General features: G+C 71.2%; 51 protein-coding genes (2 of these 51 only partly in view). 19 read left to right on the top strand and 32 right to left on the bottom strand.

Annotation, left to right across the window (positions count from 1 at the left end):
* Positions 1–686, top strand: the 3' portion of a protein-coding gene (locus ABT053_RS36140) for a WD40/YVTN/BNR-like repeat-containing protein (RefSeq protein WP_350975418.1). 430 nt of this gene lie to the left of the window's left edge; 686 of the gene's 1,116 nt are visible here — the last part of the coding sequence; its start codon lies off the left edge, out of view; the stop codon is at positions 684–686.
* A gap of 8 nt (positions 687–694) precedes the next feature.
* A complete protein-coding gene (locus tag ABT053_RS36145) occupies positions 695–979 on the top strand; it encodes a MoaD/ThiS family protein (protein ID WP_350975419.1) in 285 nt (94 codons plus the stop codon).
* On the opposite strand, the gene ABT053_RS36150 is transcribed toward ABT053_RS36145, so the two are convergent.
* Positions 948–1,607 carry a TetR/AcrR family transcriptional regulator gene (locus tag ABT053_RS36150; RefSeq protein WP_350975420.1) on the bottom strand — a complete coding sequence of 220 codons (660 nt, stop codon included), beginning with the start codon at positions 1,605–1,607 and terminating at the stop codon, positions 948–950. The genes ABT053_RS36145 and ABT053_RS36150 overlap by 32 nt on opposite strands.
* Positions 1,608–1,750: 143 nt before the next feature.
* On the opposite strand from ABT053_RS36150, the gene ABT053_RS36155 reads away from it, so the two are divergent.
* Positions 1,751–2,872, top strand: coding sequence for an FAD-dependent monooxygenase (locus ABT053_RS36155; protein ID WP_350975422.1), 1,122 nt, complete (start codon positions 1,751–1,753; stop codon positions 2,870–2,872).
* Positions 2,873–2,941: 69 nt separating this feature from the next.
* The gene (locus ABT053_RS36160) at positions 2,942–3,412 is read left to right on the top strand and encodes a GNAT family N-acetyltransferase (protein ID WP_350975424.1); all 471 of its coding nucleotides are present in this window, start codon (positions 2,942–2,944) and stop codon (positions 3,410–3,412) included.
* Positions 3,413–3,663: 251 nt separating this feature from the next.
* Here the strand turns inward: ABT053_RS36160 and ABT053_RS36165 are convergent, their stop codons facing one another.
* Positions 3,664–6,075: a TIM-barrel domain-containing protein gene (locus ABT053_RS36165; protein WP_350975426.1), complete on the bottom strand. Its 2,412-nt coding sequence runs from the start codon at positions 6,073–6,075 to the stop codon at positions 3,664–3,666.
* A gap of 175 nt (positions 6,076–6,250) precedes the next feature.
* Between ABT053_RS36165 and ABT053_RS36170 the strand changes: the two genes are divergently transcribed.
* The gene (locus ABT053_RS36170) at positions 6,251–8,275 is read left to right on the top strand and encodes a beta-galactosidase (RefSeq protein WP_350975428.1); all 2,025 of its coding nucleotides are present in this window, start codon (positions 6,251–6,253) and stop codon (positions 8,273–8,275) included.
* 87 nt (positions 8,276–8,362) lie between these two features.
* Here the strand turns inward: ABT053_RS36170 and ABT053_RS36175 are convergent, their stop codons facing one another.
* Entirely contained in the window at positions 8,363–9,055 is a 693-nt protein-coding gene (locus tag ABT053_RS36175) for an alpha/beta fold hydrolase (protein WP_350975430.1), read from the bottom strand.
* 322 nt (positions 9,056–9,377) lie between these two features.
* On the opposite strand from ABT053_RS36175, the gene ABT053_RS36180 reads away from it, so the two are divergent.
* On the top strand, positions 9,378–9,776 hold the full coding sequence (locus tag ABT053_RS36180) for a VOC family protein (RefSeq protein WP_350975432.1): 399 nt from the start codon (positions 9,378–9,380) through the stop codon (positions 9,774–9,776).
* A 176-nt stretch (positions 9,777–9,952) separates the two neighbouring features.
* Positions 9,953–11,149: a pentapeptide repeat-containing protein gene (locus ABT053_RS36185; RefSeq protein WP_350975434.1), complete on the top strand. Its 1,197-nt coding sequence runs from the start codon at positions 9,953–9,955 to the stop codon at positions 11,147–11,149.
* 61 nt (positions 11,150–11,210) lie between these two features.
* Here the strand turns inward: ABT053_RS36185 and ABT053_RS36190 are convergent, their stop codons facing one another.
* Positions 11,211–11,711 carry a winged helix-turn-helix transcriptional regulator gene (locus tag ABT053_RS36190; RefSeq protein ID WP_350975436.1) on the bottom strand — a complete coding sequence of 167 codons (501 nt, stop codon included), beginning with the start codon at positions 11,709–11,711 and terminating at the stop codon, positions 11,211–11,213.
* A gap of 295 nt (positions 11,712–12,006) precedes the next feature.
* Between ABT053_RS36190 and ABT053_RS36195 the strand changes: the two genes are divergently transcribed.
* Positions 12,007–12,339, top strand: coding sequence for a nuclear transport factor 2 family protein (locus ABT053_RS36195; RefSeq protein WP_350975438.1), 333 nt, complete (start codon positions 12,007–12,009; stop codon positions 12,337–12,339).
* A gap of 12 nt (positions 12,340–12,351) precedes the next feature.
* On the opposite strand, the gene ABT053_RS36200 is transcribed toward ABT053_RS36195, so the two are convergent.
* Complete coding sequence (locus ABT053_RS36200; RefSeq protein ID WP_350975440.1) at positions 12,352–13,746, bottom strand: NAD(P)H-quinone dehydrogenase; 1,395 nt, start codon at positions 13,744–13,746, stop codon at positions 12,352–12,354.
* Positions 13,747–13,899: 153 nt separating this feature from the next.
* Between ABT053_RS36200 and ABT053_RS36205 the strand changes: the two genes are divergently transcribed.
* The 4 genes from ABT053_RS36205 (at position 13,900) to ABT053_RS36220 (ending at position 18,662) form a co-directional block, all read left to right on the top strand.
* Positions 13,900–14,352, top strand: a complete 453-nt coding sequence (locus tag ABT053_RS36205) for a gamma-glutamylcyclotransferase family protein (RefSeq protein WP_344750057.1) — start codon at positions 13,900–13,902, stop codon at positions 14,350–14,352.
* 232 nt (positions 14,353–14,584) lie between these two features.
* Positions 14,585–15,802, top strand: a complete 1,218-nt coding sequence (gene chrA, locus ABT053_RS36210; protein ID WP_350975442.1) for a chromate efflux transporter — start codon at positions 14,585–14,587, stop codon at positions 15,800–15,802.
* A gap of 154 nt (positions 15,803–15,956) precedes the next feature.
* Positions 15,957–16,760 carry a purine-nucleoside phosphorylase gene (locus ABT053_RS36215; RefSeq protein WP_350975444.1) on the top strand — a complete coding sequence of 268 codons (804 nt, stop codon included), beginning with the start codon at positions 15,957–15,959 and terminating at the stop codon, positions 16,758–16,760.
* Between the two features lie 258 nt (positions 16,761–17,018).
* Positions 17,019–18,662 (top strand): phospho-sugar mutase, encoded by a 1,644-nt coding sequence (locus ABT053_RS36220; RefSeq protein WP_350975446.1) that lies wholly within the window; start codon positions 17,019–17,021, stop codon positions 18,660–18,662.
* Positions 18,663–18,803: 141 nt separating this feature from the next.
* Here ABT053_RS36220 and ABT053_RS36225 read toward each other — a convergent pair whose 3' ends face one another.
* The 5 genes from ABT053_RS36225 to ABT053_RS36245 form a co-directional block, all read right to left on the bottom strand.
* Positions 18,804–19,595 carry a PH domain-containing protein gene (locus ABT053_RS36225; RefSeq protein ID WP_350975448.1) on the bottom strand — a complete coding sequence of 264 codons (792 nt, stop codon included), beginning with the start codon at positions 19,593–19,595 and terminating at the stop codon, positions 18,804–18,806.
* 38 nt (positions 19,596–19,633) lie between these two features.
* On the bottom strand, positions 19,634–20,713 hold the full coding sequence (locus ABT053_RS36230; protein ID WP_350975450.1) for an adenosine deaminase: 1,080 nt from the start codon (positions 20,711–20,713) through the stop codon (positions 19,634–19,636).
* Positions 20,714–20,964: 251 nt separating this feature from the next.
* Positions 20,965–21,318 (bottom strand): cupin domain-containing protein, encoded by a 354-nt coding sequence (locus ABT053_RS36235; RefSeq protein WP_350975452.1) that lies wholly within the window; start codon positions 21,316–21,318, stop codon positions 20,965–20,967.
* Between the two features lie 79 nt (positions 21,319–21,397).
* Positions 21,398–22,021, bottom strand: a complete 624-nt coding sequence (locus ABT053_RS36240) for an AMIN-like domain-containing (lipo)protein (RefSeq protein WP_350975454.1) — start codon at positions 22,019–22,021, stop codon at positions 21,398–21,400.
* 209 nt (positions 22,022–22,230) lie between these two features.
* Positions 22,231–23,769 carry an MFS transporter gene (locus tag ABT053_RS36245; protein WP_350975456.1) on the bottom strand — a complete coding sequence of 513 codons (1,539 nt, stop codon included), beginning with the start codon at positions 23,767–23,769 and terminating at the stop codon, positions 22,231–22,233.
* An 87-nt stretch (positions 23,770–23,856) separates the two neighbouring features.
* On the opposite strand from ABT053_RS36245, the gene ABT053_RS36250 reads away from it, so the two are divergent.
* Positions 23,857–24,267, top strand: a complete 411-nt coding sequence (locus tag ABT053_RS36250) for a MarR family winged helix-turn-helix transcriptional regulator (protein ID WP_350975458.1) — start codon at positions 23,857–23,859, stop codon at positions 24,265–24,267.
* Positions 24,268–24,461: 194 nt separating this feature from the next.
* On the opposite strand, the gene ABT053_RS36255 is transcribed toward ABT053_RS36250, so the two are convergent.
* The 8 genes from ABT053_RS36255 to ABT053_RS36290 all read right to left on the bottom strand — a co-directional run bounded on the left by ABT053_RS36255 (position 24,462) and on the right by ABT053_RS36290 (position 33,367).
* Complete coding sequence (locus ABT053_RS36255; RefSeq protein WP_350975460.1) at positions 24,462–25,742, bottom strand: thymidine phosphorylase; 1,281 nt, start codon at positions 25,740–25,742, stop codon at positions 24,462–24,464.
* Between the two features lie 2 nt (positions 25,743–25,744).
* Entirely contained in the window at positions 25,745–26,212 is a 468-nt protein-coding gene (locus ABT053_RS36260) for a cytidine deaminase (protein WP_350975462.1), read from the bottom strand.
* A 106-nt stretch (positions 26,213–26,318) separates the two neighbouring features.
* The gene (locus tag ABT053_RS36265; RefSeq protein ID WP_350975464.1) at positions 26,319–27,602 is read right to left on the bottom strand and encodes an ABC transporter permease; all 1,284 of its coding nucleotides are present in this window, start codon (positions 27,600–27,602) and stop codon (positions 26,319–26,321) included.
* Complete coding sequence (locus ABT053_RS36270; RefSeq protein WP_350975466.1) at positions 27,599–28,747, bottom strand: ABC transporter permease; 1,149 nt, start codon at positions 28,745–28,747, stop codon at positions 27,599–27,601. The genes ABT053_RS36265 and ABT053_RS36270 overlap by 4 nt, the downstream gene beginning before the upstream one ends.
* Complete coding sequence (locus ABT053_RS36275) at positions 28,744–28,914, bottom strand: hypothetical protein (RefSeq protein ID WP_350975468.1); 171 nt, start codon at positions 28,912–28,914, stop codon at positions 28,744–28,746. Before ABT053_RS36275 ends, ABT053_RS36270 begins: the two co-directional genes overlap by 4 nt.
* Entirely contained in the window at positions 28,911–30,434 is a 1,524-nt protein-coding gene (locus ABT053_RS36280; RefSeq protein ID WP_350975517.1) for an ABC transporter ATP-binding protein, read from the bottom strand. Before ABT053_RS36280 ends, ABT053_RS36275 begins: the two co-directional genes overlap by 4 nt.
* 102 nt (positions 30,435–30,536) lie before the next feature.
* Positions 30,537–31,616, bottom strand: a complete 1,080-nt coding sequence (locus ABT053_RS36285; RefSeq protein WP_350975470.1) for a BMP family lipoprotein — start codon at positions 31,614–31,616, stop codon at positions 30,537–30,539.
* A gap of 509 nt (positions 31,617–32,125) precedes the next feature.
* Complete coding sequence (locus ABT053_RS36290) at positions 32,126–33,367, bottom strand: M20 family metallopeptidase (RefSeq protein WP_350975472.1); 1,242 nt, start codon at positions 33,365–33,367, stop codon at positions 32,126–32,128.
* A 536-nt stretch (positions 33,368–33,903) separates the two neighbouring features.
* Here ABT053_RS36290 and ABT053_RS36295 point away from each other — a divergent pair.
* Complete coding sequence (locus ABT053_RS36295; RefSeq protein WP_350975473.1) at positions 33,904–35,313, top strand: peptide ligase PGM1-related protein; 1,410 nt, start codon at positions 33,904–33,906, stop codon at positions 35,311–35,313.
* A gap of 118 nt (positions 35,314–35,431) precedes the next feature.
* On the opposite strand, the gene ABT053_RS36300 is transcribed toward ABT053_RS36295, so the two are convergent.
* Positions 35,432–35,659, bottom strand: a complete 228-nt coding sequence (locus tag ABT053_RS36300) for an SCO4848 family membrane protein (protein ID WP_502991957.1) — start codon at positions 35,657–35,659, stop codon at positions 35,432–35,434.
* Positions 35,660–35,747: 88 nt separating this feature from the next.
* On the opposite strand from ABT053_RS36300, the gene ABT053_RS36305 reads away from it, so the two are divergent.
* Complete coding sequence (locus ABT053_RS36305; protein WP_350975477.1) at positions 35,748–36,977, top strand: D-alanyl-D-alanine carboxypeptidase family protein; 1,230 nt, start codon at positions 35,748–35,750, stop codon at positions 36,975–36,977.
* A gap of 177 nt (positions 36,978–37,154) precedes the next feature.
* Here the strand turns inward: ABT053_RS36305 and ABT053_RS36310 are convergent, their stop codons facing one another.
* From ABT053_RS36310 to ABT053_RS36330, 5 genes are all read right to left on the bottom strand, one after another.
* On the bottom strand, positions 37,155–38,303 hold the full coding sequence (locus tag ABT053_RS36310) for a hypothetical protein (protein ID WP_350975478.1): 1,149 nt from the start codon (positions 38,301–38,303) through the stop codon (positions 37,155–37,157).
* 193 nt (positions 38,304–38,496) lie between these two features.
* Positions 38,497–38,850 (bottom strand): PadR family transcriptional regulator, encoded by a 354-nt coding sequence (locus ABT053_RS36315; protein WP_350975480.1) that lies wholly within the window; start codon positions 38,848–38,850, stop codon positions 38,497–38,499.
* A gap of 124 nt (positions 38,851–38,974) precedes the next feature.
* Entirely contained in the window at positions 38,975–39,907 is a 933-nt protein-coding gene (locus ABT053_RS36320; protein WP_350975481.1) for a YihY/virulence factor BrkB family protein, read from the bottom strand.
* A 391-nt stretch (positions 39,908–40,298) separates the two neighbouring features.
* Positions 40,299–41,303, bottom strand: a complete 1,005-nt coding sequence (gene trpS, locus ABT053_RS36325) for a tryptophan--tRNA ligase (protein ID WP_350975482.1) — start codon at positions 41,301–41,303, stop codon at positions 40,299–40,301.
* A gap of 424 nt (positions 41,304–41,727) precedes the next feature.
* On the bottom strand, positions 41,728–43,041 hold the full coding sequence (locus ABT053_RS36330; protein WP_350975484.1) for a hemolysin family protein: 1,314 nt from the start codon (positions 43,039–43,041) through the stop codon (positions 41,728–41,730).
* A gap of 122 nt (positions 43,042–43,163) precedes the next feature.
* On the opposite strand from ABT053_RS36330, the gene galE reads away from it, so the two are divergent.
* Complete coding sequence (gene galE / locus ABT053_RS36335; protein WP_350975485.1) at positions 43,164–44,126, top strand: UDP-glucose 4-epimerase GalE; 963 nt, start codon at positions 43,164–43,166, stop codon at positions 44,124–44,126.
* Between the two features lie 96 nt (positions 44,127–44,222).
* Here the strand turns inward: galE and ABT053_RS36340 are convergent, their stop codons facing one another.
* The 3 genes from ABT053_RS36340 to ABT053_RS36350 form a co-directional block, all read right to left on the bottom strand.
* A complete protein-coding gene (locus tag ABT053_RS36340; protein WP_350975487.1) occupies positions 44,223–45,062 on the bottom strand; it encodes a hypothetical protein in 840 nt (279 codons plus the stop codon).
* A 379-nt stretch (positions 45,063–45,441) separates the two neighbouring features.
* Complete coding sequence (locus ABT053_RS36345) at positions 45,442–46,419, bottom strand: malate dehydrogenase (protein ID WP_350975489.1); 978 nt, start codon at positions 46,417–46,419, stop codon at positions 45,442–45,444.
* A gap of 41 nt (positions 46,420–46,460) precedes the next feature.
* Complete coding sequence (locus ABT053_RS36350; RefSeq protein WP_350975490.1) at positions 46,461–47,918, bottom strand: MDR family MFS transporter; 1,458 nt, start codon at positions 47,916–47,918, stop codon at positions 46,461–46,463.
* A 55-nt stretch (positions 47,919–47,973) separates the two neighbouring features.
* Between ABT053_RS36350 and ABT053_RS36355 the strand changes: the two genes are divergently transcribed.
* Positions 47,974–48,504: a PadR family transcriptional regulator gene (locus tag ABT053_RS36355; protein WP_350975492.1), complete on the top strand. Its 531-nt coding sequence runs from the start codon at positions 47,974–47,976 to the stop codon at positions 48,502–48,504.
* Positions 48,505–48,837: 333 nt separating this feature from the next.
* On the opposite strand, the gene ABT053_RS36360 is transcribed toward ABT053_RS36355, so the two are convergent.
* Positions 48,838–51,345 carry a bifunctional serine/threonine-protein kinase/glutamate ABC transporter substrate-binding protein gene (locus ABT053_RS36360; protein WP_350975494.1) on the bottom strand — a complete coding sequence of 836 codons (2,508 nt, stop codon included), beginning with the start codon at positions 51,343–51,345 and terminating at the stop codon, positions 48,838–48,840.
* A gap of 275 nt (positions 51,346–51,620) precedes the next feature.
* On the opposite strand from ABT053_RS36360, the gene ABT053_RS36365 reads away from it, so the two are divergent.
* A complete protein-coding gene (locus ABT053_RS36365; RefSeq protein ID WP_350975495.1) occupies positions 51,621–53,198 on the top strand; it encodes a sigma factor-like helix-turn-helix DNA-binding protein in 1,578 nt (525 codons plus the stop codon).
* 217 nt (positions 53,199–53,415) lie between these two features.
* Here ABT053_RS36365 and ABT053_RS36370 read toward each other — a convergent pair whose 3' ends face one another.
* From ABT053_RS36370 to ABT053_RS36380, 3 genes are all read right to left on the bottom strand, one after another.
* Positions 53,416–54,630: an NADP-dependent isocitrate dehydrogenase gene (locus ABT053_RS36370; protein WP_350975496.1), complete on the bottom strand. Its 1,215-nt coding sequence runs from the start codon at positions 54,628–54,630 to the stop codon at positions 53,416–53,418.
* A 116-nt stretch (positions 54,631–54,746) separates the two neighbouring features.
* Positions 54,747–55,034: a DUF3017 domain-containing protein gene (locus ABT053_RS36375; protein ID WP_350975498.1), complete on the bottom strand. Its 288-nt coding sequence runs from the start codon at positions 55,032–55,034 to the stop codon at positions 54,747–54,749.
* Between the two features lie 31 nt (positions 55,035–55,065).
* Positions 55,066–56,187, bottom strand: a complete 1,122-nt coding sequence (locus ABT053_RS36380) for a citrate/2-methylcitrate synthase (RefSeq protein WP_350975500.1) — start codon at positions 56,185–56,187, stop codon at positions 55,066–55,068.
* Between the two features lie 181 nt (positions 56,188–56,368).
* Here ABT053_RS36380 and ABT053_RS36385 point away from each other — a divergent pair, with 181 nt between their 5' ends.
* Positions 56,369–57,025, top strand: a complete 657-nt coding sequence (locus tag ABT053_RS36385; protein WP_344749230.1) for an FHA domain-containing protein — start codon at positions 56,369–56,371, stop codon at positions 57,023–57,025.
* A 177-nt stretch (positions 57,026–57,202) separates the two neighbouring features.
* On the opposite strand, the gene ABT053_RS36390 is transcribed toward ABT053_RS36385, so the two are convergent.
* Positions 57,203–57,671, bottom strand: partial view of a bifunctional methylenetetrahydrofolate dehydrogenase/methenyltetrahydrofolate cyclohydrolase gene (locus tag ABT053_RS36390; protein ID WP_350975502.1) — the 3' portion only. Its footprint extends 392 nt past the window's final position; 469 of the gene's 861 nt are visible here — the last part of the coding sequence; the start codon falls outside the window, past its right edge; its stop codon occupies positions 57,203–57,205.

The raw sequence follows: 57,671 nt of genomic DNA on the forward strand, positions 1-57,671 counted from the left end.
GCGAGCACCGCTCCGGGCCCTCCTGGCAGCCGGGCGCCGGCGGGATGTGCCTGCACACGATCGTCGCCGACCCGCGCGATCCCGCCCGCGTCACCGTGGCGATCTCGGCGGCGGGCGTGTTCAGGACCGACGACTCCGGCAAGAGCTGGCAGCCGGCGAACCGCGGCCTGCGCTCCGAGGGCATCCCCGACCAGGACGCCGAGGTCGGCCACTGCGTCCACCACATCGCCGCGCACCCGTCGCGCCCGGACGTGCTCTTCATGCAGAAGCACTGGGACGTCATGCGCAGCGACGACGCCGGCGACTCGTGGTACGAGATCAGCGGCGACCTGCCCAGCGACTTCGGGTTCCCGATCGCCGTGCACGCGCACGAGCCGGACACCGTCTACGTCGTGCCCATCAAGAGCGACTCCGAGCACTACCCGCCGGAGGGAAAGCTGCGGGTGTACCGCAGCCGGACGGGCGGAAACGAGTGGGAGCCGCTCACCAAGGGGTTGCCGCAGAGCCACTGCTACGTCAACGTGCTGCGCGACGCGATGGCCGTCGACACGCTGGACTCGTGCGGCGTCTACTTCGGCACCACCGGCGGGCAGGTGTATGCCTCGTCCGACTCCGGCGACAGCTGGGCGCCCATCGTCCGGGACCTTCCGGCCGTGCTGTCCGTCGAAGTGCAGACGCTGCCATGATCCGCGTGGTGCTTCCCGCACATCTGCGCAACCTCGCGAGCACCGAAGGCGAGGTGGAGCTCCAGATCCAGGGCGAGGCCACGCAGCGCTCGGTCCTCGACGCGCTTGAGGCCCGCTACCCGATGTTGCGCGGGACGATCCGCGACCACGACACGCAGCGGCGCCGCCCGTTCGTGCGGTTCTTCGCCTGCGAGCGGGACCTGTCCCACGAGCCACCGGACACCCCGCTGCCCGAGCCGGTCGCGACGGGAGCCGAGCCGTTCATGGTGGTGGGGGCGATGGCGGGCGGTTAGCCCCGGACGCCTCCGTCCACGGTCCGCCCGACGCCCGCAGCCACGGGGTGAGCGCCACGTCGGTCGCCCGGTGGACGGCCGCTCGCACCTCGGCCGGGTCCCCGATCTGGTCGGGGTCGTCGAGCAGCACCTGCAGCGCGCTCGTGACCGCGCCGACGAACGCCCCGGTGAGCGCCGCCGCGCTCACCCTGTCGAGCCGCTCGGGGAACGCCGAGGCCAGATGCCCGGCGATTTCTCGCTGCGCGTCGAACTGGAGCTGAAGCGCCCGCCCGCGTACCACCGGCACGGTCCGTATCAACCTCAGCCGTAGCGCGGCGAGCCGGCTCGTCAGGTCGTCGCCGTCGTCGCCGACCTTGCGCAGCGCGCGCAGCAGCACCTCGGCCGGGCCGTCGTCCGGGCCGCGTGACGCGATGGCCTCGATCGCCGCCCTGACCCGCGCGTCGCCCTCCGGGAACAGCAGCTCCTCCTTGCTGGCGAAGTAGCTGAAGAACGTGCGTGTGCCGATGTCGGCCGCGGCGGCGATGTCGGCGATGGTCGTCTCGTCGTAGCCGTCGCGCTCGAACAGTTCCGCCGCGGCGTCGACGAGGGCCTGGCGGACGCGGGCCCGCTTGCGATCGCGAAGAGACACGCGCCCCAGCGTACGGCACCCGACGCGGACAAGCACCCGACGCAAGTACGCAACCGATGCGGATGAGCAACCGATGCGTATAAGCAATCGATGTTAGTCAGCACTCATTGCAGAACTGCACTGAGTGCGGTTATGGTGTGGGCATGTCCTCTCGCAGCGTGCTGATCTCCGGCGGCGGCATCGCCGGCCCCACCCTGGCCTACTGGCTGGCCCGCCACGGGTTCCGGCCCACCGTCGTGGAGCGGGCGCAGGGCCTGCGCTCCAGCGGCAACCCCGTCGACGTGCGCGGACCCGCCCTGCCGGTGGCCGAGGAGATGGGCATCATGCCCCGCCTGCGCGACGTCGCCACCCGGGCGACCGCGATGAGCATCGTCGACGCCTCCGGACGGCAGGTCGCCCGGGTGGCCCTGCCCGCCACCCGCAGCGCCGCCGGCAACCGGGAGGTCGAGCTCCCGCGCGGCGACCTGGCCGCCGTCCTCCACGAGTCCGCCCGCGACGACGCCGAGTTCCTGTTCGACGACACGATCGTCACCCTGCGGCAGGACGAGCACGGCGTCGACGTCACCTTCGACCGCGCCGAACCGCGCCGCTTCGACCTGGTCATCGGTGCCGACGGGCTCCACTCCGCGGTACGGCGGCTGGCGTTCGGCCCGGAGTCCGGCTTCGTACGGCACATGGGCCTCTACGTCGCGACCCTGCCCCTCGGCGGCCCGGCCGGCAACCCGCACGACGTGCTCACGTACAACGTCCCGGGCAGGCTCGTCTCCATCCATCCGTCACGGGGTCACGCGCTGGCCGCCTTCATCTTCCACGGCCCGGCGATCAGCGGCCTCGACCACCGCGACACCGAGCGGCACCGGCGGATCGTCACCGACGCCTACGCGGGCGTCGGCTGGCGGGTGCCGGAGCTGCTCGACCGGCTCCGGAAGACCGAGGATCTCTACTTCGACTCGGTCAGTCACGTGCGGCTGCCCACCTGGGCGCGGGGCCGCGTCGCGCTGCTCGGCGACGCGGCGTCGTGCGTGTCGCTGTTCGGCGACGGCTCCAGCCTCGCCATCGCCGGTGCCCACACCCTCGCCAAGGCGCTCGCCGCGCGACCGGCCGACCACGCGGAGGCGTTCCGCCACTACGAGACCGAGCACCGCGCCCTGGTCGATCCGAAGCAGCGCGGCATCGGCCGGGCCACGGCATTGCTCGTCCCCAAAACGCGGCTCGGAATCACCGCCCGCGACCTCGCCGCTCGCGTCTGGTCCAGCCGACGGTGACCCCCTGAAAAGCCTCTTCGCGCATTGATCACTACGGAACAAGGCGTGACCCACCCGTATGGTTCTCGCATGACCCAGAGCCTCAGGCTGGCGCCCATCACCTCCGCCAACATCGAGGCGGCCGTCTCCGTGGAGGTCCGCCCCGGCCAGGAGCGCTTCGTCTCGCCGGTGGTGAAGTCGCTGGCCGAGGCCTACGTCCACCCGGAGGTGGCCTGGCCGCGTCTCATCCTCGACGGCGACCGTCCCGTGGGCTTCCTCATGGCCTTCCTCGACATCGACTGGAACGGCGAGGGGGCCGACTTCCGGTCCGGCCTGTGGCGCCTCAACGTGTCAGCCGACGCGCAAGGACGTGGTGTCGGCCGCTTCGCCGTCGAATCGGTGGCCGCCGAGATCAGGCGTCGCGGCGGCACCCGGCTGTACGTCACGTGGGAGCCGGGAGAGGGCGGCCCCGAGGACTTCTACCTCAAGCTCGGGTTCCGGCTCACCGGCGAGAAAAGTGGGGGCGAGACGGTCGGGGTGCTGGATCTGACGCGGGCGTGATCGCGAACCGTCGTGAGGGGCCGTCGCGGTGGACGCGCCCTCGAAGGTCGAAAGCGAGCGTCCCGGACAGGGGCTCGCCCTGATCGTGGCCGCCCGGGAGCCGTGACGTGTACGGCCGGAGCCTGACCGTGTACGGCCGGGAGCCTGACCGTGTACGGCCGGGAGCCGTGACCGTTTACGGCCGGGTCACCCTGGGCGACGCGGCCACCCGGCGAGCCAACGGCCGGTGAGCCGGGCGGCATCGATCAGCCCTAGACGGTGGTGATGACGATCGGGACGCCCGAGCCCACCAGTTCGACGCCCGTGATCCGCGCGGTCCCCGAGACGGTCACCCGCAGGCCCTCCCCCTCGGGGACCGCGATGATCGTGGTGTCCCCGTCGAGGTCGGAGACGGTGGTACGGATCTCACGATTTTCCTCGGAGCCGGAGCCGGAGCCTGAGCCGGAGTCGGAACCCGGACCGGAGCCCGGACCGGAGCCCGGACCGGTGTACGGACCGGTGTACGGACCCGCTTCCGGGCCGGAACCGCCGCCGACGCCGTACGCGACCAGGATGATCTCCCCGAACGGCCCGTCCCCGACGGTCCCGCCCGGGTCGGCGAGCACCGGGACGATCGCGCCGCGCCGGGCGAAGAGCGGGACGCGGTCCAGCGGCGTGGCGGCCGTGACGTACCGGCCGCCGGGCAGGATCTCGCCCGTCCAGTGGTCCACCCACTCCCCCTCCGGCAGGTAGACCCTCCTGACCTGCTCCGGCGAGGTCATCGGCGCCACCAGCAGGTCGCGGCCGAGGAGGTACTGCAGGTCGGCCTGCCAGGCCACCGGGTCGTCCGGGTGGTCCACGCACAGCGCCCGCATCATCGGCGCCCCGGTCCTGGCCGCCTCGACGGCCGCCGTGTAGATGTACGGCATGAGCCGGTAGCGCAGCCGTAGCGCCTCGACCGCCGCCGCCTCGACCTCGGGGAACTCCCACGGCTCCCGGCTGGTGGTGCCGTGCAGGCGCAGCAGCGGGGAGAGCGCGCCGAACTGGGTCCACCTGACGTACAGGTCGTCGCTGGGCCGTCCGGTGAACCCGCCCGCGTCGTGGCTCCAGAACGGGACGCCGGACAGCCCGTGCGCCAGCCCGCCGCGCAGCGTGCTGCCCATCGCGGCGTAGCTGGTGTAGGTGTCGCCGCTCCACTGCGCCGAGTGCCGCTGCCCGCCGAGGAACGACGAGCGCGCCCAGACCATGCCGTGCCCGGCTACCTCCCCGGTCACCTCGGAGACGGCGTCGTTGAACAGCAGCGTGTAGACGTTGTGCAGGTCGGTGCCCGACATGCCGTTGGCCGCGACCGCGTCGTGCGGCACACCCTCGGCGAAGTCGGTCTTGAAGACCTGGACGCCCTGTTCGAGCAGCGGGCGGAGCAGCCCCTTGAACCACTCCACGGCGGCGGGGTTGGTGAAGTCGACGATGCCGCAGGCCGGGTAGGAGCCGTGCCAGCAGTCGGCCACGTAGACCTCGCCATCAGCCTTTTTCAGGAAATATCCGCTTTCGGCGGCGGGTGAGAAGGCCGGGCTGAGGTGGGAGATGTACGGGTTCATCCACAGGCAGACTTTGAAGCCCATCGCGTCCAGCTCGGCCAGCATCCCGGCGGGATCCGGAAAGCCCTCCGCGTCCCAGCGCATGTCCGACCAGTGCCCGTCCGTCTGCCAGTACGTGTCCAGGTGGAGCACGTCGCACGGGATCCCGCGCTCGCGGATCCGCCGCGCCCTCGCCATCACCCGCTCCTGGGTGTCGACGAAGAACCCCGAGGAGATCCAGGTGCCGAACGCCCACTTCGGCGGGAGCAGCGGGCGGCAGGTCAGCAGGTCGTACCGGCCGAGCACCTCCGCCGGGGTGGGCCCGGCGATCACGTAGTAGTCGATCAGGTCGTCCGGGACCACGATCTGCACGCAGCTGTGCGTCGACTGGCACACGTCGAACTCCACCGGCGTCCCGCTGTCCACCAGCACGCCGTAACCCCTGCTGGACAGGTAGAACGGGATGTTCTTGTACGCCCGCTGCGACTCGGCGCCGAAGGCGTCGAAGTTCCACATCACCGGCCGCTGGCCACGCTTGTCGAGGCGGGTGAACGACTCGCCGAACCCGGCGAACGCCTCGTCGGCGGGGGCCGCGAAGCTCTCGTGGTAACCGGCCACCGCGCCGTCCACGCTGGAGCGGCCGAACGGCAGCGTGCGCAACCGGCCGCTGATGTCGGTGTGCCCCCGGTCCTGCTCCAGCAGCGGCGCCCCGCTCGCGTCGGTGAACCTCAGGTGCCAGGGCGCCAAGGTGATCTCCGCGCGGAGCGAGCCCGCGTCGAGCAGGATCGTCCCGTCGCGGCTCTCCACCCGCGCCCCGGCGAACGTGCCCGGCGTGACCATGGAGATGGCGGCGGCCGACCTGGTCCGCGCGTCCGCGTCCTCCCCGAGCCTGACCCGGATCACGCCCTCGCCCGCCACCCCCACCTGGACCACGAGCGTCTCCTCGGCCGAGGTCACCGCCTTGAGGATCACCCCGGCCGCGTCGGAGGCCACCGGCTCCGCCGAGATCAGCGCCGACAGGCCCTCCTCGCCGTGCGAACGGACGGGCAGCTCCGGCGGGTCGGCGACGAAGTACTCGTGCGCGACCAACGGGGGGCGATAGGGCATGGAGACTCCAGCGCTCAGGCTTCCGTTTGCTGAATTAGTTTTACGTCCAAACCAACAAACGTCAATGCCCCGACCTGCCGCGACCCACCCGCGCCCCTCCCCCGGCATCGTCCCCTTGAACGGACCGGCGACCCGTGATAATTAGTTTAGCCTCCATCCAAATAGAGGAGTGGCCGTGGACTGGCCTGGGCGGTTCGGCGGGCTGTGCCACGGCGGGGACTACAACCCCGAGCAGTGGCCGGAGGAGGTCTGGAAGGAGGACGTCGCGCTGATGCGGCGGGCCGGGGTGAACCTGGTCAGCGTCGGGGTGTTCTCCTGGGCCCGGCTGGAGCCCTCACCCGGCGTCCACGACTTCGGGTGGCTCGACCGCGTCCTCGACCTGCTGCACGACGGCGGGATCGGGGTCAACCTCGCCACCCCGACCGCATCCCCGCCCCCCTGGTTCGGCCTGGCCCACCCCGACGCCCTCACCGTCACCGCCGACGGCACCCGGCTCACCCACGGCAGCCGCGACACCTACTGCGTGCACGCCCCCGCCTACCGGGCCGCCTCCGTCCGCATCGCCGGAACCCTCGCCGAGCGCTACCGCGACCACCCCGCGCTCGCCATGTGGCACGTCCACAACGAGTACGGCACCGCCTGCCACTGCGAGCACGCCGCCTCTGCCTTCAGGACCTGGCTGCGCGCGCGGCACGGCACCCTGGACGCGCTGAACGACGCCTGGACCACCTCGTTCTGGAGCCAGCGCTACTCCGCGTGGGAGCAGGTCACCCCGCCCCGCGCCACCCAGTACCTACCCAACCCCTCCCAGGTCCTCGACTTCCGCCGGTTCGTCTCCGACGCGATGCTCGGCCACTTCCGCGAGCAGAAGGCCGTGCTGCGCGAGCTCACCCCGGCCGTCCCGGTCACCACGAACTTCGTCCTCGGCGACTGGGTGCCGGTAAACCACCGCCACTGGGCGGCCGAGGTCGACCTCGTCGCGATCGACCACTACCCGTCGTCCGACCCGCCCGCGGAAACCGCCTTCGCCGCCGACCTGGCCCGAGGCTGGGCCTCACCCCCGGCACATTCCGCAACCACCGACCCGGCACACAGCCCAACCGTGGACCCGACACACGTCCCAGGCTCGACCCCTGAGCACAGCCCAACCATCAGCCCGAGCCTGGCCCCGGAGCACGCCCCCAAACCCTGGCTGCTGATGGAGCAGGCGGTCGTCACCTACACCGGCCCCCGGATGCTCGCCAAACGCCCCGGTGAGATCACCAGGCTGAGCCTGTCGCACATCGCGCGGGGCTCTCAGGGAGCCATGTTCTTCCAGTGGCGCGCCTCCCGGGGCGGCGCCGAACTCTGGTACGGCGGCATGGTCCCGCACGCCGGACCCGACTCCCGGATCTTCCGCGAGATCTGCGACCTGGGCGCGCTCCTGCCCTCCCTGACGGACGCCTGCGCGGCCCCCGTAGAGGCCGGGGCCGCGATCCTCTGGGACGCCGAGGTGGGCTGGGCGCTCCAGTCCCCCGGCCTGCCCTCCACCGAGCTGAACTACGCCGAGACCGTACGCCAGGCCCACCGGGTCCTGTACAGGCACGGCGTCACCGCCGACCTCGTCCACCCCTCGTCCGACCTTTCGGCGTACCCGCTCGTGCTCGTCCCCGCCCTCTATCTCATCTCGGACGCCGACGCCGACAACCTGCGCCGCTACGTCTCGGGCGGCGGCACCCTCGTGGTCTCCTACCTCAGCGGCGTCGCCGACGAACACGCCCGCGTCCGCCTCGGCGGTTACCCCGGCGCCCTCCGCGACCTCCTCGGCATCAGAGTCGAGGAGTTCCACCCCCTCCCTCCCGACTTCACCCTCACCCTGTCCACCCCGGACAACCAACTGGGTACCGGAACGTTCTGGAGCGAGCACCTCCACCTCGAAGGCGCCGAGGCCCTCGCCGTCTACACCGGCCCGCACGCCTCCGGCACCCCCCTCGCCGGGCAACCCGCCGTCACCCGCCACTCATACGGCTCCGGCACCGCCCTCTACGTTTCCACCCGCCTGTCCGACACCGCGTACGCCCACCTGCTGGGCCTGCGACCAACCCCCGTGGAACTCGTACGACGCGGCGAGTGGCTCTTCGCCATCAACCATGGCGACGAGGCGCAGGAGGCGGCGGGCCTGCACCTGCCTCCGGGCGGTTTCTCCGTACGACCGCGTTAGGCGTGTTCTCCCTCCGGAAACGGGGCCATCGCCGCGTCCGGTCCCGCGGGCCTCGCCCACCGAGTGTCAGCGCGGGGCGATGTGCCGTCAGCCCTCCGCAGGCCGCAGGAACGCCAGCACCGCGTCCGTGAACTCCCGTGGCCGGACGTCGTGCACCAGATGTCCTGCCTCGACGGTGACCACGCGGGCGTCGGGGATGCGCCGCGCCATCTCCGCGATCCGGTCCTGCGGCACGTGGCTCAGCGACCCGCCCGCCACGATGAGGGTCGGCGAGGTGATCTCGCCGAGCCGGTCCAGCCACACCGGGTCGGGGTCGTCGATCTGCTTCCTGACGGCGAGCACCATCTCCCAGTCGAAGGACAGCGGGCCGTCCGGCCTGACCGGTACGGTCCGCTCCCGGGGAAGCGGCGCCGAGACGTCCTCCAGGACCAGCCGGTCCACCCGCTCCGGGTGTCCCTCGGCGAGCAGGTACGCCACGAACCCGCCCAGCGAGTGCCCGACCAGGGTCACCCGGTCCAGCCCCAGGGCGTCCAGGAAGCCGAGCACGTCGTCACGCATGAGTTCCAGGGAGTACTCACCGGGCCAGGCGCTTTCCCCGTGTCCGCGCAGATCCGGCACGTAGACCCGCCAGTGGCGCTCGAAGGCGCCCAGCACGCCGTCCCAGTCGGCCGCGTCCTTGCCCAGCGCGTGCAGCAGGACGAGCGGCGAGGCGTCGGCGGCCCCGGACACCCGGTACGCCAGCTCGATCCCGCCCACGTCGACCCTGCGATGATCAGCCATGTCCCAACGATACCGACGGGGCTCCCACCGCCGGTGACGCGGTTCGGTACGCGGTGTCGACGGCCGCCCGCTCGTGAGCGGCGTCCCCCACCCCGCGCCGTCGCGACTCTGGTGCCGGTCCAGGACGGCGCCGGGAACGACCTCGGCGTCGCGGCGCCGGTTCGGAACGGGTGACTTGTCGCGCGTACCGGGGATTCCCACGTCATTGAGGGGCTATGAGGAGCAACAGGCCACGTGCACCTATCACGCCCGGTCTCGCCTCGTTGACCGCGATAACTATGCGCCCCGGCTCGCGTGATCGAAATCCATAAGACTTGCGGTCATGAGAATGTGGATCGAGCTGGTGGCGGTCGTCGTGGAGGATTACGACCGGGCCATCGAGTTCTTCACCGAGGCACTGGGTTTCGAGCTGGCCGAGGACTCGCCGTCGCTGACGAACGACGGCCGCCCGAAGCGGTGGGTCGTCGTCCGGCCGCCTGGAGGTGAGACCGGCGTCCTCCTCGCCCGCGCGGACGGCGAGCGGCAGGCCGCCGTCGCCGGGGAGCAGTTCGCCGGGCGGGTGGGCCTCTTCCTGCGGGTGGACGACTTCGACGCCGCGTACGCGCGGATGGTCGCGGCCGGCGTCGAGTTCGTGACCGAGCCGCGCACCGAGCCGTACGGGCGGATCGCCGTCTTCCTGGACATCTCCGGCAACCGGTGGGACCTGCTCGGCCCGGCCTGAACGCGACCGGCGACCGTCGCGCGGTGCAGGCGGATCCCGGCGGAAAGCGGGTCCCGGTAGAAGGTCTGCTCGCGAGTGCCTGACGAAAGAGCGCATAACGGAAAAGGTGCAAGCGAGTATCTAGCGTGATGCAATGGTCCGCTGACACGATCGGGGCTGCTTTGAAGGAGGCTCCCGTGCGTCGTTCCATCCCCCTGGCTCTCATCGTCGCGATCTTCGCGCTGTCGGGGACAGTGATCTCTCCCGCCCAGGCCGCGGCCGGGCCGTGCAAGCCCGGTCAGGGCGTCAACCTGCGCGGCAAGGACTTCACCCGGGGTGCCCAGCTCCCCGCCACCCTGCGCTGCGCCGACCTGACCAAGGCCAAGCTGGACGGCGTGGAGCTGCTCCAGAAGGACCTCACCGGAGCGATCCTGCGCGGCGCCTCGCTCAAGCAGGCCAACCTCACCCAGGCCACACTGAAGTACGCCGACCTGCGCGGTGCTAATTTCACCGAGGCCGACCTGGGACAGATGCACGCCGACCACGCCGACATGCGGGAAGCGATCCTGACCGACGCCGAGGCGGGGCAGGCGGAGTTCCCGCACGCGAACCTGACCGGGGCGACCCTGACCAGGGCCGAGCTGACCCAGGTCGACTTCACCAACGCCAAGCTGATCGACGCCGACCTGGAGGAGAGCACCCCCGGCCAGCTCAAGGCGCGCAAGGCCGACTTCACCCGGGCCAAGCTCCGCGAGGCCAAGATGAGCCAGGCGAACCTGCGCAACGCGACGTTCAAGGACGCCGACGTGAGCGAAGCCGAGTTCACCCAGGCCGAGCTGGACGGCGCCGACTTCACCGGCGCGCTGGTCGAGGGGGCGTCCTTCATCCAGGCCGACGACGTCGACCTCACCGGCTCCAAGGGCAAGCCCACGGGCATCACCGTCGCGGTGCCGACCTCGCTGCCCGACCTCGACATCTTCGGAGCCAAGGAGACGGACGCCCCGGAGGACGAGACCACCCCGAGGAGCGGTCCGTCCGTGGGACTGGTCATGGTGGTGCTCAGCGCCGTAGGCCTGGCGCTGACCGTGGTGGCCTGGGGCGTCAGCGCCCAGCGGCGGACCCGGCGCAACGCCCGGTTCGTCCTGATGCGACGCGGTGCCGAGGAGGACATCACCCGGCTGGGCGAGGGGATCGACCAGCTCGACTACGAGTTCCAGGTGAGCGGGCGCGGCGGCATGACCGCCGACCGCGACTGGCGCCTCGCGCTCGACGCCTACGAGGCGGCCAAGCAGGCCCTGCTGGTCGCCCGCCGCCCGGAGGAGCTGCACTTCGTGGCCCGCGCCGTCCAGGACGGCGGAGCCGCCCTGAACCGCCTCCGCTCCCGCGTGCACTGACAGGGCCGCTGAGAGGCCCACCGGCAAGTTCACGGGGAGGGCCTCCGGCAGGAACCAGGGGTCAGCGGCCGTTCCCCGAGGCGCGGAGGTAGCGGGCGCGCATGCTCTCGCTGGCGACGGGACCGGCGGCGAAGACGAACTCCTCGCTGGAGTCGAGGCGGCGGCCGGTGGCGGCGTCGACGACGGCGGGCTCGACCTCCTCGCCGGTGGCGGCGTCGACGAGGATCATGGCGCGCTGCGACGGGTCGAGCCGGGAGTTGCCCCAGGCGGCGAGGGCGACGATCACCGGGCGCAGGGACCGGCCCAGCTCGGTCAGGACGTACTCGTGGCGGGTGGGGTTGCTCTGGTAGGCACGGCGCTCCATCAGCCCGTCTGCGACGAGGGTCTTGAGGCGGCTGGTCAGCATGCTGGAGGAGATACCCAGGTTCTCCTGGAACTCGTCGAAGCGGGTGTAGCCGTCGAAGGCGTCGTGCAGGATCAGCAGCGTCCACCACTCCCCAACGTGCGCCACCGTCGTCGACAGCGGGCATTCACGATCTTCCAGTCTGATCCGGCTCGCCACCGTGACCCCTCCCCTGCCAGTTACTGCTAAAGTCGAAGTGACTCACTCCTATTTTAGCAGTAACTCGGGGTGCGGGCCTCGCCATGCCCGTACCCGGGACGGAGCACACCGTGGAGACCTTCATGAGCGACTCGCTCGGCGGCCACCGATCTCTGACCTCGCTCGCCGGTCCGGCCGCCTGACCCCACCCACCGACCCCTGACCCCGCTCACCGGTCCGGACGTCTGATCCCAGCCACCGACGTGGCCGTCCGGCCCGACCGGTCTCACTCACCAACACGGAAGGAAGCGTCCTCATGTCCGACGTACCCACCATCCCGAGCGCCGTCCGCCGCTACTTCGAGCTGGCCGCCCTGCCCGACCAGGACCCCTACTTCGCGCTGTTCGCGGACGACGCGACCGTGGAGGACGAGGGCGCCGAGCACCACGGCATCGCCGCGATCCGCGCCTGGCGCTCCGGCGTGCCCGACGTCACCTACACCGTCACCGGCGCCGACCTGACCGACGACGGCGCCACCCTGGCCACCGCGGACATCTCCGGCGACTTCCCCGGCAGCCCGGTGACCCTGCGGTTCCGTTTCGAGTACGGCGACGACGGGCGCGTCCGCGTCCTGCGCATCCGTCCCTGACCCCGGCAGCGGTCAGATGCCGCTGGGGGTCATCGGCTGCATGAGGCGGCGGGCGGCCTCGGTGACGGAGCCGGACAGGGAGGGATAGACCGCGAAGGTGTGGGCGATCTGGTCGACCGTCAACCTCTGCTGGACGGCGACCGAGACCGCCAGGATCAGCTCCGACGCGCGGGGGGCGACCACCACGCCGCCCAGGATGATGCCGGTGTTCGGGCGGCAGAACAGCTTCACGAAACCGTCGTTGAACCCCTGCATCTTGGCGCGGGCGTTGGTGGCCAGCGGCAGCTTGACGATGTTGGCCTCGATCTCCCCGTTCTCGATCGCCCGCTCGGCGATGCCCACGGCGGCGATCTCGGGGTCGGTGAAGATGGCGGAGGCGACGGTGGCCAGGCGGAGCGGGTGCACGGCCTCGCCGAGGGCGTGCCAGACGGCGATCCGGCCCTGCATCGCGGCGACCGAGGCGAGCATCAGGACCCCGGTGCAGTCCCCGGCCGCGTAGACGCCGGGCGCGGAGGTGCGGGAGACCTTGTCGACCTGGATGAAGCCGCCCTTGTCGAGGGTGACCCCGGCCTCCTCGAGGCCGATCCCGGCGGTGTTGGGGACCATGCCGACCGTCATGAGGCAGTGGCTGCCCTCGGCGGTCCGGCCGTCCTCCAGGGTGACGACCACGCCGTCGGGGGTGCGCTTGACGGACTCGGCGCGGGAACGGCCCATCACGTTCATGCCACGGCGCCGGTAGACCTCTTCGAGGACCTCGGCGGCGTCGGCGTCCTCGTTCGGCATCATGCGGTCGCGGGAGGAGACGAGCGTGACCTCCGAGCCCAGCGAGCGGTAGGCGCCCGCGAACTCGGCGCCCGTGACGCCGGAGCCGACCACGATGAGGTGCTCGGGCAGCTCCTCCAGGTCGTACAGCTGGCGCCAGGTGAGGATGCGCTCGCCGTCGGGCTCGGCGCCGGTCAGGATGCGCGGGGTCGCACCGGTCGCCACGATGACGACGTCCGCGCGGATCGTCCGGTCCCCGGCCCTGACCACCTGCGGGTCGACGAGCCGTCCCGGGGCCTTGATCACCTCGACGCCCTCCGCCGCCAGCCGGGCGGCGATGTCGGCGGACTGCGCGCGGGCGAGATCCTTGACGCGCCTGTTCACCAGCGGCATGTCGGCGATGACCCCGCCGACGTCGCCGTCGGGGCCGCCGGTGTAGTGGACCCCCAGCATGCTGGCGTCGAGGAGCGCCTGCTTGCGCACCGAGGTGGCGATCAGCGTCTTGGACGGTACGCAGTCGGTGAGGACGCAGGCCCCGCCGGGGCCGTCCTGTTCGACCACGGTGACCTGCGCTCCCAGTTGGGCGGCGACCAGCGCCGCCTCGTATCCGCCGGGACCGCCACCGATGATCACTATCCTCGTCACATAGCCCATTCTCCCGCATGATGGGACCGGACCTCGCTCGGCATCCCTCCTAAACCACGAAACCCCCACAAAACCATCGGGATTCCACGAGACATCGGCGTGGCTTCGAAGCCGGGTGAGTGTCTCGCGGATCTTGGATTAGTGTTTGTCTCCGTGCCTGTCTACGCCGCTTACGGCAGCAACATGGACCCGAAGCAGATGGCCCAGCGGGCCCCTCACTCCCCGATCAGGGGGACGGGCTGGCTCCAGGGCTGGCGCCTGACCTTCGGCGGGAACGACCTGGGCTGGGAGGGCGCGCTCGCCTCCATCGTCGAGGACGCCGCCGACCAGGTTTTCGTCGTCCTCTACGACGTGCCCGAGTGGGACGAGAGCTCCCTCGACCAGTGGGAGGGCGCGGCCCGGGGCCTGTACCACAAGGTCAAACTCCGGGTGCAGACCATGGAGGGCGAGGTCGTGGCGTGGTTCTACGTGCTCGACGGGTACGAGGGCGGGCTGCCCTCGGCCCGCTACCTCGGCATCCTGGCCGAGGCCGCCGAGCGCGCCGGTGCCCCCGACGACTACGTCAGGGAGCTGCGCGGCCGTCCCTGCACCTCCCTGGGGAGCTGAGAGCGCCTTCCCCGGGATCTCCGGCCCGACGGCCTGATGGCCCGACGGCCTGATGACCTGATAGCCCGATGGCCCGACGGCTCGGCGGCTCAGCACCTCGGCGGCTCGGCGGCTTGATGACCCGACGGCCCGATGACCCGGCGCGTCACCGGCCGCGCGCGAGCCCGCGCGGGAGGTGGCGTTAACCGGCACGCCATCCCGCCTTCACCTGGAAAAATGCCATGATCTCAGGATGAGGGACACACCCGTCGACAACGGTGAGACCGGGCGCGGGTCATCCCTGCGCGAGGTGACCTGGCTGTTCCTGCGGCTCGGCGTCATCGCCTTCGGCGGTCCCGCGGCGCACATCGCGATGATGCACGACGAGGTGGTACGGCGGCGCGGCTGGCTGACCGAGCAGCGCTTCCTCGACCTGGTCGGCGCGACGAACCTCATCCCCGGCCCCTCCTCCACGGAGCTGGCCATCCACCTCGGCCACGAGCGCGCCCGGTGGCGCGGCCTGGTGTCGGCCGGAGTCTGCTTCATCCTGCCCGCCGCGCTCATGGTCGGCGCGCTGGCGGCCCTGTACGTCGGCTACGGCCGCACCCCCGAGGTCACCGGGATCCTGTACGGCATCAGGCCGGTCGTCGTCGCGATCATCGCGTGGGCCCTGTTCTCCCTGGTCCGTACCGCGTTGAAGACCACGTATCTGTGGATCCTGGCCGGAGGCGTCCTGACGGCCTACCTGCTCGGCGTGAACGAGCTGCTCCTGCTCGCCGCCGGGGGCCTGCTGACCGTGGCGGTGCGGACGGCCTCCCTCCGGCGTTCCCGCCCGCGCGGGCCCGGACGGGAGCCCCCCGGGGAAGCCGGGGACGGCTCGCGGACCTCGCGGGCGTTGCTGGCCGCGCCGCTGGCCCTGGCCGGTGGCCAGGACCCCGACCAGCTGCTCCGCCTCTTCCTCACCATGCTCAAGATCGGAGCCGTCCTGTACGGGAGCGGCTACGTCCTGCTGGCCTTCCTGGAGGGCGACTTCGTCGAGCGGCTCGGCTGGCTCACCCCCGCCCAGCTCGCCGACGCCGTCTCGATCGGCCAGTTCACCCCGGGCCCGGTGTTCACCACGGCCACCTTCGTCGGCTACCTGGTCGCCGGAGCCCCGGGGGCCGTCCTCGCCACGGTTGCGATCTTCCTGCCGAGTTTCCTGCTGGTCGGGCTGCTCACCAGGATCACCGACCGGATCAGGTCGAGGGCCTGGTCGAGCGCGCTGCTCGACGGGGTGAACGCCGCCGCGCTGGCGCTGATGGCCGGAGTCATGCTCCAGCTCGGCCGTATCTCCCTGGTCGATCCGCTCACCTGGGCACTGACGGCCGGAACGCTGCTGGCTCTGTGGAGGACGAAGTTGAACTCCGCGTGGCTGATCGCGGCGGGGGCCGGGGTCGGCCTGGTTTCGGTGATCGCCACCCGGCTCGCCTGACGATCCGGCCCGGTTCGTGACCGCTCGGCCCGGCTCTGTTCAGCTCGACCTGGCTCCGTTCAGCTCGGCGTGACGGTTCGGGGCGTGGCCGTACCCTCCGCTGAGCAGGAGACACGGCGTGGCGCGAAGGCGGATGACCGGTACGCTCAGTGACGTGACCAATGACCCTTATGCACTCGCCAACGACGCCGCGGAGGCGCTGAGAAGCGCTGTCGGCGTGGATTCCTTCGACGTCGCGCTGGTGATGGGGTCCGGCTGGGTCCCGGCCGCCGACGCGATCGGCGAGACGGTCGCCGAGATCCCGGTGACGGACCTGCCCGGCTTCGCGCCGCCCGCCGTGCAGGGCCACGCGGGCCGGATCCGCGCCGTACGGACCGGGTCGGGCAAGAACGTGCTGATCTTCCTCGGCCGCACCCACCTCTACGAGGGCCGCGGCGTGGAGCCGGTCGTGCACGGCGTACGGACCGCGATCAGGGCCGGGGCGGGCACGGTCGTGCTGACCAACGCCGCCGGGGGCCTGCGCCCCGAGACCCAGGAGGTCGGCGAGGCGGTGCTGATCAGTGACCACATCAACCTGACCGGTGCCAGCCCGATCACCGGCGCCACCTTCGTCGACCTCACCGACGTCTACACCCCGCGCCTGCGCGCGCTGGCCCGCGAGGCCGACCCCTCACTGACCGAGGGCGTCTACGTGGCCTTCCGCGGCCCGACGTACGAGACCCCGGCCGAGGTCCGCATGTGCCGCATCCTCGGCGGCGACATGGTGGGCATGTCCACCGTGCTGGAGGCCATCGCGGCCCGCGAGGGCGGCGCCGAGGTGCTGGGCATCTCCCTGGTCACGAACCCGGGTGCCGGGCTGGTGGGCGAGCCGCTCAACCACGAGGAGGTGCTGGAGGTCGGCCGGGCCACCGCCACGCGCATGGGCGGCCTGCTGGCCGGTGTCGTGGGCAAGCTGTAGGACGGCGGGCGAGGCTCGGTTTCGGCAGGCTGTAGAACGGTGAGCGAGGCCAGGCTTCGGCAAGCTGCAGGACGGCGAGCGGCGCCCGGCTTCGGCAGGCTGCAGGACGGCGGGCGGCGCCCGGCTTCGGCAGGCTGTGAGGCGGCGGGCGACGCCCGGTTTTCGAGAACCACCCTGGCTTCAGGGATCAGAGCGGTTAAAGGGATCAACAGGAGGCGGGCCCGGCGAGCGGACGGGCCCCCGCCCCGAGAGGTGACGATGAGCAGCGATCTCGCAGGGCTCGCCCGTTCCTGGCTGGCCCAGGACCCCGACCCCGACACGCGCGCCGAGCTGGCGAAGCTGCTGGAGAGCGGTGACGGCGACGCGCTGCGCGAGCGGTTCGGGTCCAGACTGGAGTTCGGCACCGCCGGGCTCCGGGGCGAGCTGGGAGCCGGGCCCAACCGGATGAACCGGGTGACCGTCATGCGCGCCGCGGCCGGGCTGGCCCGCGTCCTCGGTCCCGGCAGACACGTCGTGATCGGCTACGACGCCCGGCACAAGTCGGACGCCTTCGCCCGCGACACCGCGGCCGTGCTCACCGGGGCCGGGCTGCGCGCCTCGGTCCTCCCCGGGCCGCTGCCCACCCCCGTGCTGGCCTTCGCCGTCCGCCACCTCGGCGCCGACGCGGGCGTGACCGTCACCGCCAGCCACAACCCGCCCCGCGACAACGGCTACAAGGTCTACTGGGGCGACGGCTCCCAGATCGTGCCGCCGGTGGACGCGGAGATCTCCGCCGCCATCGACGCGACGGGCCCGGTCTCCGAGCTGCCCCTCGGCTCCCTCGGCGACCCCTCCTGGAACGAGCTGGACGACGACGTCGTGGCCGCCTACCTGGAGGCGGTGACCGCGCTCCCGATCGGTGACGCGCGCGAGCTGCGGGTGGCGTACACCCCGCTGCACGGCGTGGGCGGCGAGACCCTGGCCAGGGCCTTCGCCGCCGCCGGGTTCGACGCGCCCGCGACCGTCGAGGCGCAGGCCGAGCCCGATCCCAACTTCCCCACCGTCGCCTTCCCCAACCCGGAGGAGCCCGGCGCGATGGACCTCGCGCTGGAGCTCGCGGAGCGGATCGGCGCCGACCTGATCCTGGCCAACGACCCCGACGCGGACCGCTGCGCGGTGGGCGTGCCGCTGCCCGGCGGCGGCTACCGGATGCTGACCGGCGACGAGGTGGGCGCCCTGCTGGGCGAGCACGTGATCCGTCAGACCTTGGGCGACGGCCGCCTGGTGGCGACCACCATCGTGTCCTCGTCCCTGCTCGGCAAGATCGCGGCCGGGTACGGGGTGCGCTACGCCGAGACCCTGACCGGCTTCAAGTGGATCATGAAGGCCGGTGACGGCCTGCTGTTCGGGTACGAGGAGGCGCTGGGGTACAGCGTCGGCTCCGGCCTCGGGCTGCCCGTGCACGACAAGGACGGCATCGGGGCGGCGCTGACCGTGGCCGGGATCGCCGCGCGGGCCAAGCTGGAGGGCCGCGGCCTGCTCGACCTCCTGGACGACCTGGCCCGCCGTCACGGCCTGCACGCCACGTCCCAGCTGTCGTTCCGGGTGGCCGACCTGTCGCTGATCACCGGGGCGATGGCCCGCCTGCGGGCCACGCCGCCCGCGCGGCTCGGCGGTCGCGAGGTCGAAACGGCCGACGACCTGAGCCTCGGCGCGGGCGGGCTGCCGCCCACCGACGGCCTCCGCTACCACCTGGCCGGGGGCGCCCGGGTCGTCGTCCGCCCCTCGGGTACCGAGCCCAAGCTCAAGTGCTACCTGGAGGTCGTGGTCCCGGTGACCGGCGAGGTCTCCGCCGCCCGCGCGCGGGCCGTACGGGATCTCGACGCCCTGAAGGCCGATCTGACGGAGGCACTCGGCCTCTGACCTCGCCGGGGCCGGCGCGAGAGGCCACCGCCGGCCCTGCCATCTGTCGGCCCGGTCAACCGTCGGCCTGATCAATCGTCAGGCCGGAAACGGTCAACGGTCAGTGGGGCAGTCGGTCAATTGGCCAGTGGGTCAGTTGCGTTAGGCGACGAAGGTGGCGACCACCAGCAGGACCGCGACCGCGCAGGCCGCCAGGGCACTCGGCGCCCAGGTCACCTTGAGCGCACCGGTCCTCGCCCCGGCGCCCGCCCCCGTCCCAGCACCGGTGCCGGTCCCAGCGCCAGCCCCGGTGCCGGTCCCGGCCTCGGGGTCCGCCCCGGTCGCCGCCGGGGTTCCGGCCGCCGCCGACGTTCCGGTCACTCCCGACGTCTCGGCCGTCGCCGGAGTCTCGGCCGCCTTCCGGGCCTCGGTCAGCGCGGCCGCGCGCTTAGCGGCCTCCGCGCGTTCGGTGATCTGCTCGGCCACCCAGTCGGCGTGGGTCTTTCCCGCCAGCGCCTCGGCGGCGGCCTGCTCGCCCTTCGGGCGGACCGGCTCGGTCCTGAAACGGCCCCGCGCGGGCGCGGACGTGGACCGCCCCCTGCGCGCCGCCGCCGCCCGCTCCCGGGCCGAGGCCTGCGGCACCCAGCAGCGGACCTTCTCATCGCCGGAGACGATCGTGACCGAGTGGGAGACCGTGACCTCGTCCACGTCCCGCCAGGCCACGAAGGCGTTCCGCAGCGGGTTGCGGACCAGGACGCCCTCCTCAGACAGGATGACCGCCGGGCGCAGGCAGGTGACGAAGACCAGCGCGGTCAGCACCCCCAGCACCGCCGCGGCGACCATCGACGCGTGCCCGCTGTAGCGGAGGATCAGATCGACCGCGTTGAACGCGGCGAAGGCCATCCAGACCCAGCCGACGACCGTCGCGAGGGTGGAGCGGAACACCTGCTTCATCGGGAGAGCTCACTTCACTCGTACGAACCCGCTCACGCCTACGCCTGCCACTTGAGGCGCGCGAAACCGGGCTTGATGACACCGTTGATGAGCGACAGGCGCTCGTCGAACGGCAGGAACGCGGACTTCATGGCGTTGACGGTGAACCACAGCATGTCGTCCCAGCCGTAGCCGAACGCCTCCGACAGCTTGGCGAACTCCTCGGAGACGGACGTGCCGCTCATCAGCCGGTTGTCGGTGTTGACCGTGACCCGGAAGTTCAGGCGGCGCAGCAGGCCGATCGGGTGCTCGGCGATGGAGGCCGCCGCGCCGGTCTGCAGGTTGGACGTCGGGCACATCTCCAGCGGGATGCGCTTGTCGCGGACGTAGGCCGCCAGACGGCCCAGCTTGGGCTCCCCGTCGCCCTGGACGGAGATGTCGTCGATGATCCGTACGCCGTGGCCGAGCCGGTCGGCGCCGCACCACTGGATCGCCTGCCAGATCGACGGCAGGCCGAACGCCTCGCCCGCGTGGATGGTGAAGTGGGCGTTCTCCCGCTGGAGGTACTCGAAGGCGTCCAGGTGGCGGGTGGGAGGGTAGCCCGCCTCCGCTCCGGCGATGTCGAACCCGGCCACCCCGGCGTCGCGGTAGCGGACCGCGAGCTCGGCGATCTCCATGGACCTGGCCTGGTGGCGCATCGCGGTGAGCAGCGTGCCCACCCGGATGCCGCGCCCCTCGGAACCGGCGCCGAAGCCCTCCTGCACGGCCTCGATGACCTCTTCGAGGCTCAGGCCCGCGGAGGTGTGCTGCTCGGGCGCGTACCGCACCTCGGCGTAGACGACGCCGTCGTCCGCCAGGTCCTCCGCGCACTCGGCGGCGACCCTGACCAGGGCCTCGCGCGTCTGCATGACGCCGACCGTGTGGTCGAAGGTCTCCAGGTAACGTTCCAGGGAGCCGGAGTCGGCGGACTCCCTGAACCAGGCGCGCAGGCTCTCCGTCTCGGTCGCGGGCAGCCTGTCGTAGCCCGACTCGCGGGCCAGGTCGATGATGGTCTCCGGCCGCAGGCCACCGTCGAGGTGATCGTGGAGCAACACCTTCGGAGCCAGGCGGATCTGCTCGAAAGTGGGTAGCTGACTCATTTCGCAACCTTACCGTCAGTAGCCTGACCGGCCGGACCGTGCGAAGACGCCGCCACGGCCCGGCCTCGGGATGTTCACGCGGCTGTCCCCCCACGGGGGACGTCGCGCCGATCCCGGCACGGAGACGCCGGGATCGGTGGGTGACGAACGGTCAACGGCCGTCGCCGGCCGTGACCCTTCGTCCTGTCACGCGCCGTCCTGTCACGCGCCGTCTGTCACTCGTCGTCTCACTCGTCGTCTCACGCGTCGTCTCACTCGTCGCGGTTGACGGTCTCCGGGGAGAAGGCGGGCAGGCAGACGGCGACGTACTCGGCGCCGTCGGGGCCGGAGCTGTAGCGGATCCGCTCCCCCGGCTCGCACACGAACACCTGCCCCGTGCCGACCTCGGTGGTGCCCCCGTCGTGCTCCACGATGACGGTGCCCTTGAGCACCAGCGTGTACTCGGCGAACTCCGGCGTCTGGGCGGGCTCGTCCCACCCGGCCGGGGCCTTCATGTGCGCGATCGAGATCCCGGCGTCACCGGTGTTGGCCAGACCGACGTATTCGTCGATCGTCTTGCCCCCCGGAACGGGAATCCGTGTCGCGCTATCGATTTTGCGTACCATCGGACCAGTCTGTCACCGGTCTCAGGGCGCGGCGCCTCTCGGCGCCCCCGACACTTCCCGTACGCGACCCGGCGGGCGGCTAGTGCGCGATGTCGACGACCAGCCGGTACGGGTTCTTCTGCTCCAGCACCCGGAACGGCGCCTTGCGGCCGAGGACGACGCCCACGCTCACCACGCCCTCGAAGTCGCCTGTCCTGACCACGTTCCGGACGTTGCCCAGCTTGGTCTGGAAGATCGGGCCGCCCGTCCAGGTGGGCTTGCCCGCCTCGGTGTGCGCGACGGCCGGGGTGATCGTCAGCTGCAGGTAGGCCCCGCCCTTGACGTCGACCGCGTCCCCCGAGCCGTCCTGGACGAGCTTGGGCACCCACCGCGCGGTGTAGCCGGGCAGGTCGCCCTTGAGGTCGATCACCACCCGGTCGAACCCCTTGTGCCTCCCGAACCGGGCTCCGGTGACGGTCGGCTGGGTCTCGATGGCGCGGTCGACCTCGATCTCCTTGGTGCTCGTCGGCGGAAGCAGCCCGGCCGCGACGGTGGAGGGCGTCGAGGACGTGGGGAGCGGTGTGGTCACCGGATCCGCCGGGGCCGTGGTCGCCGGGCCCGCCGAGTCCGCCGGGGACGGGGTCGCGGTCTGCGTGGCCGAGCCGCAGCCGGCCGCCAGCAGGAGCGGGGAGATGAGCGCGAGGGAAACGAGGGTGCGGTTCATGTGAGCCTCCTGCCCCGTTAGATGCTCAGGTCTCCGGAGAGGTTCACCCCCCGGCCGTCCGCGTGCGCCCTGGCCGGATCGTGACACCTCGCCGAGGGGAGAGTCAAGCACCCGGTCGTGGCGCGCGCCGTCGGGCTCGCGTCCCCGTCCCTGTCCCCGTGTGGGACGGGGAACGCGAGTGGTGCCCGGCGGCCCGGCCTCCCGCCCTCCTAGGCGGTCTCCAGCACCTTCTCCCTCTCCCCTTCCTCCCTCTCCCCCTCGGCGGGTGCGCGGCGGGCGCGGAGGCCGGTGAGGGCGACCAGCAGGCCGACCACGGCGAGGATCCCCGAGACCGTGATCGCGGCACGGAAGGTGCCGATGGGGTCGGCCCCCGTACCGGAGGTGAGGACCGCCGTCACGACGGCCAGCACGACCGCCCCGCCGACCTGCCCCGAGGTGTTGAGCAGCCCCGAGGCCAGGCCCTGCTCGTCGTCGGCCACCCCGTTGGTGGCCTGGATGTTCAGGGAGGGGAAGGACAGGGCGAACGCGATGCCCAGCAGGACCATGCCGGGGATGATCAACGTGGCCAGGCTGGGCTCGCCGTTGATCCGGAGGAAGAACGCGTACCCGGCGGCGAGGGCGGCCGAGCCGACCACGATCAGCCGGGCGGTACCGAACCGGTCGGCCAGCTTGCCCATCCTGGTGGAGGTGACCGCCACCAGGAGCCCTGCGGGCAGGAAGGCCAGCGCGGTCTCCAGGGCCGACCAGTGCAGGAAGTTCTGGAAGTACTGCATGGCGACGAACTGGAAGCCCACGTAGGAGCCGAACAGGATCACGAGTCCCAGGTTGGCGCGGACGATCGGGCCGGAGCGCAGGATGCCGAGGCGTACCAGCGGGTGCTTGACGCGCTGCTCGGTGAGGACGAAGACGGCCAGCAGCAGGGCGGCTCCCAGCAGCGAGGCGATCGTGCGCGGCGAGCCCCAGCCCGCGCCGGGCGCCTCCACCACGGCGTAGACGAGCAGCAGCATGGAGCCGGTGATGGTGACGGCGCCGATGAGGTCGTGGCCGCCCTCGGCGCGCTCCTCCCGCTGCCTGGGAAGGAACTTCAGGGCCGCCACCAGCGCGATGATCGCGACGGGGACCGGCATGAGGAACGTCCAGCGCCAGCCGAGCTCGGTCAGGAATCCGGAGATGACCAGGCCCAGGGAGAACCCGCTGGCGCCCGAGGCGGTGAAGACGCTGAGAGCCCTGTTGCGGGCAGGTCCCTCGGCGAAGGTCGTGGTGATGATGGAGAGCGCGGCGGGCGCGGTGAAGGCGGCGCTGACGCCCTTGACGAAGCGGGCCGCGATCAGCAGCGTGCCGTCGTCGACGAGGCCGCCGAGGAGCGAGGCCACGGCGAAGACCGCGAGGGCGACCAGAAAGACCCTGCGACGCCCGAGCAGGTCGGCGGTCCGGCCGCCGAGGAGGAGCAGCCCGCCGTAGCCGAGCACGTAGCCGCTGACCACCCACTGCAGGGAGGACGTGGACAGCCCCAGGTCCGCCTGGATGGACGGCAGGGCGACTCCCACCATCGAGACGTCGAGCGCGTCGAGGAAGATCACGGCGCAGAGCACGGTGAGCGCGGCCCACAGGCCCGCGCCCCAGCGCTCGTCGGGCGGCGCGACCGGCGGCACGGGTGGTGCCGGCGAAACGGACGCGGCAGAGGGGGCGGGCGAAACAGATGCGACCGACGGATCGGGTGGAGCCGTCGAGGTCGGTGAAGGGGTCATGTCGACCGACACTACATGCAAGCACATCTAATGCAAAAGCATTTAATTCCTGTGCATTTAATGTTCACGCATGGTACGATCCGCGGCATGAACGAGGAGGACCCGGTCCGCGCGTGGCGTGAGGTGCTCGCCAAGTACGCCACGACCGCCTGCGCGCTGGAACGCGAACTCTCCGAGCGGCACCGGCTCGGCATGAGCGAGTTCGAGGTCCTGGAGCGGATGGTCGAGGGCGGCCAGGGCAAATACCGGGTTCAGGAGATCGCCGACGCGGTCCATCTGAGCCAGAGCGCCTGCTCCCGGCTGATCGCCCGCCTGGAGAAGGCGGGCCTGGTGACCCGCCGCATCTGCGAGGACGACCGGCGCGGCATCTTCGTCGGCATCACCGAGGACGGCCGCGAGCGCCACGCGACCGCCCTGCCCACCCACCGCGCCGTGATCGGCGAGATCTTCGGCTCACCGGCCCGCGAGGCGCAGCGGGAGAGCGCCCCGGCCCGCTGAGCACACCGGCCAGCTGAACGCACCGGCCCGCTGAACGCACCGGGACGTTGAGCACACCGGCCCGCTGAGCACACTGGCCCGCTGAACGCACCGGGACGTTGAGTGCACCGGCCCGCTGAGCGCACCGGGACGCGGACCGGGAAGGCCTCCCCGACGCCGGTGTCAGGCGGGACGCGGTCGATCACCAGACGGTGTCAGGCGGTGACGCGGTCGATCACCAGAGGCAGCAGGTCCGGGTCGGCGGTCTCGCCGACGGTGTAGGCGCCTTCCAGGGCGGCGAGCGCCCGCTCGAAGCGCGCGGTCTCGTCGGCGTGCAGCGTCATCAGCGGCTGTCCCGCGCGGACCAGGTCCCCCGGCTTGGCGTGCAGCACGATGCCCGCGCCGAACGACACCGGGTCCTCCTTGCGCGCCCGGCCCGCGCCGAGCCGCCAGGCCGCCAGGCCCACGCCGTACGCGTCGAGCCTGGACAGGACGCCCGACGAGGGCACGGTGATCTCCATCGTCTCGGCGGCCCTGGGCAGCAGGGCGTCGGGGTCGCCGCCCTGGGCGGCGATCATCCGGCGCCAGGCGTCCATCGCCGAGCCGTCCGCGAGGGCGCGCTCGGGATCCTTGCCCCCGGACAGGCCCGCCGCCCGGAGCATCTCCCGCGCCAGCCGCACGGTCAGCTCGACCACGTCGGCGGGCCCGCCCCCGGCGAGCACCTCGACCGACTCGGTGACCTCCAGGGCGTTGCCCACGGCCCGGCCCAGCGGCCGGTCCATCGCGGTCAGCAGCGCGACCGTGTTGACCCCGGCGTCGGTGCCGAGCTCGACCATGTTCGTGGCCAGCTCGCGGGCCTGTTCCACGGTCTTCATGAAGGCCCCGGAACCGACCTTGACGTCCAGGACGAGCGCGCCGGTGCCCTCCGCGATCTTCTTCGACATGATCGAGGAGGCGATCAGCGGGATCGCCTCGACGGTGCCGGTGACGTCGCGGAGCGCGTACAGCTTCTTGTCGGCGGGGGCGAGGCCGTCCCCGGCCGCGCAGATGACCGCTCCGGCCTTGCCGAGCACGTCGAGCATCCCGTCGCTGGACAGGGACGCCTGCCAGCCGGGGATGGACTCCAGCTTGTCCAGGGTGCCGCCGGTGTGGCCGAGTCCCCTGCCGGACAGCTGGGGCACGTACCCCCCGCACGCGGCGACCAGCGGCGCCAGCGGGAGCGTGATCTTGTCACCGACGCCGCCGGTGGAGTGCTTGTCGGTGGTGGCCCCCGGCAGCGAGGACCAGTCCATCCTGGACCCGGAGCGGATCATGGCCTGGGTCCATTCGGCGATCTCCCGCCGGTTCATGCCGTTGAGCAGGATCGCCATCGCGAGCGCGGACATCTGCTCGTCGGCGACGACGCCCTTGGTGTAGGCGTCGATCACCCAGTCGATCTGCTCCGCCGACAGCTCCCTGCCGTCCCTCTTGGTGACGATGACGTCGATGGCGTCCATGCTCAGGCCCCCCGGCTCAGGTCGTCGGGCCCGAAGGCGTAGGGGAGGATCTCCGCCATCGGCTTCGGGCCGTCGATGGTCTCCAGCAGCAGCTCCGGGCCGCCGAACTCGTACAGGAGCTGACGGCACCTGCCGCACGGCATGAGGAGCTCCTCGTGCCCGTCGACGCAGGTGAACGCGACGAGACGGCCGCCGCCCGTCGCCCGCAGCGATGACACCAGGCCGCACTCCGCGCACAGCCCGAGGCCGTAGGAGGCGTTCTCGACGTTGCAGCCGGACACGATCCGCCCGTCGTCCACCAGCGCGGCGGCACCGACGGGGAACTTGGAGTAGGGGGCGTAGGCGTGGCCCATGGCCCGCACGGCCTCGGCCTTCAGCGCCGCCCAGTCGATGCCCGCCCCGGCGACCGCCTTACCGCCCGGCCCGGCGACCGGCCCGCTGCCCGTCCCGGCACCCGTCTCGGTGCTCATCTCACCGCCCGCCCCACTGCCTGTCGCGCGCTCGTCCCACTGCCTGTCCCGGTGCCCATCTCGCCGCCCATCGAATCGGATCCGCTCGTGAGGTGCCGCGTGACGGTCACTTACCCTGTCCCCTGCGGTACGGCACGCCGACGGCGGCCGGCGCCCGGAGCCGTTGCGCCGCCAGCGACAGCACCAGCAGCGTGGTGATGTGCGGGGTGACGGAGGTGAACTCCGAGGGGATGGAGTCGGTCAGCGCGAACACCACGAACACGGCGACCGTCGCGACCCCGGTGATCAGCGCGGCCCGCGCCCGTTGCTGCCGTACGAGCTGGTAGACCGCGACCGCGGCGAGCAGGATCGTCACCACGAGCAGCAGCGCGTGCACCGACTCGCCGCCCCTGCGCAGCTGGAGCGCGTCGGTGTAGCCGAACAGCACCGCGCCCCCGGCCAGCCCGCCCGGCCGCCAGTTACCGAAGATCATGGCGGCGAGGCCGATGAAGCCGCGCCCGCCGGTCTGTCCCTCGCGGTAGGCGCTGGCGGCCACCTGCGCGAGGAACGCGCCGCCGATGCCCGCGAGGGCACCGGAGATGATCACCGCGATGTACTTGTAGGTGTAGACGTTGACGCCCAGCGACTCCGCGGCCACCGGGCTCTCCCCGCAGGAGCGCAGGCGCAGGCCGAACGCCGTACGCCACAGCACGTAGTACGAGAGCGGGACGAGCAGGATCGCCACGATCGTCAGCGGCGAGACGTTCGTGATCAGGCCGCGCAGGATGCCCGCCACGTCCGACAGCAGGAACCACTGCCTGGCCTCCAGCGCCCTGAGCGGGTCCCCGATCCACTGCGGCACGCTCAACAGTTCGAGCTTGGGCACGGGAGGCGACTGGGAGTCGCCGCCGCCCGGCATCTCGGCGAAGGTGATCTTGGACAGGAACTGGGTGACGCCCTGGCCCAGGATGGTGATCGCGACACCGGAGATGATGTGGTCGACGCCGAACGTCACGGTGGCGATCGCGTGCAGCAGGCCGCCCACGGCCCCGCCGATCGCGCCCGCGAGGACGCCCGCCCAGGGGTTGCCGAACTGGAGCGCGCCCCAGGCGCCGCACCAGGTGCCCATGATCATCATGCCTTCGAGGCCGATGTTGACCACTCCGGCCCGCTCGGCCCACAGGCCGCCCAGACCGGCCAGGCCGATGGGGATGGCGAGCGCGATGGAGGCGTTGATCGCGCCCGCGGAGGTGAGGTCGACGGCGCCGGTGACGGTCCGCGCGAACGAGAGCAGCAGGACGAGCGCGCCGAGGGCGAGCAGCAGGACCCGCCAGGTGAGCCTGAACCTGCGGGCGGGGGTCTTCGGCTCCAGGAAGGGAGCCTCCGGGGTGGCGAGGGCGCCCTGGCTCATGCCGGCGTTCCTTCCCTGGTCGGGGTGGTGCTCGCCAGCTGGCGGCTCACCCGGCGCTGCTCGGCGGAGATCTGGTAGCGGTGGACCAGCTCGTAGGCGATGATCACCGAGAGCACGATCGTGCCCTGCATGATGGTGACGATGTCCGGGGAGATCTTCTGGATCTGCAGGATGCCCGCGGAGGTGTCGAGGAAGGCCCACAGCAGGGCGCCGAACGCGATGCCGACCGGGTGGTTGCGGCCGAGCAGCGCGATCGCGATGCCGGTGAAGCCGAGGCCGGGGGGGAAGTCCAGGCTGTAGCTGTAGGAGGCGCCGAGCAGCTGCGGCATGCCGACCAGGCCCGCCATCCCGCCGGACAGGACCATCGAGATGAGGATCATCCGCTTCACGTTGACGCCGCTGGCCACCGCGGCCGACTCCGAGCGGCCGGTGGCGCGCAGGTCGAAGCCGAAGCGGGTCCGGTTGATCACCACGTAATAGAGAATGCCCATCACGACCGAGAGGATGATCAGGCCGAACACCTTCGTCTGGGTGCCGGAGATGATCGCCAGGCCGGGCACCTGGCCGGAGGGGCCGATCGGGCTGGTGCCGATGTTGTTGCTGCCCGCGACCTCGACCGCGAGGCGCTCCTTGTTGAGCAGCCAGGCGCCGAGCGAGGTGGCGATGGCGTTCAGCATGATCGTGGAGATGACCTCGCTCACCCCGCGCCGTACCTTGAGCAGCGCGGCGATCGTGGCCCATCCGGCGCCGACCAGCACCGCGACGAAGATGATCAGCGCGACGTGCAGCGGGGCGGGCAGGGTGACCGCGCCGCCGACCGCCGCGGCGGTAAGCGCCGCCAGGCGGTACTGGCCGTCGACGCCGATGTTGAAGAGGTTCATCCTGAACCCGATCGCCACCGCGAGCGCGGACAGGTAGAAGTACGTCGCGGCGTTCAGGGTGAGCACGATCGAGCGCGGCCTGATGCCGTACTCGCCCATGCTGACCAGCGTGTCGAGCGGCGGGGCGCCGATGACCGTCAGGATGATCATGGTGATCAGCGCGGCGAACACGATGGCGACGAGCGGGGCGGCGAGCGAGAGCAGCCCCGCCGGCGAGACCCGCCCGAGCAGCCGGTCGGTGAAGGTGGACTTTTCCTGGCTCATCCGCGCGTCCCCGAAGGCGTGCGCGCCGCGTGGGTGTTCGTGCCGCGCGTCCCCGAGGGCGTGCGCGCTACCTGGCCGTTCGTGCCGCGCACCCCCGAGGGCGTGCGCGCCGCGTGGGTGTTCATGTCGCGCGTCCCGGGGGGCGTGTGCGCTACGTGGGTGTTCATGCCGCCTCTCCAGCACCCGTCATGGCCGAACCGAGCCGCTCGGGTGTCACATCCTTGGGATCGACCTCGGCGACGATCCGGCCGCGCAGGATCACCTTCAGGGTGTCCGACAGGCCGATGAGCTCGTCGAGGTCGGCCGAGATCAGCAGGACCGCCAGGCCCGCGGCACGCGCCGCGCGCAGGTGGTCCCAGATCGCGGCCTGGGCGCCCACGTCGACGCCGCGCGTCGGGTGGGACGCGATCAGGAAGACGGGCTCCCCGCTCATCTCCCGGCCGACGATCAGTTTCTGCTGGTTGCCGCCGGACAGGGCCGCGGCGTCCACGTCGATGCCCGGGGTCCGGACGTCGTACGCCTCGACGATGCGCCGGGTGTCCTCGCGCGCTCCCGCGCGGTCGATCCAGGGGCCTTTGACGTTGGGCCGCCGGGTCTGGTGACCGAGGATCCGGTTCTCCCAGAGCGGGGCCTCCAGCAGCAGGCCGTGGCGGTGGCGGTCCTCGGGGATGTAGCCGATGCCGGCCTCGCGGCGGCGCAGCGTCGTCCAGACGGAGATGTCGTGCTCGCCGAGGCGGATCTCACCCTCGGCCACGCGCATGCCCATGATGGCCTCGACCAGCTCGGCCTGGCCGTTGCCCTCGACCCCGGCGATGCCGAGCACCTCGCCCTTGCGGATGTCGAAGTTGACGTCGTCCACGACGCGGCGGTCCTCGGCCGAGTAGACGGTCAGGTCGCGCACCGACAGCGCCACCACGTCGGTGACCGTGGACTCGCGGGTCTCGGGGCTGGGCAGCTCGCTGCCGACCATCAGCTCGGCCAGCTGCCTGGCGGTCACGTCCTTGGGGTTCACGCTGGCCACGGTCGTGCCGCGCCGGATGACGGTGATCGCGTCGGCGACCGAGAGCACCTCGTCCAGCTTGTGCGAGATGAAGATGATCGTCAGTCCCTCGCGGACCAGCTCGCGCAGGTTGGCGAAGAGCTCCTTCACCTCCTGCGGCACGAGCACCGCGGTCGGCTCGTCCAGGATGAGGATCCGGGCGCCGCGGTAGAGGACCTTCAGGATCTCCACCCGCTGGCGAGCCCCGACGCCCAGGTCCTCGACGGTGACGTCGGGGTCGATGCCGAGGCCGTACGAGTCGGAGATCTCCCGGATCCTCCTGCGCGCGGTGCCGAAGTCGAGGGCGACCCCGCCCTTGCGGGGCTCGCTGCCGAGGATCACGTTCTCCAGCACGGTCAGGTTGTCGGCCAGCATGAAGTGCTGGTGGACCATGCCGATGCCCACGGAGATCGCCTCCGCGGGAGAGCGGAAGTGCACGTCCTCGCCGTTGACGCGGATGCGACCCTCGTCCGGGCGTTGCATGCCGTACAGGATCTTCATGAGGGTGGACTTGCCCGCGCCGTTCTCGCCGACGACGGCGTGCACGTGCCCCTGTCGTACGGAAAGGGAGATGTCACGGTTGGCGACGACGCCGGGGAATCGTTTGGTGATCCCCTCGAGCTCGACGGCCGGTGCCGAGGTGCTGATGACGGCCTCCTCCGTACGGATGGCCCCGATACGGAACGTGATAGTCAGAGTAGGACAAAGGGCCCGGGGGAAATGTCCGCCGGGCCCCTCATTAGTACCAGGTCAGGAGGTCTTGTCCGGAACGGTGATCTCGCCGGAGATGATCTTCTGCTTGTACTCGTCGAGCTTGCTCTTGATGTCGTCGACCTGGCCACCGGTGGTGGAGTAGTCGACACCGTCGGCCTTGAGGTCGTAGATCGTGCTGCCCGACTTCACCGCGTTGGTGGTGAAGCCCTTCAGGAAGTCGAAGACGGCGACGTCGACCTTCTTGACCATGGAGGTCATGATGACGCTCTGCAGCTCGGGGGCGGCGGTCTTCGCCTGGTCGGAGTCGACGCCGATGGCGAGGCCCTTGGCGGCCTTGGCCGCCTCGAACACGCCGCCGCCGGAACCGCCCGCGGCCTGGTAGACCACGTCGGCGCCCGCGTCGAACATGCCCTCGGCCGCGGTCTTGCCCTTGGCCGGGTCGCTGAAGCCGGTGAAGTCCGGCGGCTGGGTGAGGTACTTGACCTCGACCTTGATGTCGGACTTGACCGCCTTGGCGCCCTCGATGAACCCGGCCTCGAACTTGTTGATCAGCGGCACCTGGACGCCGCCGACGAAGCCCACGTGGTTCTTCTTGCTCTTCAGCGCCGCGGCGGCGCCGACCAGGAAGGAACCCTCGTGCTCGGCGAACAGCAGGTTCGAGATGTTGGGGGCGGCGGCGGCCGCGTCGTCGACGATCGCGAACTTGACGTCGGGGAACTCGGTCGCGACCTTCTTGACCGGGTTGGAGTACGCGAAGCCCACGGCGATGATCGGGTTGAAGCCGCCGTCGGCGAGCAGGCGGAGCCGCTCCTCCTTGGCCGCCTCGGTCTCGCCGTTACCGGCCTCCAGCTCACTGACCTCGGTCAGGCCCAGTTCGGCCTTGGCCTTGTCGAGGCCCGCCGCCGCGGAGTCGTTGAACGACTGGTCGCCACGCCCGCCGATGTCGTACGCGAGACCGACCTTCGGTCCCGTCGCGGCCGGCGCCGCACTGCTGGCGGCCCCGCTCGGCGCAGCCGACGTGGTCGGTTCCTCGCTTCCACCACACGCGGCAGCTCCCATGAGCATGCTGCCCGCCAGTGCGGTCGCGGCCAGCTTGCCGAATCGGTTCTGAAGCAAGATGGACTCCCTTCGCGTTTCAGTGCACGCGCGAAGAGACGCACGGCAACCCTGCACGGAAGATAGTTGGTCCATCAGGGTTGACCAAACCAGCACACAAGTCCGCAACAGGTCCGTTATCCAGCTCACGCCACCTTGTGACCCGGGGAGCGGGGCGGGACTACCCGCCGGTAGCCCCTGAGGGCCGCCGCGGCCCGGCATCGGCACACCTGTGCGCCGGTCGACGATCATTTCGGAGACCATCGACCGGTTCCCAAGGATATGTCCGGACTTTTCAGCTGACTAGATGTCAGGACGCGCTAGTTGTCGGCACTCGCTCACGGCTCGGCGCTCGCGGTCACGGCTGGGTGCTCGCGGTCACGGCTGGACGCTCGCGGTCATGGCTAGGTGCTCGCGCTCACGGCTCGGCGCTCACGGTCACGGCTCGGCGCTCGCGGTCACGGCCGATCGTCGGCGTCCACGGCCACGGCCGGTGGTCGGCCTTCGCGGCCACGCCTTCGCGGCCACGGCTAGTTGTCGGCGTTCACGGCCATGAGCGCCTCGCCCGCGACGGGACGCTGTCCCTCCCAGAGGGCCGTCAGCGCGGTCGCCGCGAGGAAACGCACCCCGGCGCCGATGGCGCTCTCGTCCACGTCGAAGGTGCCCTGGTGGATGTCGGCCAGGTGCGCCGACCCCGGCTCGCGGGTGCCGAGCCTGGCGAACGCGCCGGGGATGGACTCCAGGTACCAGCCGAAGTCCTCGCCGCCCAGGCTCTGCTCCGTCGGCACGGGAGCGCCCTCGCCGAGCACGCCCTCCGCGGCCTCGGCCAGCATCTGCACGCTGATCTTGTCGTTGACCACCGGCGGCACGCCGCGCACGTAGTCCATCTCCGCCTCGACGCCGTACGCGCCGGCGACCGACTCCAGCAGCGACTTGATCATGTCGGGGGCCGCGTGCCAGGCCGACTCGTCCAGGCAGCGCACGGTGCCCTCGGCGACGCCGTCGTCCGGGATGGCGTTGGCCACCGAGCCCGCCTCGACCCGGCCCCAGACCAGGCTGAGCGAGGAGCGGGGGTCGACCCGGCGCGAGAGCGCGGCGGGCAGCTCGGTGAGGATCTTGGCGAGCGCGAAGACGAGGTCGGCGGTGAGGTGCGGCCGGGCGGTGTGCCCGCCGGGGCCGCTCACCCTGATCGTGACCCTGTCGCAGGCCGAGGTGATGGGACCGGCCTTGAGGCCGACCTTGCCGACGTCCAGCCGGGGGTCGCAGTGCAGGCCGAAGATGCGGTCGACGCCGCTGATGCCGCCCGAGGCCATCACCTCCAGCGCGCCGCCGGGAAGCTCCTCGGCGGGCTGGAAGATCAGCCGGACCCGGCCGGGCAGCAGACCGGCCTCGGCCTGCTGGGCGAGGAAGAGCGAGGTGCCGAGCAGGATCGCGGTGTGCACGTCGTGGCCGCAGGCGTGACACACGCCGGGGACCGTCGAGCTGTAGGAGACGTCCTTCTCGTCCGGCACGGGCAGCGCGTCGATGTCGGCCCGCAGCGCCACGGTCGGGCCGTCGCCGCTGCCGACGTCGCAGAGCAGGCCGGTGCCGCGCGGCAGCACCGAGGGGACCAGCCCCGCGGCGGTGAGGCGCTCGGCGACGCGCTGCGTCGTGCGGTATTCGGCGAACGCGAGCTCGGGATGCATGTGCAGGTCCCGGCGGAAGTTGATCAGCTCCTGCTCGCGACCGGCGAGGAACGTGTCGAGCTCTCCCCGCAAATTACGCCCCCGCATTGCTCACCGTCCCATCCGCGCCGGCGGGCCTGGATCCTCGACGCACCGTGCCACTGCCCAGGATCGCGAAACCCATGAGGCAGTCCCGAAAAAAAGCGATCGCCGCACCGACGGGCCGGAGTGGGGTCTCACGGGCCGCATCAGCACGGACTGGTCGGTCGCCGACACGAAAACGGCAGGCCGGTGACCCGGGGAAGCCGTCGCGTTGGCGATGACAACGACTTTATCCCTCCCCCCGAGCCCCTCGCCGACATCCAGGCCAAATGTTTTGTCACCCCGTGCCCCACTCGTACACCTTCTGACCCGGGAGGACCAGGAAAGATAGCCCAAATTGACTATGAGACGATGGTCAGGGCGGGGGACGCGCCCTCCGGGAGGCGGTAGCCCCCGGGCCATTTCCAAACGTCGCCGACCTGGCAATTTACGTGACCTCAGGTGCCGGTCATCGAACCCGGCGGAGTGATGTAAACAGGAATAATGCGTGTTTAACTCCTCACATGATCACTAACATCCCATTCGGGGAGAGGCAGTCGCGTTTGAGCATATTTGAACCGGACGAGGGCACCCTGGTGGTCCTTCCCTCGTTGTCGCTTCCCCAGGATGAGCTGCGCAGGATCACCGGCCCCCTCTGCTACGAGGAGCGCCTGCTGTTTCTCCTCCTCACCCTGAGGAAGCCGAACGTCGAGGTCGTCTACCTCACCTCGACGCCGGTGGACAGCGCGGTCGTGGACTACTACCTGAGCTTCCTCGACGATCCCGACGAGGCTCGCACGCGCCTGCAAATGATCAGTTTGGATGATCCCGACACGCATCCGCTCACCGAGGCACTGCTGCGCCGCCCGGACGTGATCGAGCGCATCCGCGCCGCCCTCGGCGGCCACCGGGAGGACGGCGCCTCCGCGGAGGACAGCGGCAGGGCCGCTTGGATGGTGCCGTTCGTAGTGAGCGAGTACGAGGAGCGCCTCGCCGGGATGCTCTCCCTGCCGGTGTACGGCCCCGCCACCTCCCTCGCCCACCTGGGCTCCAAGAGCGGCGGGCGCACGATCGGCGACGAGGCCGGGGTGCCGCTGGTCAGGGGTTTCGGCGACCTGCGCTCGCTGATCGAGGTGGAGCACGCCGCCCGCGCGCTGGGTCCCACGAGCAAGCTGATGGTCAAGCTCAACAACAGCTACTCGGGACTCGGCAACGCCATCGTGACCAAGGACGACCGGCCGCTCGCCTCCTGCCCCACGAGCTTCTCCGCGTCGGACGAGAGCTGGACGACGTTCGCCGAGAAGGTCGCCGAGCGGGGAGCGGTGATCGAGGAGTTCATCGAGGACCGGCCGCTGTACTCCCCCAGCGCGCTGGCGCGGATCACCCCCGGCGGCTCGTACGACGTGGTCGCCACCCACGAGCAGATCCTCGGCGGCCCCAACGGCGACGTCTACCAGGGCTGCACCTTCCCCGCCCGGCAGGAGTACCGGGCCGAGCTGGGCGCGCACGCCGAGCGGATCGCGAGGATCCTCGCGGGCCGCGGCGTGGTGGGGCTGTTCGGCATCGACTTCTTCGCCGTCAAGACCGACGGCGGCTACCGCACGCTGATGTGCGAGATCAACCTGCGCATCGGCGGCACCACCCACCCGTTCGGCGCCGCGATCCTGACCACCGGCGCGTCGTACGACCCGGGGACCGGCACGCTCGTGCACGCGGGCCGGCCGAAGCACTACGTGGCGACGGACAACTGCGCCGCGCCCGCCCTGCGGGGCCGCACCCCCGGGGAGGTGGTCAAGCTCGTCAACGACGGAGGCCTCGGCTTCGACCGCGAGAGCCGCACCGGGAACGTGCTGCACATGCTGGGCGGGATCCCGAAGTACGGCAAGCTCGGGTTCACCAGCATCGGCGACTCCGCGGAGGAGGCCGCCGAGCTGCACCGGAGGACACTGGTCACGCTCCGCCGGACCGCGTAGGCCGATCACCGCTCCGCCGGACCGCGCAGGACGATCACGCTTGGCCGGAGTGCGCAGGACGATCACGCTCCACCGGACCGCGCAGGCCGATCACGCTTGGCCGGATCGCGCAAAGCCATCACGCTCCACCGGACCGCGCGGAGCCGTCACGCCTCGCCAGACCGCGCAGGGCGATCGCGCCGAGCACGACCGCCAGCACGAGGTTGACGGCGATCAGGATCCCGTGGACCACGTAGAACGCCGTCGGATGACCGTCCGCGAGGTTGAAGCCAAGGGTGATCCATTCGAAGATCATGAAAGCGGCAAGGCCGATCAGAAAAGCGGCCATCTTTCGCGTTATTTGCATGGTGTCAGTATTCCGCCGAGTGGCTCGTACCTGGTCAGGGCACCTGTAACTGCATGCGAACCGGTACGAAGCTACCCTGAGATTCATCATGGGGATCAAACACGTCGCGCCCGTCGGGGTGCTGCTCGCGGCGACCGCCCTCCTTGGCGCGCCCGCACAGGCCCGGGTCGCGGACGCGCCCACGACCGGCCGCTCCGACCTGCGGACAGGTGCCGGTGCGACGGCTCCACGCGTGGAGGCCGGTTCGGCGGAGGGCCCCGGCGCGCGCCGCGAGCGTGAGCCGGTCGGCGGCTCCCGGCTCGGGGGGCGGGGGCTCGTCGTCCCCGCGGGCGTGAAGGCCCCTCCCAAGACGGCCGCGAGGTCGTACGTGATCGCCGACGCCGAGAGCGGTGAGGTGCTGGCCGCCAAGGACGCCCACGGGCGCTACCTTCCCGCGAGCACACTGAAGGCGCTGACCGCCCTCACCCTGATCCCGAAGCTGGACAAGGACCGGAAGATCACGCCGAGCAGGCGCGCCGTGAACGAGGAGGGCAGCGCGGTCGGCCTGGTCCCCAAGCCTCTCTACACCGTCGAGGACCTGTTCAAGGCGCTGATGCTCGTCTCGGGCAACGACTGCGCGATGGCGCTGGCCGAGGCCAACGGCGGGCTGGCCACGACCCTGGCGGACATGAACGCCGAGGCCAAGCGCCTGCAGGCGTTCGACACGGTGGCCAAGACCCCGAGCGGGCTGGACAAGCCGGGCCAGAGCAGCTCGGCCTACGACCTGGCGCTGATCGCCCGCGCCGGTCTGGCCAACGCCGACTTCCGGCGATATATCAGCACAAAGACCGATAAGTTTCCGGCTCCCAAGGGCTACTACGAGATCGGCAACCACAACAGGCTGCTCTGGCGCTACAAGGGCATGATCGGCGTCAAGAACGGCTGGACGTCCAAGGCCCTGGGCAGCTTCGTCGGCGCCGCCAAGCGCAACGGCCACACGGTCATCGTGTCGATCATGCGTCATGACGGCTACTTCTGGGAGGAGGTCGCCGACCTGCTCGACTGGGGCTTCGCCAACCGCGGCAAGGTCACCTCGGTCGGAAGGCTGGTCGACCCGGTCCCCGAGCCCGCCCCGCTGCCCACCGGGCCCGCCGCCTCGGCGCCCCCCGCCGCTCCGGCCCCCGTCTCCGCGCCTCAGGACCCGGCCGCCGCCGCCAGACCCGCCGACGAGGGCGTCCCGATCGGCTACTACGCCCTCGGCGCCGCCGGAGCCGCCCTGCTCGGCGGCCTGGCCTGGCTGGTGTACGGCCTGCGCAGGCGCTCCCACCGGCCACGGTGACCCGCGATCCGCGTCGTGCCCGGGGCACCCTGCTCCGGGCACGGCTACGAACACAACTCGCCTGCTCAGGGCCGGGTGAACGGCCCGGCGGCGGCCCGCCCGTTCCCCGTGGCCCGGTCACCCCTCGGCGGGCCCCCGCGACTCTCGTCGGGGAGGCCGCCGAAGCGGTGTGGCCGATCATCCTTCGGCCGGCCCCTCGCGGCCCCGGACCGGCGCGGCCGGGAGAGTCCTGATCCCCAGGACGGCGCTCCACGCGGCGAAGGCCAGGAGCAGGGCCGCCTGGCCGAACATGGCGAGCGTGATGATCCGGCTCGTCTCGTCGACGAAGCCGATGCCGACGTCGTAGTTCAGCCCGGCGAGACGGACGCACAGCACCGGCAGCGCCAGGATCGCCAGGGCGAGCGGCCACGACGGGGTGCGCCGGTCGGGCGCGTACACGTGCACGCAGGCGTAGACGACACCCGCGCCCAGGATGAGCACGCTCACCAGGCCGGGAAGGTCCAGCCACGGCCATATCCAGGCGGCGGTCGCGGGAGACGCGACGGCCTCGTACAACCAGACGAGAGCGGCACCGGCGGCGAGGGGAGGCAGCAGGAGCCACAGCGGCCGGCGCACGGGCCGCGCGTCACGGTGGAAACCGGCCCACAGGGCCAGCACCGTGACCAGGGGCGGCAGCAGGCCGGCCGGCGCGCTCCAGGGGAAGGCCGTCAGACCGGAGAAGTCGGGCAGGCCGGAGAAGACATGCGGGCCGGGGAGGACGGGCAGGCCGGAGAGAGCGGTCAGGTTGGAGAAGACGGTCAGGAGCACCTGGATCAGGCCCGGCACCTCCAGCACGAGCGCGAGGAGCGCCAGTGCCCTGGCGGCGCGCGGGCGCCCGGCGAGGAGCGCCGCGAACGGGGCGAACCAGAGGACGCCCGCGAGACCTCCCAGGATGGCCGCGAGCCGCTCGGGCGATCCGGGGGGCCCGGCCACCTGGGTGATCAGGGGCTCGGCCGTGCCGATCATCCCGTACGCGCGCAGGGTGCTCGTGGCGGCGAGGGCTCCGAGGAACGCCTGGAGGCCCAGTCCCAGCAGGGCCACGAGGCGGACCGTCTCCCCCCACGCGAGGAACCTCGGCGCCGTGTGGCCCGCTCCCCCGAGACGGACCCGCGCCGCCAGCACGACGACACTGGCGATCTCCGACCAGCGAGGCCGGGGCCCGTCGTCGTCGGAGACGTCCGGCGAGCCCTCCAGGAACACGGAGACCATCTCCTCCTCGCGCTCGGCGCGGTAGGAGGCGGGCAGCAGGCGCAGCCACCGGCGATAACGATCCTCCAGCAGGCTCACCTGCGCGCACCTCTCCCGCTCACCCTCACGCTCGTTCTCACGGGGAACCTTCCGCTCGCCCCCGCACAGGACCTCAGGCGGGACTTCACGCTCGCCCCCGCGTGGAATCTCGCGCGGGATCTCGTACGAGGCTTCGTACGAGAGCTCGTACGAGAGCTTGTACGGGACCTCATGCGGGACCTCCCCCTCGCCCTCACGCGAGACCTCCGGCGGCGGTCGACCGGCCGTGCCGGGCGCGGAGCCGGTCGACGGCGGTCCTCGCGTTCTCCGCGAGCCGGACGGCCTCGGCCTCCAGCGTCCGCGAACCGGAGTCGGTGAGCCGGTAGTAACGGCGTAACCGCCCCTGCTGGACCTCCTCGCGGTCGAGGGCCACCAGCCCGTCACCCGCCAGCCGGTCGAGCACGCCGTAGAGCGTGCCGACCTTGAGCTGGACCCGCCCGCCCGACAGCCGCTCGACCTCCCGCACGATGCCGTAGCCGTGACACGGCTCGTCGACCAGCGCGGTGAGGATGAGGAACGCGGGCTCTGTCATCGCCCTTGGAGTCATGCCTTGCAGCATATATCGGAAAGCAGGATATGCCGAGAGCGGATCTCGCGCGCTGCCGGACGGTTTGAAACCGGGCGGTTCGGAGCCGGGCGCTTCGGAGCCGGACGGTTCGGAGCCGGACGGTTCAGGCGGGGATGGCGGTCGCCGGGACCGGGGTGGGGTCGGGCGGAGGGCCCAGGGAGGCGGTCGCGGTCCAGGCGGCGGCGTACATGATCACCCGGGCCGAGAAGTTGATCCAGACCAGCAGGCCGACCACCACGGCGAACACCCCGTAGACGGGATTGTTCAGGGTGCCCGAGAGGATCAGCGCGGCGAGCTGCTTGAGCAGGGCGAACCCGGCCGCGCCGAGCAGGGCGCCGCGCAGCAGCACCCGCAACGGCTGCCTGGAGCGACCCAGTCCGCGCAGGATGACCAGGAAGACGACGACGTCGGTGAGCACGCTGACCGCCAGCCCGGCCAGCCAGATCGTGCCGGTGGCCACGAACGACCCCGACAGGCCGAGCCACCCGGCCACCACCCCGCTGGCCTGGGTGGCGAAACCGGCGACCAGCACCGACGCCACCATCGTGGTGCCGACGACCACGAGCGCGGCCAGGTCTCTCAGCTTGGCCAGGAAGAAGTTGAGCGGCGCCTCGGTCGTCATGGAGATCTCGCGCAACGCGTTGCGCAGGGCGTCTATCGCGCCGAGCCCGGCGTAGAGGAGCCCGAGCAGGCCGATGATCCCGGCGCTGGTCCGGGAGTCGGCGATCTGCTGGATCGGCAGCCTCTCGGCGAGGCCGGGCAGGTACTGGTTGATCGCCGTCTGCAGGGCCTCGGTGGCGCCGGGTCTGGCGGAGAGGAAGTAGCCGAAGACCGCGAAGGCCAGCGCGATGATCGGGAAGAACGACAGGAAGGCGAAGTAGCTGACCGCTCCGGCGAGCCGGTCGCCGGACTGGACCTGGTAGCGCTGGAAGGTCCGGACCAGGTGATCGAGCCAGTGCCACCTGATCCGGGCCACGCCGAGCGTCCTGCCGAGTCGCTCACGGACCGCTTGGAGACGTTCCAGCACGCTTTTCACGTGCGCCCCCTACCCAATCACCGTCGTCCCGATCGTGGACGGCGGCGGAAAAGCAGCCGTGCGTACACGGGGGACCACGGAGCGGACGGGAGGCGGCCGGAGCCCGTCCCGCGAAGGCCCCTCCGGCCGCGCGGGAAGCATCACGACCCGTCTTCCCCGGCCGTACGGGAACCGGCCCTCCACCCGCACGGAGGCCATACGGGAACCGGCCCCCTCAGTCGTACGAAAGCCGGCTCTCCACCCGCACGGAGGCCGTACGGGAACCGGCTCTCCATTTACGCAAAGGCCGTACGGGGACCGGCCCCCTCAGCCGTGCGGAAGCCGGTCCTCCACCTGCCCGGAAAGCGTCACGGCCCGGGCGGGAACCCCGTCCGGGCCGTGCGAGGGAAGATCAGGAAGTGGGCAGGAACCCCACCCGGTCGCGCACCCTGGCCATGGTCTCGGCGGCCACCGCGCGGGCCCGGGTGGCCCCGACGGCGAGCATCCGGTCGAGCTCGGCCTCGTCGGCGAGCAGCTTCTCGGTGCGCTCGCGGATCGGGGTGAAGGTGTCGACCACGAGCTCGGCCACGTCCTTCTTGAACGTGCCGTATCCCTGCCCGGCGTAGCGGGCCTCCAGCTCGGGGATCGGGACGCCGCTCAGCGCGGACTGGATGCGCAGCAGGTTGGTGACGCCGGGCTTGTTCTCGTCGTCGGCGAGAACCTCGGAACCGGTGTCGGTGACCGCGCGCATGATCTTCTTGCGGAGCGGCCCCGGCTGCTCCAGCAGGTCGAGGATGCCGGTGGGCGAGGAGGACGACTTCGACATCTTCGCCGTGGGCTCCTGGAGGTCGGTGATCTTCTCGACCCCCTTGACGATATGCGGCTCCGGCAGCGTGAAGGTCTCGCCGAAACGGTGGTTGAAGCGCTGCGCGAGGTCGCGGGTGAGCTCCAGGTGCTGCTTCTGGTCCGCGCCGACCGGCACCCGGTTGGCCTGGTAGAGCAGGATGTCGGCCGCCTGCAGGATCGGGTAGGTGAACAGCCCGACACTCGCCGAGCTCTCTCCGGCCTTGGCCGCCTTGTCCTTGAACTGGGTCATCCGCCCGGCCTCGCCCATGCCCGTGAGGCAGATCAGCACCCAGGCCAGCTCGGTGTGCTCACGGACGTGGCTCTGCACGAAGACCGTGGAACGCTCGGGGTCGAGACCCGCGGCGAAGAGCTGGGCCGCGGCGACCCTGGAGCGCCTGCGCAGCACTTCCGGCTGGTAGTCCACGGTGATCGCGTGCAGGTCGACGACGCAGTAGAACGCGTCGTACCCCTCCTGCAGGGCGACGTACTGCCTGATGGCACCGAGGTAGTTTCCCAGGTGGAAGGAGTCTGCGGTGGGCTGGATTCCCGACAGGACACGAGGACTGGCCATAACAGCCAATTCTGTCAGCTGCCGGGAGTGGTTGGCCCGCCGATTACGACCCGCCGACTGCGGCTCGCCTGCCTCGACCCGCCGACCTCGGCCCGACGATCTCGGCCCGACGACCGCGACCCGCCGACCTTGGCCTGCCGATCACGGCCCGACGACCGCGACACCCCGACCGAGGCAACCCGTTCACCGGGCCTCGGTCACAGCACCCCGACACAGCACCCCGACACAGCACCCCGACACAGCACCTCGGCCACAGCACCCCGGGCCACAGCACCTCGGCCACATGACCTCAGCCACAGGGCCTCGGCCGCGGCACCCCGTTCACGCGAGGCGCCACCCGACGACCGCCCCGTCAGCCCCCCACGACAGCCACCCGACGACCGCCCCGTCAGCCCCCACGACAGCCGCCCGCCCGCCGCCCCCGTCAGCTCTCGGGAGCGGGGGGCGTCTCCGGGCGCGGTGCGCTTCGTTTGATCCTCACCCGGGAGACCCTGCGCCCGTCCATGTCGGTGACCGTGAGGTCGAACCCCGGGATCTCCACCCGCTCCCCCAGCGCGGGCAGGTGGCCGAGCGCCCACATGACGAACCCGCCCAGGGTCTCGTACGGGCCGTCGGCGAGGCGGATCCCGCTCTCGGTCGCCACCTCGTCGAGGTTGGCCAGCCCGTCGAGCTCGACCTCCCCCGCAGGCAGCGCGACGTGCTCGTCCGCCACGTCGTGCTCGTCGCGGATGTCGCCGATCAGCTCCTCGACGAGGTCCTCCAGGGTGACGATGCCCGCCGTGCCGCCGTACTCGTCGACCACGATCGCCAGGTGGTGTCCCTCCCTGCGCATCTCCGACAGCGTGGCCATCAGCCGCTTGCTGGTGGGGACCAGCTTGACCGGGCGGATCGGCACCAGCTCGCTGATCGGCTCGATGGACCCGGTCAGCACCGGGTCGAGCAGGTCGCGGATGTGGACGAAGCCCACGATGTCGTCGTAGGAGTCGCGATAGACGGGGAAACGGGAGTGCGGCATGGCCGCGGCCAGGATCGCCGCCTCGGCCAGCCTCGTGTCGGCGGACATGAACTCCACCTCGGTGCGCGGCAGCATCACCTCGCGGAGCTGCCTCTTGCCCGCCGCGAACACCTCCCCGATCAGGTGGCGTTCGTCGGCGGTGAGCTCGTGGTGGCCCACCACCATGTCGCGCAGCTCCTCGGTGGAGATCTCCTCGCGGTCGGCGTCGGGATCGCCGCCGAGCAGCTTGACGACCCCGTCGGTGGACTTGGACAGCGCCCAGATGATCGGCCGCGACAGCGCGGCCATCCGGTCGAGGAACGGCGCGACCAGCAGGGAGATCCCCTCGGCGCGCTGCCTGGCGATCCGCTTGGGGGCCAGCTCGCCGAGGACCAGGGAGGCGTACGAGATCGCCAGCGTCACCAGCACCAGGGAGAGCGGGGCCGTCACGGCCTCGGGCACCCCCCAGCCGGTCACCACGGGGATGAGGTCCTTGGCGAGGGTGTCGGCGCCGAAGGCCGCCGAGAGCATGGTCGCCACGGTGACGCCGATCTGCACCGCGGACAGGAAGCGGTTGGGGTCACGGGCGAGCTTGGCGGCCCGCGCCCCCCTGCGGCCCTGGGTGTCGAGCCGTCTGACCTGGCTCTCCCTGAGGGAGACCATGGCCATCTCCGCCGCGGCGAAGAATCCCCCGATCAGTACGAAGAGCATGACCAAGGCGATGTTCGCCAGGACGCTGTTCACGAGATCGTCTCCGTCATGGCGGTCGGCCGTTCCGGCGGTGGCCGATATTTGATGTGCCAGCATATGCTGGCGATAGACTTACAAAAGTCAACAAGTACAAACATCATCAAACAGGAGGCTTCGTGAAGCTGCTCGTCACCGGAGGCGCCGGATACATCGGCGGGGTCGTGGCGGCGCAACTCGTCGAGGCGGGCCACGAGGTCACCGTGCTGGACGACCTCTCCACCGGCCACGCCGACGCGGTGCCGCCGGGCGCCCGCTTCGTCGAGGGGTCGATCACCGAGGCCGCCGGCCTGCTGCCCGGCACGGACGCCGTGCTCCACTTCGCGGCGAAGTCCCTGGTCGGCGAGTCCGTGGAGCGGCCGGGCCTCTACTGGGCGCACAACCTCGGCGGCACCCTGGCCCTGCTCGACGCCATGCGGGGTGCCGGGGTGGGACGGATCGTCTTCTCCTCCACCGCCGCGACGTACGGCGAGCCGGAGCGCTCCCCGATCGAGGAGACCGACCCGACCCGGCCGACCAACCCCTACGGCGCGTCCAAGCTCGCCGTCGACACCGCGCTGGGCGCGTTCGCCGGGCTGTACGGCCTCGCCGCGGTGAGCCTGCGCTACTTCAACGTGGGCGGCGCCTACACCGCCGGAGACGGCGGGGTCTACCGCGAACGTCACACCGTGGAGACCCACCTGATCCCTAACATCCTCGCCGTCGCACTCGGCGGGCGCGAGTCGGTCAGCGTGTTCGGCACGGACTACCCCACTCCCGACGGCACATGCGTGCGCGACTACATCCACGTGGCCGACCTCGCCAGGGCCCACCTGCTGGCGCTGGACGCCTGCTCACCGGGCGAACACAAGATCTACAACCTGGGCAGCGGGACGGGTTTCTCGGTCCAGGAGGTGCTGTCGGTCTGCCGCGAGGTGACCGGCCACGAGATCCCCGCGATCGTGCGCGAGCGCCGCGCCGGGGACCCGGCCGTGCTGGTGGCCTCGTCGGAGCGGATCCGGCGCGAGCTCGGCTGGAAGCCCGAGCACCCGTCGGTCCGCGACGTCGTCGCCGACGCCTGGGCCGCCCTGCCGCCCGGCTGACACCACCCCGCCCCACCACCCGCTCCCCCCGCCCCGGCCGCGCCGCCGGTCTCGGAACCGTACGACCGGGGCCGGGCGCGGACCGGCCGGCCGCGCCTACCCCAGGCTGAAGCGGGCCGTGTTGTTGGCCGGGCGGCGGTCGCCCAGCTGGAGGGAGTAGACGGTCGCCTCGGCCCGTGGCGCGTGCGCGCGGGCCACGAAGGCGAGCATGAAGCTCACCCGCCGGCCCGCGCCGACCGTACGGAGCCTGCACCCCACGTAGGCGGGGTGGGAGTCGCACCGCGCGCCCCTCGCCGACATGAGGCGCGCCCCGCCGGTGTCGAAGAGGACCCCGGCGTCGTGGACGCGCCGCGGCCCGCGGTTGCGCACCACGGCGGCCACGGTGACCAGGCGGCCGGCACGCTTCGCGCGCGAGAGCCTGACGGCCAGGTCCGTCCCCTCGTCCACCTCCGTCAGCGTCTCGGAGGAGTTGTCCGTCTCGTCGTCGTCCACGACCTCGGAGGAGAGCGCGGCGCTCGCCCTCAGCGGGCCCCGCGCGCCGGGCCTCACCACCCCGGTGATCGTCACCCCGCCGGTCTGACCGGCCAGGACGTCCGTCGGCGAGGGACAGACCACCTCTCCGGCCACGGCGCCGGGAAGGCACTCGGCGACGTTGACGCCGATCACCACCACCTGCTCCGGCAGCCGTACGGTGAGCAGCGGAAGCACCGCGTCGCCGGGACCGTCGTTGCGCACCTCGGCCCGGTAGGTCAGCGGCTGTCCGGGCTGCGCGCGCTTCGGGGAGGCCGTCAGCCGCACCGACAGGTCGGCGCCGCCCCAGCCGTCGTCCTCCGGCGAGGCGAGTGCCCCCCGGGGGGCCGCCACGAGCGCGAGACAGATCACCCCGGTGACGATCCGCACCGCGGCGTGCTCCCTGAACAGCGATCCCCCGACCACAAGTGATCATTGAACGCCGGGTCGCGCCGCCCCGCGATGATCGACACGCCGCCTTTTCCACCATCGCCCGTACGGCGGACTGGCCGGGAAGGCACCGGAGGCCGGGAACGCGAACGGGACCCCGGCGTGCCGGGGTCCCGTTCGCGTGGCTACTCGGATCGGAGTCGTCCGGATCGGAGTCGTCCGGATCGGCGTGGCCTCGGGTCAGCGTGACTCGGGCCGGAGCGACTCGGGCCGGAGCGACTCGGGCCGGAGCGACTCGGACCAGAGCGACTCGGGCCGGAGCGACTCGGACCAGAGTGACCCAGGCCAGAATGACTCGGACCAGAGCGGCTCGGACCGGGACGGCTCGGATCGGAGTCGTTCGGCTCGACGCGACTCAGATGAGACCGAGCTCGCGCACCGCGGAACGCTCCTCCTCCAGCTCGCGCACCGTGGCGTCGATGCGCTCGCGGGAGAAGGCGTCGATCTCCAGGCCCTGGATGATCTCCCACCTGCCGCCGCGCGAGGTGACCGGGAAGGACGAGATGAGCCCCTCCGGCACGCCGTACGAACCGTCGGAGGGGATCGCGGCCGAGGTCCAGGCGGTGCCGTTGACCCAGTCGAAGACGTGGTCGATCGCCGCGTTGGCGGCGGAGGCGGCCGAGGACGCGCCCCGGGCCTCGATGATCGCGGCGCCGCGCTTGGCGACGGTGGGGATGAAGGTGTCGCGCAGCCAGGCCTCGTCGACCAGCTCGGCGGCGATCTTGCCACCGACCTCGGCGTGGAAGAGGTCGGGGTACTGGGTGGCGGAGTGGTTGCCCCAGATGGTCATCTTCTTGATCTCGGTGACCGGGACCCCGAGCTTGGCGGCGAGCTGGGACAGCGCGCGGTTGTGGTCGAGGCGGGTCATCGCGGTGAAGCGCTCGGCCGGGACGTCCGGGGCGTGCTGCTGGGCGATGAGCGCGTTGGTGTTGGCCGGGTTGCCGACCACCAGCACGCGGATGTCGTCGGCCGCGTTGTCGTTGATCGCCTTGCCCTGCGGGCCGAAGATGCCGCCGTTGGCCTGGAGGAGGTCGCCGCGCTCCATGCCCTTGCTGCGGGGCCGGGCACCGACCAGCAGCGCGACGTTGGCGCCGTTGAACGCCACGTTCGGGTCGTCGGTGACCTCGATGCCGCTCAGCAGCGGGAACGCGCAGTCGTCGAGCTCCATCGCGGTGCCCTCGGCGGCCTTCACGGCCTGCGGGATCTCCAGGAGGCTCAGCGTGACCGGGACGTCGGCGCCCAGCAACTGGCCCGAGGCGATGCGGAAAAGCAGCGCGTAGCCGATCTGACCGGCGGCGCCGGTGACGGTGACCTTTACGGGAGTCTGGGCCATGACCTTCCCCTACTCGAAGGATGAATTGTGACGCTCGGATGCTACCCGTCCACGGCGGACGGCCGTCCGGCGAGTGCCCCGATCCGCCCTCCGGGCAGCAGGACCAGCGCGGCGAGCGCGATCAGCGCCCCGCTGACGGCGAGCCACGGGACGACCGTCGCGGTTGCCGCCGCGTGGGCCGCCTCCAGCCCGCGGGCGGGCGCCTCGTCCCTGACCACGGTCGTGTAGAGGGTTCCGGCGAGCGCCAGGGCGACCGAGCCGCCGATCTGCCGGAAGAAGGTCAGGTTCGCGCTGGCGGTGCCGATGAACCGGGGCGGGACCGAGGACTGGATCGCCACGGTCAGCCCGGACAGCATCGGCCCCATGCCCAGCCCGAGCAGCGCCATCCATCCGACCAGGGCCAGGGCCGGGGTGTCTGCCGCGATCCCGGTGCACAGCAGCGCCCCGGCCGAGATGAGGAACGGCCCCGCGACGAGCCACGGCTTGTAGCGCTGGGTCCTGGAGATGAGGGCGCCGGCGACCACGCTTCCCACCACCATCCCGAGCATGAGCGGGTAGATGCGCAGGCCCGACTCGGTGGCGGTCAGCCCCATGGCCTCCTGGAAGTAGCGCGGCAGGAACACCACCCCGGCGTACAGGCAGAAGGCGGTGAAGAACGACGCCACGTTGACCAGCGTGTAGGTGCGGTTGCGGAACAGCTCCAGCGGGATGATCGGCTGTTCGGCCCTCCGCTCGACCAGGACGAACGCCGCCAGGAGCACGGCGGAGGCCAGGATGGGCCAGAGCACCGGCCCGCTGGTCCAGGCGTGGTCGTCCAGGCCCTTCTCGGTCAGGCCGACGAGCAGCGCGCCGATCGCCGCGCTGAACACGGCCATGCCCAGGTAGTCGGGCCGGGCGCCGCGCCCCTGCCCGGCCACGTGCGGCAGCCGCGCGACGATGATCGCGATGAGGACCAGGCCGATGGGGAGATTGATCAGGAAGGCCCAGCGCCAGCCGGCCTGGTCGGTGAAGACGCCGCCGAGGAACGGCCCGGCGATGTAGCTCAGCGCCATCACCCCGCCGAGCGCGCCCTGGACCCGGCCGCTCTCGTTCGGCGGGAACCGGTCGGCGACCAGGGCGAGCGAGAGCGGGAGCAGCGCCCCGGCGCCCAGCCCCTGCAGCGCGCGGAAGGCGATCAGCTGGTTCATGTCCTGGGCGACGCCGCACAGCAGCGAACCGAGCAGGAACACCGCGACGCCGGTCAGCAGCAGGGGCTTGCGGCCGTAGGTGTCGGACAGCCTGCCGTACAGGGGGACGGTGATGGTCGAGGTCAGCAGGTACGCCGTCACGACCCAGACATAGAGGTCCGAGCCGCCGAGCTCCTGGGTGATCCGGGGCAGCGCGGTCCCCACGATCGTCTGGTCGAGCATGGCGAGGAACATCCCGCCGAGCACGGCGAGCAGGAGCAGGCCGTTGCCGGGTCGGGTCTTCGGGGAGGGAGTTAATACGTCGTTGGACACGTGTGGATATTGACCTGTCAGCTCTTACATGTCAATCCATAAGTATGATGAGGGCATGTCACTCCGGATCGCGCTCCTCGGCCTGCTGACCGTCACGGGTCCCGCCAGTGGTTACGACCTGACGAAGCTCTTCGAACGGTCGATCAACTACGCCTGGCAGGCCGGACACAGCCAGATCTATCCGGAGCTCAACAAAATGGCCGCGGACGGCTGGGTGACGGTCGAGCAGGAGGGCCCCCGGGGCAGGAAGACGTACGCGATCACCGACGAGGGCGCGCGCGAGCTCCGGCGATGGCTGCTGGAGAAGGAGCCGTCACGGTCGTACCGCGACGAAGGGCTGCTCCGCGCCTTCCTGCTGCCGACCCTGGAACCGCACGAGGCAGTGGCGCTGCTCCACACGGAGACGGAGGCCTACAACGCCAAGCTGGCGCACCTGGAGGCGCTCCGGGAGAGCAGGGACCGCAGGGAGGCCGGTTTCGGGAACCACGCCCTCGACCTGGGCATCAGGAAGACGCGGACGGTCCGCGACTGGGCAGCGGACACGGCGGCGGCGATCGAGAAGTCCACGGACGAGACGCGGCCTTAACGCGCGTCCCGGACCAGACCTCGGACCGGGTCCCGGGCCGGGTCCCGGATGAGGTCCCGGGCCAGGTTTCGGACCGGGTCCCGGATCAAGCCTCGGAACGGGTCCTGGATCAGGTCCCGGGCTAGGTTTCGGACCGGGTCCCGGATCAGGCCTCGCACCGAGTCCCGAACCAGACCTCGGGCCGCGTCCCGGGCCAGGTTCCGGACCGGGTCCCGGGCCAGGTTCCGGACCGGGTCCCGGGCCAGGTTCCGGACCGGGTCCCGGGCCAGGTTCCGGACCGGGTCCCGGATCAGGTCTCGCACCTAGCCGTCCCGGATCAGGCTTCCGGCGCGGCTAGGTGCAGGCGGCCATGGTGGGGGCGTTGCTCTCCCGGCCGGGGAACTCGACCTTGGAGAAGTGCTTGTCGAGCAGCGTGCGGATCGTGCCGCTCCGGTAGAGGTCGGCGATCGCCCCCGTGACGGCCTCGCAGGTGCGCACGTCGCCCCTCTTGAGGGCCACCGCGTAACGCTCGTCGGTGAGCTTCAGGCCGAGCAGCTTGTAGCGGATGCTCTCCCGGTTGGCGAAACCGGCGAGCAGCAGGTCGTCGCCCGGGATCGCGTCGACCTGGCCCGCCTGCAGCATGTTGACGCACTCGGAGTACGTCTTGGCGGCGACCAGCGTGAGCTGCTCGACCGCGCCCTGCAGGACGGCCACGGCCGCGCTGGAGTCCGGCTGGCACATCCGGCTGCCCTCCAGGCCCGTCAGGTTCGTGATCGGTGAGCCGTCCTTGACGAGGGCGTCGACGTGCGCGAGGTAGTACGGTCCGGCGAACGTGACGTCGTCGGTGTCGTTGATCGAGTACGTCGCCAGGACCAGGTCGATGTCGCCGTCCGCCAGCAGCTTCGGCCGCTCGGGGCGGGCGGTGGCCCGGAAGGTGACACCGCTCTCCGGCACCCCCAACGCCTTGGCGATCTCCAGGGCGAGGTCGATCTCGAAGCCGCTCCATCTGCTCTGGTTCCGCAGCGCGATACCGGGCAGGAAGTCGCGTACGCCGACGACGAGCCTGCCGGTCTTGGCGGCCTTGTCCGCCACGGAGGTGAAGGCTGTGGGGACGGGCTCCTTCGGCTCGTCCTCCGGGGCGGCACCGGGCCACCAGCGGGCCGCGGCGACCCCTCCGGCGATCAGCAGCAGCACGGCCACGGCGGCGGCGATCCAGCGCGCCCCGCTCGGGCGCCGCGGCGTCTCCGGGGCCCCGACGAGGGTCGCGGACGCCTGCCAGCTGGGCGGCGGCACCTCGCCCCCCTGGTCCGCGTACCCCGTGCCGTCGCCGTACCCGGGGGGCGGGGGGTGGTTCCAGTAGTCCGGGGACGGCGGGTGGTCGCGACGCACCGATGAGCGGTGGTCCGGAGAGGAGTGGTCCTGGGGGTGCCGCTGCGGGGAGTGCCGGTCCGAGGGGCGCGACTCGGGGGAGCGCCGGTCCGGGAAGCGGTGGTCGGGGAAGGACGGGTGCTCCGTGGGAGTGGGAGCGGGGCTGGGAGCCGGGGTGTGCGACGGCCCGCCGTGGGCGGCGGACGCGCGGCGCTCGCCCTGGCCCGGCCCGCTCTGGCCGCCAGGCTCCTGGCGTGTCCCGCTCTGACCACCTTGACCGCTCTGGCCGCCCTGGCCGCTCTGACTGACCTGGCCGCCCTGATCGCTGTGCCCAGGGTGGGGACGCTGGTCGTGGGCGGAATGCCCGGCCCGGAATCCCGTGGACGGGAGAGGCTGGTCGCCCGAGACTCCGCCCGTCCTGGGCTTCGGGGTGCGCATGGGACTGGTGGCGTCGTGATCACGGCCCTGGTCCCCGTCGTCGGCGTGCTCACTCTCGCGACCCTGCTCTCGGGAACGGTCATGGTCGCGGGAGCGGTCATGGTCGCGAGAAGGGCCCTGATCGCGGGAGCGGTCCTGCTCGTGGAACCGGGACTCGTCGCGGGAGCGAGGCTCGTCGCGGGGCGGCTCGGGGACGGCGACCTTGGCGCCCTGGGTGAGGATCGCGGGCGAGGCGTTCACCGTCTCGGGATGGCCGAGCAGCCGGAGCAGGAGCTGGTCGGCCGACGGTCGCGTGGCGGGTGACTTGGACAGCGCCGAGCCGACCACCCCGCGCAACGGCTCCGGCAGCGTGCCGAGGTCGACCTCGTGGTTGAGGATGCGGTTGAGCACCACGGCGATCGAGCCCCCGGCGAAGATCGTCTCGCCGGTCGCGGCGAACGCGATGGTCGCCCCCCAGGCGAAGACGTCGGTGTGCGGCCCGACGTCGGCGCCGGAGATCTGCTCCGGCGCCATGTACGCGGGGGTGCCGATGGCCCGGCTGGTGATCGTGCCGGTGGAGTCGAGGATGCGGGCGATGCCGAAGTCGACGACCCTCGGGCCGTCGGCGGCGATGAGAACGTTGTCCGGCTTGAAGTCGCGGTGCACGATCGAGGCGTGGTGGATCGCGGTGAGCGCGGTGGCCGTGCCGATCGCCAGCCGCTGCAGCGGGGAGCCCTTGAGGGGGCCGTCGCTCTCCACGACCTCGCGCAGCGACCTGCCCTCGATGTACTCGCTCGCGATGTAGGGGGTGTCGCCTTCGAGGTCGGCGTCCATCACGCCCGCCGTGCAGAACGAGGCAACTCTCTGGGCCGCCCTCGCCTCCCTGGCGAACCGGGACCTGGCGATGGCGTCACCGGAGAACTTCACGTGCAGCAGTTTGATCGCCGCCCGCTCCCCCGCGGCGTTGATCCCCAGGTAGACGATGCCCTGCCCGCCCTCGCCGACCCGCCCGACGACACGGAACGGCCCGAGCTGGCGCGGCTCTCCCGCTTCCAGTGGCGCGATCTCCGGCATCATCGTCCCCACGGTCTCGTAATCTTCGACGTGGCAAACTTTACGGCGCCATGACCCGCCCTCTCCCCCTGTTATCCCGACGTGACCTCACATTTCCCCCGCCGACACCCTGACTTCCGCCCATGTCACGATAAAAAACGACACATACCATCACCCCCCAATCTCCGACATTCACCCCAATCTGGCGCTCCAGCCGCTTAGATCGCTACCGTTGTACGTCCCTCAGGCAAGCCGGAGCAAAAACTTCCATGCGCCGATATATCGGTTATCGCGAGTTCGTGCAGCGCGATCAGCGTTCCCTCGTCGGCACCGCCCTTCTCCTCACCGGCAGCCACGAGCAGGCCATCCGCCTCACCCTGCGCTCCTTCCACACCGTCGCCCTCTCCTGGCCACCGCCGCTGTGGGAGAACCCCACCACGCACGCCCAGATCGCGCTCTACCGCCGCTTCCTCCAGCGGCCGAGCGCCGCCGGGCCGACGGCCCTGGTACGGATCCCGCCCCGGCAGCGGCTCCTCGTGGTCGCCTGCCTGCACGACGGCAGGTCCCGCGCGGAGATGGCCTCCCTTCTCGGGCTCCCCGAGGAGACGGTGAAGTCGGAGATCGCCGAGGCGGTCGACACCCTCACCAAGGGCAGCGAGAGCCGTCTGGTCACCAGGATGGCCAACGCCGCGGGCGAGGCCTCCGTCCCCGACCTCACCGTCCGTTCCATGCGTACGATCAGGCGGCGCCGCGCCAGGGGAGCCCTCCTCGCCGTGGCGGCGGCGCTCGTCCCGGTCGGCCTGTTCGCCGCCTTCACCGTGCTCCAGCAGGACGAGGTGTGGAACTCGGCACTGGGCGAGCGCGGCCGGCCGCACGCGGCGCAGGCCCAGGAGCCCGTACGGGCGTTCACCAGTCCGGGTCCGGAAGGCCCGGGTTCGGACGGCCCGGGACCGGACGGCTCGGGGCCGGGTGGGGAAACCGGTGCCGCCCCGGCGCCGTGGCAGGCCCCGCGCACCTCCGCGGTGATCCGCTACGCGGTCCCCGGGCCGTGTCCCGACGCCCCCGTCGGGACACCTCCCGCGCGTGCCGGGGACGTCACCTGCGCGGGATGGACGCTGACGATGGCCTCCGGCGGCCCGGAGAGCCCCGCTCCCGGCCTCTCCGGGTGCGAGGGCCGGGAACCCTGCGAGACGACGCTGAGCGTCCCCGACGCCGCCCAGCGCCTCGCGCACGGTGACGAGGAGGAGCCCCCGCGGCTCGCCCCCGCCGTCAGCCGCGACGGGCGCCGCGTCGCCTACCTGAGCGCGGCGGAGCGCCGTTACGTGGCCCACGACCTCGGCAGCGGCGTGAAGCGCTACCTGTCACCGGTCCTCGTCCCCGCCGACACCGAGAACGGCACGCAGGTGAGCGTCTCCCCCAGCGGCCGCCACTTCACCGTCACCCTCGGCGAGCGGCGGCTGCGGACCGACTTCACGACCGGCGCCCTGACATCTGTACCCGCAGGACAGATGCCTCCGGCGCAGCGGATCGCCACCTGGCTCCAGGAGAGGTACGGGACCTGGGCCGACTCCCCCGGCGGGAGACACTCCGCCGCGATCGTCGCCGGGAAGGGCGAGGAACCCCCCAGCCTCCACGTCGTCGACGCCGCGTCACGACGGGTCTTCAAGCGGCTCCCGCTCCCCGGGACGAAGCGGCCCGCCACGGCCGAGGTCGTGAGCTGGCTGAACAACCGCGAGGTGGTCGTGCGGATGAACGCCAGGGCCGGGGGCGGCCTTCTCGGCTTCCACCGGGTGGACGCCGTCACCGGCCGGTCGCACCGCGTGCCCGGCCTCCCGGCGGACACCTCTCTCGTCCTGGGGGCCGTGGCGGCACCGTGACCGTCCGCCCGGCGCCGTACCGGAGCCGTACGGAGTCGTACGGGAACAAGGCGCGCGGGGAGCGGGGAACCGGGAACGGGAAAAGGGCCGCCGTGGGGCGGCCCTTTTCCTTGAGTTCCCTGGGTTCCTTGGGTTCCTTGGGTTCCTCGGGGGTTTTCTCGAAGGCGGCGCGGGCCGGTCGCCGGCCCGGTGCCGTCGGAGACCGGTCGGGCGCCGGTCAGCCCACCTTCTTCTTCAGGTTCTCGTCCAGGGCCGCCAGGAAGTCCTGGGTGGTCAGCCACTTGGCGTCGCCGCCGACCAGCAGGGCGAGGTCCTTGGTCATCTGGCCGCCCTCGACGGTCTCGACGCAGACCTGCTCCAGCTTCTCGGCGAAGTCGATCAGCGCGGGGGTGTTGTCGAGCTTGCCGCGGTGCTGCAGGCCCCGGGTCCACGCGAAGATCGAGGCGATCGGGTTCGTGGAGGTGGGGTTGCCCTTCTGGTGCTCACGGTAGTGGCGGGTCACCGTGCCGTGGGCGGCCTCGGCCTCGACGGTCTGGCCGTCGGGGGTGAGCAGGACCGAGGTCATCAGGCCGAGCGAGCCGAAGCCCTGCGCGACGGTGTCGGACTGGACGTCGCCGTCGTAGTTCTTGGCGGCCCAGACGTATCCGCCCTCCCACTTGAGCGCCGCGGCGACCATGTCGTCGATGAGGCGGTGCTCGTAGGTGATCCCGGCGGCGTCGAAGTCGGCCTTGAACTCGGTCTCGAAGACCTCGGCGAAGATGTCCTTGAAGCGGCCGTCGTAGGCCTTGAGGATCGTGTTCTTCGTGGAGAGGTAGACCGGGTAGCCGCGCGACAGGCCGTACCGCATGGAGGCGCGGGCGAAGTCGCGGATCGAGTCGTCCAGGTTGTACATCGCCAGCGCGATGCCGGGGCCGGGGAAGTCGTAGACGTCGAGCTCGATCGGCTCCGAGCCGTCCTTGGGGGTGTAGGTGAGGGTGAGGCTGCCCTCGCCGGGGACCTTCAGGTCGGTGGCGCGGTACTGGTCGCCGAACGCGTGACGGCCGATGATGATCGGCTTGGTCCAGCCGGGGACGAGCCTCGGCACGTTGGACATGATGATCGGCTCGCGGAAGATGACGCCGCCGAGGATGTTGCGGATGGTCCCGTTCGGGGACTTCCACATCTTCTTGAGGCCGAACTCCTCCACCCGAGCCTCGTCAGGGGTGATCGTGGCGCACTTGACGCCGACTCCGTACTGCTTGATCGCGTTCGCTGCGTCGATCGTCACCTGGTCGTCGGTGGCGTCGCGGTGCTCGATCCCGAGGTCGTAGTACTTCAGGTCGACGTCGAGGTAGGGAAGGATCAGCTGGTCCTTGATGAACTGCCAGATGATCCGGGTCATCTCGTCGCCGTCAAGCTCGACGACGGGGCCCTCTACCTTGATCTTGGGCATGCGTGTGGTTCCCCTTCTGAACTAAATTGGCCAGACAGTCCTTTTTGAGGCTCACTGGCCGTTGAGGCTATCGGACGTGGTCGATCCCCTCGTGGCGCACCCGGCCATCCGACCTGTCACATGGGTATGTGGTCCTTGAACTCAAGGATGATCCCGGCCACCGCCAGCATCACGCCGAGACCTCCCAGCGTGACGACGTCGGTGGCCTTGCGGCGGACGGCGAGCCGCCCGCCCCCGAACAGCCGGGCGAGCGCCCCCAGCGTCATGACGGCGCCCATGGCGATCCCGCCCCAGTAGGGCATGCCCAGCATCACGGCGAGGACCAGCGCGACGAACGCGCCGCCCACCACCAGGGGGTAGGCCCCCCAACGTTCCCTGTTCGCCTCGACCGCTCGCGCGTTCACCGGCCCACCCGCTCTCGCCCCTGACGTCGGCTCATCGCTCGGAGATCGGCTTCCACTTCTGGTCGCGCTCGCCGATGTACTCGCTGTCCGGGCGGATCAGCCGGTTGTCGGCGTGCTGCTCGATGACGTGTGCGGTCCATCCTGACATGCGGCTGACGGAGAAGACGGGAGTGAACAGGTCCGTCGGGATGCCCAGATAGTGGTAGACGGTCGCCGCGTAGAAGTCGACGTTCGGGTAGAGGCCCTTCGTCTCGAAGACGACCTCCTCCATCTCCTTGGACATCCGGTAGTACGTGTCGTCGCCGGACGCCTCGCCGAGCTCCTGCGACATCTTGCGCAGGTGCGTGGCACGCGGGTCCTCGGTCTTGTAGACGCGGTGCCCGAAGCCCATGATCTTCTCTCCGGCGGCGAGCTTGTCCCGTACGGCCTGGGCGACGGAACCCGCGTCGAGCGACTCCAGGGTGCGCATGACCTGCTCGTTGGCACCGCCGTGCAACGGGCCCTTGAGGGTGCCGATGGCCGCCACGACCGCCGAGTGCATGTCGGACAGGGTCGCGGCGCACACGCGGGCGGCGAACGTGGAGGCGTTCATCGTGTGGTCGGCGTGCAGGACCAGGCAGGCGTCGAAGATCTCGACCTCGCGCTCGCCGGGGGTGCGGCCGGTGATCTGGAGCAGGAAGTTCGCGGCCACGCTCAGCTCGGGGTCCGGATCGGGGACGGAGGCCCCGGTCCTGGCCGCGTGGTAGCGGGCGACGAGGATCGGCTGCTGCGCGGTCAGCCTGGCGGCCTTGCGCAGGTTCGCCTCGGGCGCGTTGGTGTCCTTGTCCGGATCGTCGCCCCCGGCCAGCGAGACCAGCGTGCGCAGCGCCTCCATGGGGGCCTGCTTCTCCGCGATCTCCGGGATGTTGGCCTCGGCGAGCGTGCCGAGCGTGCGCCCTCGGACCAGTTCCTCACCGTACGACGACAGTTGCTCCCGCGTGGGGAGGGTGCCGTACTGGAGCAGGTGGGCGGTCTCTTCGAAGGTGGTGCGGCCGGCCAGATCGTGGATGTCGTAGCCACGATAGAAGAGGCGACCGGCCTGACCGTCGATGTCACTGAGCGCTGTGGACGCGGCTACGACATCGGCGAGACCTTTGGTGGGCTTGTCCGCCATGAGTGTTTCCTCCGCTTATCTGTGTCCGAAGTCTACCTGTGAGCAGCGGAAACCCTCCCGAGAGGTACAGACCAATTTCACGCAGGATTCTCCTTCTGGCAAAGGCGATTCCCCATCACCTCGTTTGGGTAAGCCGGAGCTGTAGGAATAGTTACGGCGGGCTACCTGGGGAGGAACTGCCGTGGAGGGGCCGTTCATACGCATCGAGGACACAGGCGAGGTGGTCCCGTTGCGCCCCGAGATCACGACGATCGGACGTGGCCGGGGAGTGGACATCCGGCTCACCGATCCGAGTGTTTCCCGGCTGCACGCGGAATTCGTCCGGCGCGGACCCTACCTGTACGTCGTTGACCTGGGCCTGTCCCGCAACGGCACGCGGGTCAACGGCCGGCCGATCGCCCGGAGGGTGCTTGACGACGGTGACGTGGTGTCCTTCGGCGCGGCACGAGGCAGGATCGGCGGAGTGCCACGCGAGGACTTCGCCCCGGAGGTCGAGCTCCGCCGCGCCGCGGCACCGGAGCTGACCAGGCGGGAGGTTGATGTCCTGACGTCGCTGTGCCGTCCGGCGCTGTCGGACGAGGCGTTCGTCGCACCGGCCACGGCCAGGGAGATAGCCGACGATCTGGTGGTGACGGAGGCGGCTGTCAAGCAGCACCTCCTGCGCCTCTACCAGAAGTTCCGCATCCCCGAGGGCACCAACCGGCGCACCAGGCTGGCGAACGAGGTCGTCGCCCTGGGGCTGGTCAGGCCCACCCCGGTGGTGCCGCCACAGCGCGCGGCCGGTTCCCCGGAGCCGCAGACGGCGTCGTCCACCACCGCGAACCGCAGGGCCTCCTAGCGGCCTCGGCGACTTCGCGGCGCTTTCGGGCTTCGTAGCTTTTACGAGCTTCACGGGCTTCGTGGTGCTTTCAGGCTTCGCGGCCTTCACGGGCTCCGTGGCGCTTTCACAGGTTCGCGGTGCCTACACGGGCTTCGCAGCGGTTTCGCGGAGAGCCGCGGGCCCCCGCGAGCGGGATCAGTCCCGCTCGCGGGCACGCCTCTCGGCGGCCTCGACCACGTTGGTGAGCAGCATGGCCCGGGTCATCGGGCCCACGCCGCCGGGGTTGGGGGTGAGGAAGCCCGCGACATCCTCGACCCCCGGGGCCACGTCACCGGCGATCTTCCCGTCGACCCGGGAGACGCCGACGTCGAGCACGGCGGCGCCCGGCTTCACCATGTCCGCGGTGATCAGGTGCGGCACCCCGGCCGCGGCGACGACGATGTCGGCCCGGCGGGTGTGGGCCGCGAGGTCCTGGGTGCCGGTGTGGCAGAGGGTGACGGTGGCGTTCTCCGAGCGGCGGCTGAGCAGCAGGCCGAGCGAGCGGCCCACGGTGATGCCCCGGCCGACCACGACGACCTCGGCCCCCTTGATCGGCACCCCGTACGCCTGCAGGAGCGTGACGATGCCGTACGGCGTGCAGGGCAGCGGCGCGTCGACCATGTGG

This window comes from Streptosporangium sp. NPDC002524, from assembly GCF_040295985.1.
In the GTDB taxonomy this organism is placed as follows: Bacteria; Actinomycetota; Actinomycetes; order Streptosporangiales; family Streptosporangiaceae; genus Streptosporangium.

Coding starts and splice junctions, on each gene's coding strand:
- ABT053_RS36370 (WP_350975496.1), bottom strand. CDS start 54,630: ATGCCCAAGATCAAGGTAGAGGGCCCCGTCGTCGAGCTTGACGGCGAC.
- ABT053_RS36315 (WP_350975480.1), bottom strand. CDS start 38,850: ATGACTCCAAGGGCGATGACAGAGCCCGCGTTCCTCATCCTCACCGCG.
- ABT053_RS36235 (WP_350975452.1), bottom strand. CDS start 21,318: ATGGTACGCAAAATCGATAGCGCGACACGGATTCCCGTTCCGGGGGGC.
- ABT053_RS36300 (WP_502991957.1), bottom strand. CDS start 35,659: ATGCAAATAACGCGAAAGATGGCCGCTTTTCTGATCGGCCTTGCCGCT.
- ABT053_RS36270 (WP_350975466.1), bottom strand. CDS start 28,747: ATGAGCCAGGAAAAGTCCACCTTCACCGACCGGCTGCTCGGGCGGGTC.
- ABT053_RS36175 (WP_350975430.1), bottom strand. CDS start 9,055: ATGGCTGATCATCGCAGGGTCGACGTGGGCGGGATCGAGCTGGCGTAC.
- ABT053_RS36220 (WP_350975446.1), top strand. CDS start 17,019: ATGAGCAGCGATCTCGCAGGGCTCGCCCGTTCCTGGCTGGCCCAGGAC.
- ABT053_RS36380 (WP_350975500.1), bottom strand. CDS start 56,187: ATGGCGGACAAGCCCACCAAAGGTCTCGCCGATGTCGTAGCCGCGTCC.
- ABT053_RS36160 (WP_350975424.1), top strand. CDS start 2,942: ATGACCCAGAGCCTCAGGCTGGCGCCCATCACCTCCGCCAACATCGAG.
- ABT053_RS36345 (WP_350975489.1), bottom strand. CDS start 46,419: ATGGCCCAGACTCCCGTAAAGGTCACCGTCACCGGCGCCGCCGGTCAG.
- ABT053_RS36275 (WP_350975468.1), bottom strand. CDS start 28,914: ATGAACACCCACGTAGCGCACACGCCCCCCGGGACGCGCGACATGAAC.
- ABT053_RS36225 (WP_350975448.1), bottom strand. CDS start 19,595: ATGAAGCAGGTGTTCCGCTCCACCCTCGCGACGGTCGTCGGCTGGGTC.
- ABT053_RS36230 (WP_350975450.1), bottom strand. CDS start 20,713: ATGAGTCAGCTACCCACTTTCGAGCAGATCCGCCTGGCTCCGAAGGTG.
- ABT053_RS36355 (WP_350975492.1), top strand. CDS start 47,974: ATGTCACTCCGGATCGCGCTCCTCGGCCTGCTGACCGTCACGGGTCCC.
- ABT053_RS36245 (WP_350975456.1), bottom strand. CDS start 23,769: ATGACCCCTTCACCGACCTCGACGGCTCCACCCGATCCGTCGGTCGCA.
- ABT053_RS36305 (WP_350975477.1), top strand. CDS start 35,748: ATGGGGATCAAACACGTCGCGCCCGTCGGGGTGCTGCTCGCGGCGACC.
- ABT053_RS36290 (WP_350975472.1), bottom strand. CDS start 33,367: ATGCGGGGGCGTAATTTGCGGGGAGAGCTCGACACGTTCCTCGCCGGT.
- ABT053_RS36260 (WP_350975462.1), bottom strand. CDS start 26,212: ATGAGCACCGAGACGGGTGCCGGGACGGGCAGCGGGCCGGTCGCCGGG.
- ABT053_RS36255 (WP_350975460.1), bottom strand. CDS start 25,742: ATGGACGCCATCGACGTCATCGTCACCAAGAGGGACGGCAGGGAGCTG.
- ABT053_RS36360 (WP_350975494.1), bottom strand. CDS start 51,345: ATGATGCCGGAGATCGCGCCACTGGAAGCGGGAGAGCCGCGCCAGCTC.
- ABT053_RS36265 (WP_350975464.1), bottom strand. CDS start 27,602: ATGAGCCAGGGCGCCCTCGCCACCCCGGAGGCTCCCTTCCTGGAGCCG.
- ABT053_RS36180 (WP_350975432.1), top strand. CDS start 9,378: ATGAGAATGTGGATCGAGCTGGTGGCGGTCGTCGTGGAGGATTACGAC.
- ABT053_RS36155 (WP_350975422.1), top strand. CDS start 1,751: ATGTCCTCTCGCAGCGTGCTGATCTCCGGCGGCGGCATCGCCGGCCCC.
- ABT053_RS36240 (WP_350975454.1), bottom strand. CDS start 22,021: ATGAACCGCACCCTCGTTTCCCTCGCGCTCATCTCCCCGCTCCTGCTG.
- trpS (WP_350975482.1), bottom strand. CDS start 41,303: ATGGCCAGTCCTCGTGTCCTGTCGGGAATCCAGCCCACCGCAGACTCC.
- ABT053_RS36165 (WP_350975426.1), bottom strand. CDS start 6,075: ATGCCCTATCGCCCCCCGTTGGTCGCGCACGAGTACTTCGTCGCCGAC.
- chrA (WP_350975442.1), top strand. CDS start 14,585: ATGAGGGACACACCCGTCGACAACGGTGAGACCGGGCGCGGGTCATCC.
- ABT053_RS36250 (WP_350975458.1), top strand. CDS start 23,857: ATGAACGAGGAGGACCCGGTCCGCGCGTGGCGTGAGGTGCTCGCCAAG.
- ABT053_RS36195 (WP_350975438.1), top strand. CDS start 12,007: ATGTCCGACGTACCCACCATCCCGAGCGCCGTCCGCCGCTACTTCGAG.